The sequence below is a fragment of the Desertivirga brevis genome, from assembly GCF_017355835.1.
The window spans coordinates 461,373-519,043 of sequence record NZ_JAFEWF010000005.1; the positions used below are offsets into that span (position 1 = coordinate 461,373).

Annotated in this window: 49 protein-coding genes and 1 riboswitch (2 of these 50 cut by a window edge); of the genes, 22 read left to right on the forward strand and 27 right to left on the reverse strand. The window is 39.9% G+C overall.

The genetic code is table 11. The features are described 5' to 3' along the window. The 3 genes from J4N25_RS14920 to J4N25_RS14930 form a co-directional block, all read left to right on the forward strand. Window positions 1–321 carry the 3' end of an SDR family oxidoreductase gene (locus J4N25_RS14920; protein WP_207420467.1) on the forward strand. The gene continues 492 nt to the left of window position 1, outside the view, so only the last 321 of its 813 coding nucleotides appear in the window; the start codon falls outside the window, past its left edge; it ends in the stop codon at window positions 319–321. Window positions 322–445: 124 nt separating this feature from the next. Further along, window positions 446–808 (forward strand): dihydroneopterin aldolase, encoded by a 363-nt coding sequence (folB, locus tag J4N25_RS14925; protein WP_207420468.1) that lies wholly within the window; start codon window positions 446–448, stop codon window positions 806–808. A 164-nt stretch (window positions 809–972) separates the two neighbouring features. Then, on the forward strand, window positions 973–1,614 hold the full coding sequence (locus J4N25_RS14930) for an MgtC/SapB family protein (protein ID WP_207420469.1): 642 nt from the start codon (window positions 973–975) through the stop codon (window positions 1,612–1,614). Window positions 1,615–1,645: 31 nt separating this feature from the next. On the opposite strand, the gene J4N25_RS14935 is transcribed toward J4N25_RS14930, so the two are convergent. Both J4N25_RS14935 and J4N25_RS14940 read right to left on the reverse strand, forming a co-directional pair. Continuing rightward, a complete protein-coding gene (locus tag J4N25_RS14935) occupies window positions 1,646–3,139 on the reverse strand; it encodes a TlpA family protein disulfide reductase (RefSeq protein ID WP_207420470.1) in 1,494 nt (497 codons plus the stop codon). A gap of 396 nt (window positions 3,140–3,535) precedes the next feature. Then, on the reverse strand, window positions 3,536–3,766 hold the full coding sequence (locus tag J4N25_RS14940) for a hypothetical protein (RefSeq protein WP_207420471.1): 231 nt from the start codon (window positions 3,764–3,766) through the stop codon (window positions 3,536–3,538). Window positions 3,767–3,888: 122 nt separating this feature from the next. Here J4N25_RS14940 and J4N25_RS14945 point away from each other — a divergent pair, with 122 nt between their 5' ends. The 4 genes from J4N25_RS14945 to J4N25_RS14960 all read left to right on the forward strand — a co-directional run bounded on the left by J4N25_RS14945 (window position 3,889) and on the right by J4N25_RS14960 (window position 7,455). Next, a complete protein-coding gene (locus J4N25_RS14945) occupies window positions 3,889–4,362 on the forward strand; it encodes a hypothetical protein (protein WP_207420472.1) in 474 nt (157 codons plus the stop codon). Continuing rightward, the gene (locus J4N25_RS14950) at window positions 4,362–4,805 is read left to right on the forward strand and encodes a DUF421 domain-containing protein (RefSeq protein WP_207420473.1); all 444 of its coding nucleotides are present in this window, start codon (window positions 4,362–4,364) and stop codon (window positions 4,803–4,805) included. Before J4N25_RS14945 ends, J4N25_RS14950 begins: the two co-directional genes overlap by 1 nt. Window positions 4,806–5,245: 440 nt before the next feature. Then, complete coding sequence (locus tag J4N25_RS14955) at window positions 5,246–6,553, forward strand: ammonium transporter (protein ID WP_207420474.1); 1,308 nt, start codon at window positions 5,246–5,248, stop codon at window positions 6,551–6,553. Between the two features lie 344 nt (window positions 6,554–6,897). Continuing rightward, the gene (locus tag J4N25_RS14960; protein ID WP_242695756.1) at window positions 6,898–7,455 is read left to right on the forward strand and encodes a superoxide dismutase family protein; all 558 of its coding nucleotides are present in this window, start codon (window positions 6,898–6,900) and stop codon (window positions 7,453–7,455) included. 59 nt (window positions 7,456–7,514) lie between these two features. Here J4N25_RS14960 and J4N25_RS14965 read toward each other — a convergent pair whose 3' ends face one another. Continuing rightward, window positions 7,515–9,005: a tetratricopeptide repeat protein gene (locus J4N25_RS14965; protein ID WP_207420475.1), complete on the reverse strand. Its 1,491-nt coding sequence runs from the start codon at window positions 9,003–9,005 to the stop codon at window positions 7,515–7,517. A 118-nt stretch (window positions 9,006–9,123) separates the two neighbouring features. Here J4N25_RS14965 and J4N25_RS14970 point away from each other — a divergent pair, with 118 nt between their 5' ends. From J4N25_RS14970 to ligD, 5 genes are all read left to right on the forward strand, one after another. Further along, window positions 9,124–9,300: a hypothetical protein gene (locus J4N25_RS14970; RefSeq protein WP_207420476.1), complete on the forward strand. Its 177-nt coding sequence runs from the start codon at window positions 9,124–9,126 to the stop codon at window positions 9,298–9,300. Window positions 9,301–9,363: 63 nt separating this feature from the next. Further along, complete coding sequence (locus tag J4N25_RS14975) at window positions 9,364–10,734, forward strand: dipeptidase (protein ID WP_207420477.1); 1,371 nt, start codon at window positions 9,364–9,366, stop codon at window positions 10,732–10,734. 382 nt (window positions 10,735–11,116) lie between these two features. Further along, window positions 11,117–11,608 (forward strand): PA2169 family four-helix-bundle protein, encoded by a 492-nt coding sequence (locus tag J4N25_RS14980; protein ID WP_207420478.1) that lies wholly within the window; start codon window positions 11,117–11,119, stop codon window positions 11,606–11,608. After that, window positions 11,605–12,378, forward strand: coding sequence for a non-homologous end joining protein Ku (gene ku / locus J4N25_RS14985; protein WP_207420479.1), 774 nt, complete (start codon window positions 11,605–11,607; stop codon window positions 12,376–12,378). The genes J4N25_RS14980 and ku overlap by 4 nt, the downstream gene beginning before the upstream one ends. Beyond that, window positions 12,379–14,916 (forward strand): DNA ligase D, encoded by a 2,538-nt coding sequence (ligD, locus tag J4N25_RS14990; protein ID WP_207420480.1) that lies wholly within the window; start codon window positions 12,379–12,381, stop codon window positions 14,914–14,916. Between the two features lie 53 nt (window positions 14,917–14,969). Here the strand turns inward: ligD and J4N25_RS14995 are convergent, their stop codons facing one another. After that, entirely contained in the window at window positions 14,970–16,244 is a 1,275-nt protein-coding gene (locus tag J4N25_RS14995) for a M16 family metallopeptidase (RefSeq protein ID WP_207420481.1), read from the reverse strand. Continuing rightward, window positions 16,244–17,479, reverse strand: a complete 1,236-nt coding sequence (locus J4N25_RS15000) for a M16 family metallopeptidase (protein WP_207420482.1) — start codon at window positions 17,477–17,479, stop codon at window positions 16,244–16,246. The genes J4N25_RS14995 and J4N25_RS15000 overlap by 1 nt, the downstream gene beginning before the upstream one ends. 271 nt (window positions 17,480–17,750) lie before the next feature. Between J4N25_RS15000 and pyrG the strand changes: the two genes are divergently transcribed. The 3 genes from pyrG to J4N25_RS15015 all read left to right on the forward strand — a co-directional run bounded on the left by pyrG (window position 17,751) and on the right by J4N25_RS15015 (window position 21,561). Beyond that, window positions 17,751–19,361, forward strand: a complete 1,611-nt coding sequence (gene pyrG / locus J4N25_RS15005) for a CTP synthase (RefSeq protein ID WP_207420483.1) — start codon at window positions 17,751–17,753, stop codon at window positions 19,359–19,361. Window positions 19,362–19,400: 39 nt separating this feature from the next. Further along, a complete protein-coding gene (gene yidC / locus J4N25_RS15010) occupies window positions 19,401–21,209 on the forward strand; it encodes a membrane protein insertase YidC (RefSeq protein ID WP_207420484.1) in 1,809 nt (602 codons plus the stop codon). 121 nt (window positions 21,210–21,330) lie between these two features. Next, the gene (locus tag J4N25_RS15015; RefSeq protein WP_207420485.1) at window positions 21,331–21,561 is read left to right on the forward strand and encodes a hypothetical protein; all 231 of its coding nucleotides are present in this window, start codon (window positions 21,331–21,333) and stop codon (window positions 21,559–21,561) included. A gap of 34 nt (window positions 21,562–21,595) precedes the next feature. Here J4N25_RS15015 and J4N25_RS15020 read toward each other — a convergent pair whose 3' ends face one another. The 6 genes from J4N25_RS15020 to J4N25_RS15045 form a co-directional block, all read right to left on the reverse strand. Beyond that, complete coding sequence (locus tag J4N25_RS15020) at window positions 21,596–22,456, reverse strand: ROK family protein (RefSeq protein WP_207420486.1); 861 nt, start codon at window positions 22,454–22,456, stop codon at window positions 21,596–21,598. Between the two features lie 208 nt (window positions 22,457–22,664). After that, the gene (gene porN / locus J4N25_RS15025; RefSeq protein ID WP_207420487.1) at window positions 22,665–23,546 is read right to left on the reverse strand and encodes a type IX secretion system ring subunit PorN/GldN; all 882 of its coding nucleotides are present in this window, start codon (window positions 23,544–23,546) and stop codon (window positions 22,665–22,667) included. 29 nt (window positions 23,547–23,575) lie between these two features. Continuing rightward, on the reverse strand, window positions 23,576–25,066 hold the full coding sequence (porK, locus tag J4N25_RS15030) for a T9SS ring complex lipoprotein PorK/GldK (RefSeq protein ID WP_207420488.1): 1,491 nt from the start codon (window positions 25,064–25,066) through the stop codon (window positions 23,576–23,578). A gap of 350 nt (window positions 25,067–25,416) precedes the next feature. Further along, window positions 25,417–25,974 (reverse strand): acyl-CoA thioesterase, encoded by a 558-nt coding sequence (locus J4N25_RS15035; RefSeq protein ID WP_207420489.1) that lies wholly within the window; start codon window positions 25,972–25,974, stop codon window positions 25,417–25,419. Between the two features lie 18 nt (window positions 25,975–25,992). Next, a complete protein-coding gene (locus tag J4N25_RS15040) occupies window positions 25,993–26,940 on the reverse strand; it encodes a D-2-hydroxyacid dehydrogenase (RefSeq protein ID WP_207420490.1) in 948 nt (315 codons plus the stop codon). A 203-nt stretch (window positions 26,941–27,143) separates the two neighbouring features. Continuing rightward, window positions 27,144–27,584 carry a nuclear transport factor 2 family protein gene (locus tag J4N25_RS15045; protein WP_207420491.1) on the reverse strand — a complete coding sequence of 147 codons (441 nt, stop codon included), beginning with the start codon at window positions 27,582–27,584 and terminating at the stop codon, window positions 27,144–27,146. 212 nt (window positions 27,585–27,796) lie between these two features. Here J4N25_RS15045 and J4N25_RS15050 point away from each other — a divergent pair, with 212 nt between their 5' ends. After that, complete coding sequence (locus tag J4N25_RS15050) at window positions 27,797–28,606, forward strand: glycosyltransferase family 2 protein (RefSeq protein ID WP_207420492.1); 810 nt, start codon at window positions 27,797–27,799, stop codon at window positions 28,604–28,606. 10 nt (window positions 28,607–28,616) lie between these two features. Beyond that, on the forward strand, window positions 28,617–29,222 hold the full coding sequence (gene pncA, locus J4N25_RS15055) for a bifunctional nicotinamidase/pyrazinamidase (protein ID WP_207420493.1): 606 nt from the start codon (window positions 28,617–28,619) through the stop codon (window positions 29,220–29,222). Between the two features lie 9 nt (window positions 29,223–29,231). Here pncA and J4N25_RS27025 read toward each other — a convergent pair whose 3' ends face one another. Continuing rightward, complete coding sequence (locus J4N25_RS27025; protein ID WP_207420494.1) at window positions 29,232–29,885, reverse strand: M23 family metallopeptidase; 654 nt, start codon at window positions 29,883–29,885, stop codon at window positions 29,232–29,234. Window positions 29,886–30,326: 441 nt separating this feature from the next. On the opposite strand from J4N25_RS27025, the gene J4N25_RS15065 reads away from it, so the two are divergent. From J4N25_RS15065 to J4N25_RS15080, 4 genes are all read left to right on the forward strand, one after another. Beyond that, window positions 30,327–31,712, forward strand: a complete 1,386-nt coding sequence (locus J4N25_RS15065; RefSeq protein WP_207420495.1) for a DUF4142 domain-containing protein — start codon at window positions 30,327–30,329, stop codon at window positions 31,710–31,712. 189 nt (window positions 31,713–31,901) lie between these two features. Then, window positions 31,902–32,696, forward strand: coding sequence for an MlaE family ABC transporter permease (locus tag J4N25_RS15070; RefSeq protein WP_207420496.1), 795 nt, complete (start codon window positions 31,902–31,904; stop codon window positions 32,694–32,696). Then, complete coding sequence (locus J4N25_RS15075; RefSeq protein WP_207420497.1) at window positions 32,696–33,466, forward strand: ABC transporter ATP-binding protein; 771 nt, start codon at window positions 32,696–32,698, stop codon at window positions 33,464–33,466. Before J4N25_RS15070 ends, J4N25_RS15075 begins: the two co-directional genes overlap by 1 nt. Window positions 33,467–33,595: 129 nt before the next feature. Continuing rightward, on the forward strand, window positions 33,596–34,447 hold the full coding sequence (locus J4N25_RS15080; RefSeq protein WP_369410816.1) for an MlaD family protein: 852 nt from the start codon (window positions 33,596–33,598) through the stop codon (window positions 34,445–34,447). 252 nt (window positions 34,448–34,699) lie between these two features. Here the strand turns inward: J4N25_RS15080 and J4N25_RS15085 are convergent, their stop codons facing one another. From J4N25_RS15085 to J4N25_RS15100, 4 genes are all read right to left on the reverse strand, one after another. Continuing rightward, window positions 34,700–35,278 carry a helix-turn-helix domain-containing protein gene (locus J4N25_RS15085; protein ID WP_207420499.1) on the reverse strand — a complete coding sequence of 193 codons (579 nt, stop codon included), beginning with the start codon at window positions 35,276–35,278 and terminating at the stop codon, window positions 34,700–34,702. A gap of 93 nt (window positions 35,279–35,371) precedes the next feature. Next, complete coding sequence (locus J4N25_RS15090; protein ID WP_207420500.1) at window positions 35,372–35,845, reverse strand: hypothetical protein; 474 nt, start codon at window positions 35,843–35,845, stop codon at window positions 35,372–35,374. Window positions 35,846–35,978: 133 nt separating this feature from the next. Continuing rightward, complete coding sequence (locus tag J4N25_RS15095) at window positions 35,979–36,386, reverse strand: EVE domain-containing protein (protein WP_207420501.1); 408 nt, start codon at window positions 36,384–36,386, stop codon at window positions 35,979–35,981. A gap of 338 nt (window positions 36,387–36,724) precedes the next feature. Beyond that, a complete protein-coding gene (locus J4N25_RS15100) occupies window positions 36,725–37,609 on the reverse strand; it encodes a DMT family transporter (RefSeq protein WP_207420502.1) in 885 nt (294 codons plus the stop codon). A gap of 118 nt (window positions 37,610–37,727) precedes the next feature. Here J4N25_RS15100 and J4N25_RS15105 point away from each other — a divergent pair, with 118 nt between their 5' ends. After that, on the forward strand, window positions 37,728–38,804 hold the full coding sequence (locus J4N25_RS15105) for a PKD domain-containing protein (RefSeq protein ID WP_207420503.1): 1,077 nt from the start codon (window positions 37,728–37,730) through the stop codon (window positions 38,802–38,804). A gap of 11 nt (window positions 38,805–38,815) precedes the next feature. Here the strand turns inward: J4N25_RS15105 and J4N25_RS15110 are convergent, their stop codons facing one another. From J4N25_RS15110 to J4N25_RS15160, 11 genes are all read right to left on the reverse strand, one after another. Next, the gene (locus tag J4N25_RS15110; RefSeq protein WP_207420504.1) at window positions 38,816–39,931 is read right to left on the reverse strand and encodes a metallophosphoesterase family protein; all 1,116 of its coding nucleotides are present in this window, start codon (window positions 39,929–39,931) and stop codon (window positions 38,816–38,818) included. 46 nt (window positions 39,932–39,977) lie between these two features. Next, complete coding sequence (locus tag J4N25_RS15115) at window positions 39,978–41,918, reverse strand: sialate O-acetylesterase (protein WP_207420505.1); 1,941 nt, start codon at window positions 41,916–41,918, stop codon at window positions 39,978–39,980. 21 nt (window positions 41,919–41,939) lie between these two features. Next, a complete protein-coding gene (locus J4N25_RS15120) occupies window positions 41,940–44,804 on the reverse strand; it encodes a glycosyl hydrolase 115 family protein (protein ID WP_207420506.1) in 2,865 nt (954 codons plus the stop codon). Further along, window positions 44,804–45,904, reverse strand: coding sequence for an endo-1,4-beta-xylanase (locus tag J4N25_RS15125; RefSeq protein ID WP_207420507.1), 1,101 nt, complete (start codon window positions 45,902–45,904; stop codon window positions 44,804–44,806). The genes J4N25_RS15120 and J4N25_RS15125 overlap by 1 nt, the downstream gene beginning before the upstream one ends. A 273-nt stretch (window positions 45,905–46,177) precedes the next feature. Next, complete coding sequence (locus J4N25_RS15130; protein ID WP_207420508.1) at window positions 46,178–48,271, reverse strand: alpha-glucuronidase; 2,094 nt, start codon at window positions 48,269–48,271, stop codon at window positions 46,178–46,180. Next, complete coding sequence (locus J4N25_RS15135) at window positions 48,271–50,889, reverse strand: glycoside hydrolase family 3 C-terminal domain-containing protein (RefSeq protein WP_207420509.1); 2,619 nt, start codon at window positions 50,887–50,889, stop codon at window positions 48,271–48,273. Before J4N25_RS15135 ends, J4N25_RS15130 begins: the two co-directional genes overlap by 1 nt. A gap of 38 nt (window positions 50,890–50,927) precedes the next feature. Further along, on the reverse strand, window positions 50,928–52,046 hold the full coding sequence (locus tag J4N25_RS15140) for a glycoside hydrolase family 43 protein (RefSeq protein WP_207420510.1): 1,119 nt from the start codon (window positions 52,044–52,046) through the stop codon (window positions 50,928–50,930). A 634-nt stretch (window positions 52,047–52,680) separates the two neighbouring features. Beyond that, window positions 52,681–55,074, reverse strand: a complete 2,394-nt coding sequence (locus J4N25_RS15145; protein ID WP_207420511.1) for a ribonucleoside-diphosphate reductase subunit alpha — start codon at window positions 55,072–55,074, stop codon at window positions 52,681–52,683. Window positions 55,075–55,124: 50 nt separating this feature from the next. Continuing rightward, window positions 55,125–56,093 carry a ribonucleoside-diphosphate reductase small subunit gene (locus tag J4N25_RS15150; protein ID WP_207420512.1) on the reverse strand — a complete coding sequence of 323 codons (969 nt, stop codon included), beginning with the start codon at window positions 56,091–56,093 and terminating at the stop codon, window positions 55,125–55,127. A gap of 97 nt (window positions 56,094–56,190) precedes the next feature. After that, window positions 56,191–56,326, reverse strand: a riboswitch (cobalamin riboswitch). A gap of 126 nt (window positions 56,327–56,452) precedes the next feature. Continuing rightward, window positions 56,453–57,097: a hypothetical protein gene (locus tag J4N25_RS15155; RefSeq protein ID WP_207420513.1), complete on the reverse strand. Its 645-nt coding sequence runs from the start codon at window positions 57,095–57,097 to the stop codon at window positions 56,453–56,455. 110 nt (window positions 57,098–57,207) lie between these two features. Beyond that, window positions 57,208–57,671, reverse strand: partial view of an alpha/beta hydrolase gene (locus J4N25_RS15160; RefSeq protein ID WP_207420514.1) — the 3' portion only. 454 nt of this gene lie beyond the right edge of the window; 464 of the gene's 918 nt are visible here — the last part of the coding sequence; the start codon falls outside the window, past its right edge; its stop codon occupies window positions 57,208–57,210.

A 57,671-nucleotide genomic window follows, 5' to 3' on the forward strand; every position in this document is an offset into this window, starting at 1 on the left:
AGCCTTGCAAAGGCGGCTGTTGATGCATACACCCGCTGGTTCGCGGTTGAGCTTGCTAACCGATATCAGGACAAAGTCAGGATGAACGCTATTGCCCCTGGTTTCTTCCTTACCGATCAAAACCGCGCTTTATTGACTAAAGAGGATGGAGGTTATACTCAAAGAGGACAACTTGTTTTAAACCAAACACCATTTAAACGTTTCGGTCATCCTGACGAATTAATTGGAGCATTAATTTGGCTGTTAAGCGATGCTTCTAAATTTGTAACAGGTACAGTTGTCAACGTGGATGGAGGCTTTATAGTGAACAGCGGCGTATAGGTTGATCATTAAGTTTCTAACTTTAGGGCTCGTATAGATTTCAAAGCATACGAGCCTTGCTATTTATGCACAGGAGGCAAAAATAGTTTCAATACAGCCATTCCTTTTCTATTTTTGATGGCTTATGCCAATTACCCAGAGAGTAGCCCTTGAAGGCGTTCGTTTTTTTGCATTTCATGGTTTTTATCCCGAAGAGCAGTTGATAGGAAATGAGTTCATCTTAGATCTTATTACAGAGATGGAGGTCACTGATGATGGAGGGGATGATCTTAAGAATACAGTTAACTATGAGCGGTTATTTGAAATAGCCAAATCTGAAATGAAGCAAACCCGGAAGCTTCTTGAAACGGTAGCACATGGAATACTAAGGCAGGTTATCGTTGAGTTTCCCTTTGTTACTAAAGCGGAAGTCTCAATCCGGAAGATGTGTTTACCCATGGGCGCTGAAATCAAGAACTCTTTGATCCAACTATCATACAGCAAATAATCTTAATCTTCCTGTATAGGTGCAATCCTTTTATTCAGATCCTTCTTTCTTCAGGGGAAATGTAGGTTTATGAATAACTATGGATGACGTGAAGCCGTATACATAATCGGGGAAAAGGGGCGGATATTAGCTTATTCTGTTTATACCAATTATAATCTAACGAAATGGAATTTCAATTTGAATATCATGATCTACTAAGGATACTGATCTCTATAGCATGCGGAAGCATTATTGGCTTTGAGAGAGAGTATAAAAATAAAAATGCCGGGTTCAGAACTTTGATTTTAATATGTTTGGGCTCCACCATTTTCACCATAGTTTCCCAAAGGAGTTCCAATACGAGCGATGACCGGATTGCTGCTAATATTATTACAGGGATAGGTTTTATCGGCGCGGGCGTAATATTCAAGGATGGGCTATCGGTTAAAGGTTTGACAACTGCAGCGGTAATCTGGGTCGTTGCTGCCCTTGGAATGGTAATAGGAACTTTCCATTATTCCCTATCTATCATACTAACCCTAATTGTGCTGGTTATCCTTTCTCTTTTCAATAAGATTGAAATGCTAATAGATTTCCTCCATCACCAAAGGAAATTCAAAGTGATTTTTATCGATGAGAGCATGTCTCATCTTGAGTCGCTGGACAAGGAGGCCGTACAGAGAGGATTGCAGTTCAGGCAGATTCAACTTACCAAATGCAATAATAAGATCCATCTTGTTTTTGAAGTATCAGGACGGAAGAAACTGCTAGCCGACTTTAATCGTTACTTGATTGAATCGCATCACATTGCAGATGTAATGATTTAAATAGGAGAGTACGATATACTACATCAAAACCTCATTTTGAAGAACAAGTTGCACAAGATGAAAGGTTGTTCAATAGCAACTTATCAAGTATTTGCTGAAGCTTTGGATTAGAAGGACGAGGCGCGTTACTGTCTACAATTCTACCATCCGGATCAATCAAAACAAAACGAGGTATGGTGTTAATACCAAAGGCCTGAATAAAGTCTGATCTAAAGTCCCGGTCTGCTATTAGTTGCGTACCAGGGAGGTTCTGTTCCTTAACGAATTGCAACCAACGTTCGCGGTGCGCCTGCATGTCTACTGACACACTAACAAACCTTATGTTTTGATGCTGGTAGCGCTGCTCAATTTCTTTTAAATAAGGCAGTTCTTGCTTACAAGGGCTGCACCAAGTTGCCCATACATCGAGGAATACATAACTTCCCCTAAAGTTACTTAAGGATACAGTATGGTTGGTTTGATCTTTATAACTAAATAAAGGAGCTTCCGAACCGGGACTAACAAGTTTCAATTTATCGTATCTCAACTGGACCAGCTCCCTGTATCCAGGATCTTTTGCTACACTTAAATAATCCTTCAAATACTTATCGTCGTTAATACTTCCACAGATCAATTGTAAAGTATTTTGAAACAATAACTCTTCCTTAATCGGACCATCGGCAAAATCGCGTTGAACAATGTCCCTTTTTAACTCAAATGAACTTTTACTTTTGAAATAGGGCGATTTTACTAACTCTGCAGTGCGCAGGGCATCGAGCCGAACTGAAATGAGGGATTTATAATAGGGAGAGAATGAATACAATTCCCCATTATTCAAGTCAAAATCCTCCCAAACCATGGCCTGAAGTTCTGCAATTTTTTCTAGAGGGAGACGCCGCACATAAATGGCTTTAGCAGCTGGAAGTAAGATTTCTGGCAAATCGCTTCCCGGCTTCAAAGATTGAGCAAGCTTATAATACTCGTCTTCTCTGACTGGGTCGATTCCGTATCTTTTTAGATAATCGTGTATGAAGTATTTAATAGTATAGTCGACATGGTCTTGTTGGGATTTGAAAAATTTGCTGCCGAATCCTTGCTTTGACAACAGAGAAAAAGCCTGATCTTTAAATTGCTTGGTAAGCTGTATAAAATCTTCGGGTTCAATAAGATTGAATTCTTTTTGAAGATGTCCGTTGCTAACAGGGAAAATTTTTTGAATAAGATAATTGATGTTCGCCTGAGCATTATTTTCCAATTCTCCCGGCCCCTGCAGATGAAGTTCGTTCAATTTTCCCTCTAAAACAAGATTCATTCCCGGGCCCAAATACAGTTGAATGTCCTTATCTATCGTGTAATAAGCACTGTCCAACTCTCCGCTAAACACAAAGTTACCTTTAGCATCAAAATACAAAGGCGCTTTCAATTGCTTGCTGTTTTCAAGGAGTACAGTTTTTCCTGCAAATTCAGGAAGCCTACCCTTAAGAAAAACATTTTTCTGAGCATGCACAGCAAAGGGAATACACAGAAGTGAGAGAGTTTTTTTCATTGCGGTTTAAGTACTACATCATATTTTATAAAATTCAGCATTTGTTACTGTATATTTAATTTTAGGTTACATACTGAAGAGTGTGAATAAGGTGTTAAAAAGCGTGGATAAGTGCGCCCTGAATGTGGATAAGTGAACGAATTTAAGAACTAAAGTTTTAAATAACTGAAAATGAGCCTCTATTGATAATAATACAAAAGCAGCCAGACGGATAAATTGTGGAAAAGTGCAGAATATTAAATCAAAATAGTGGAAAAAAAGTTTCCTGGAAAAGAAGTTGGATAAAGAATTCATTACGGGGTTTGTGCCAAAGATTCTGCCATAGTGAGGTTATTGCAGTTTCCGGAAAAAACCAGGCATATACGAGCGCAAAGTCCTATATACCTGATTGATACTTTAAGAATTATCCTCTTTATCTCCTTGATCGGTGCGAGTCACAGGTGGTGAGCCTACCTCTCCGGCCGCTTTATCATCCCCGCCTTGAGGCTTTAACTGCTCTAGCTGGTCTTCATTCTTAGCACCACTCCTTATCGCATTCTTTTCGTCATCGGTAGGCAAATGAGGATCTGGTTTGCCTTTATCAGGTTGCCCTGGAATATTATACTGCTCTCCATCTTGCTTTTTCATACATATCACTTTTCTGCTTCAACAAGCCGCCCTGAGCTTTGTTGAGTTTTTTTTCAGAAGTGCCGTTCTGAAACAATCTTAAAAAAAAGAGGGTTTAGTCTTAACATCACCCATATTAGCAAATGCAGAAAGACACTTTAGCACTAGAGAAAGACCTTGCCATCGAAAAGAAAGAATGGCCAATACTAAGAGCGGGATGGATATTTATGGGATTGATAGTAGCAGGAGGCGCCATGGGTCTATTTGGAGGGGGCTTTTTAAGTCACACAAGAGTAAGCCACGCAGGTCTATCAATACAATACGACAAATTGTTACGGTATTCACTAAGTTCCAAAATAATTATTGAAGCCAACAAGCTCAGTAAAGACTCTTCGATCTTGGTAAATTCTGATTACACAAAAAAGATTAAAATAGAAGAGGTGACACCGGAGCCTGAATCAGTAAAACTAGAGGGTCAAAAGATCAGATACAAGTTTCACTCCCGAAGAAGCGACAATATAGTTTTTTACTTAAAACCCATAGGACGCGGAGAGCAACGATTGTTATTGGAGTTTAACGGCTTCAAACTTGACATTCACCAATTTATTTTTTTCTGATGGAATCCATAGTATTTAGATCTGCATTTATATATGTCGCTGTTTTCCTAATCCTGAGACTAGGCGGCAAAAGAACAGTGGGAGAAATGACCACTTTTGATCTTGTCTTGTTATTGATAATAAGTGAGGCTATTCAACAATCTCTGATAGATGATGATAATTCTATTACTGGTGGCCTCCTTGCCATAACCACACTTGTTTTTATTGATATTATGGTATCCTTGATTTCGAACCGCTTTTCTAAGGTCGATAAAATTTTGAACGGAGTTCCGCTGATTATATTAAAGGATGGCAAACCTTTATTAGAGCGAATAAAGAAATCAAGATTGCAAGTTGAGGACATCCTTGAGGCGGCAAGAAAAATGCAGGGTATAGATTCCCTCGATAAAATAAAATATGCTGTTCTTGAAAAAGACGGTACGATAAGTATTATTCCTATTTAGAAACAAAAAGAAACATGACTTCCACTTTTTTTACAGTATTAATAGACAATAAACCAACAAGATTTGAGAAACAAAGAGTAATAGCTATAGAGCCTTACGAATTTGGGACAAAAATCATATTTGAAGCCTCACATACCGAAGAAGAACCTATAATATACTTCACAAATGAACCATATGACGATGTTTACAAGTCATATCTTGGTTGAAACTTATAGAACATAGGAACATCTTCCTTTTCTCGCGCCGATTGAGACATGAATAACTAAAATCTATACACAAATTCACCTTTTAAAACACAAAAGGAAAACTTTTAAGTAAAAATTGACTTAAAAGAAGCATTTTTTTTAATGCTTTAATCAATTTTAACCCGTTTTTGTTTGTAATTATAAAATAAATTACCACTTTTATTTCTAATTACATTAAACATTAACAAAGTTAAGATGAAAAAAGTATTACCTTTTCTATTATTACTCGTTGTTGTAGCGCTTGGGTTAGCATTTCCTTCGGTCGAAGCCGCAAATGTTGCCGATAGCAAAATCGACACCGGAGACACGGCATGGTTACTGGTGTCAACAGCTCTGGTTTTATTAATGACTCCAGGCCTCGCGTACTTTTATGGTGGAATGGTTCGCAAAAAGAATGTTATTTCGACAATGCTCCAGAGCTTGGTATGTATGGGTCTGATAACAGTCCTATGGGTTGTTTTCGGATTTAGCTTAGCCTTTGGAGATGACATAGGCGGAATAATTGGTAATCCAGGTACGTTTTTCATGATGAAAGGTATGATAGGAAATGCAGTTTGGTCTCTGGCTCCAACTATCCCTTTGGTTTTGTTCGCAATGTTCCAATTAAAGTTTGCGGTTATTACGCCAGCATTAATTACAGGTGCATTTGCAGAGCGTATCAAATTCAATTCTTATCTTATTTTCATAACCTTGTTTATGATCCTTATTTATGCACCTTTAGCTCATGCAACCTGGCATCCTAACGGACTACTGTTCAACCTTGGAGTTCTTGACTTTGCTGGTGGTACAGTAGTGCATATGTCTGCAGGATGGGCTGCACTTGCTTCAGCATTATTCCTTAAGGGCCGGACAAAAGCAGAGCACACGCCTGCAAGGGTAAGTTATGTAATCCTGGGTACTGGCTTGTTATGGTTCGGTTGGTTCGGTTTCAATGCGGGCTCTGCTGTAGGCGCCGGTACTTTGGCTGCTACAGCTCTGGCAACCACAACCACAGCTTCTGCAGCTGCTGCTATGGCCTGGGTATTTTTTGATATGTTCAGGGGCAAAAAGCCATCTGCTATGGGTGCATGTATCGGGGCAGTTGTTGGTTTAGTAGCAATTACACCTGCTGCAGGATTCGTAACGGTATCACATTCTTTAGTAATTGGTATAGTTGCAGCGGTTATAAGTAACCTGGTAGTAATCTGGCGCTCTCGCACCAAAATAGACGACACTCTTGATGTATTTCCTTGTCACGGTGTTGGAGGTATGGTAGGTATGCTAATGACTGGTATTTTTGCCAATCAAACAGTTAACGCCGCAAACACCACAGGTAACGGCTTATTCTATGGTGAAACTAAACTATTTATGGTTCACTTAATGGCGCTTGTTGGAGTTTCAATTTTTGCATTTGTTGGTTCTTATCTTTTATTGTTGATTACCAATGCGATCAGCCCTCTCCGGGTAACATCAGAAGAAGAAGAAATCGGTCTTGACATCAGTCAGCACGACGAAGAATTATAATGGTAAATCGTTCTTTTTATTAAACCCGCCTCATGCGGGTTTTTTTTTGATTTCAGTTCTTTTAATCTTTTGGATGAATATTTATTTAAACCCTTATAAAATAAGGAGAAGACTGGAAATGATGATGGCTTTACTCCTTAGTAACATCAGGGCAGGACATATACAGGTTAAGCTACCCGGCCACCCATACGTAGTGCTCACTTAGAATCCCTTTATCACAAGATCCTTACTCAAATTACATCTTCAAGTCTACATTTACCATAAAACCCTTTTGTTGCTTTTAAATAATTTTCAAACCTTTGGACTTTTATTTACTTAATTGTTGTAATTCAAAAAAGATAGAAATGTCAGAAGCAGCGTTTACTAGAAAAATGACCGCAATGGCGATTATTGGGTCGTCATTATTAGCCTTTTCTTGTTCCAGTTTAAAAGGTGGAAGCACAAGAGAGGCAAGAGCTACAATAAATTCAACGAAGCAAGAGGTACCAGGAAGTGGATCAATAACCTTCGTTCAAAAACAGAATGAGGTTGAGATGAAGTTAGAAATTAATTTCCCTGCAAAAGCGAATAAAACAGTTGCGGTTCATATTCACGAACATGGCGACTGCGGAAATCAAGGGAACGATGCACACGGTCACTGGAACCCAACGAATAGCAAACATGGAAAGTGGGGAAGTGGTGAGTATCATTTGGGAGATATCGGGAATGTGCAGCTGGATGCAGCTGGAAAGGGATCGTTATCGATTAAGACCGATAAATGGTCTGTTGGTACCGGAAATTCTAATGATGTAGCCGGTAGGGGATTGATTGTCCATGATGGAACAGACGATTATGTAACCCAACCAACCGGAAACGCCGGATCAAGAATTGGCTGTGGCGTAATTGAAGTGGCCAAGAAATAACAAGAAAGGGTTCCCATTGGAACCCTTTCTTGTTATCAAATATCGTGTGGGACCTCCTATTAATGCTCTTCAGAATTATCAGCAGGAGGGGGGATTATATTTGCGCTGTTTTCTGGCAAAACAAAGGCCTTATACTGAGGATTATGCAACATATGATTAATATTCAAAAGCTTATTATCAATATCATCCACACAGCGCTTTACTTCAGCAATTAGTTCCTGATCATCTATCAAATCCTCATCGTCAAGCAGCAGGAGCCCTTTGATAGTAGAAACCGGGCTTCTGATCTCGTGCGAAAGGTGAGACGAATACTGTGAAAGCTTTAAGTTCTTGGCCTTTATGTCTTCAGTACGCTCCTCTATGATGCTTTCAAGGTTTTGATTTATCTTATCCAAATTTTCTTTCTGAACAGAAATCTCCTCGTTAAGCTCTCGCATCTTATGCAACGTTTTAGCCTTCTTACGGGATTGAATAACCAGAAGGGCTATAACCACAAAAGACAAAGCTAAAACTATAACAGCTGCAATATATTTGACCCTGTTTGTTTTTTGCTTTTCAAGAAGGATTTCCGTTTGCTTTTGCTTTTCAATAAAGTCAAACTGTTCTTGATGAAGAGAATATTTTTTACTGACTAAATCACGAATAGAAATGCTGTCTTCTTTGTAAACATTCTCCAAGTATTTCAATGCGTCTACAGAATTATTTTTTGATTTAGCTAAGTAATATAATTGCTTCGTGAAGTCTTGTTTAAGTTTAACCTCGCCAACTCTTTCGGATATCGCCAGTCCTTTTTTTATAAAATCTTCAGTCTTGTTATACTTCTTTTGAGCCATATAAATATCAGCCAAATACATGTAGACAGTCGATAGTCGGGGATAATATTGATTTTTGAGGCAAATTTCTTCGCATTCTTCTAAGACCTCTACCGCGGCATTGTATCTTTTTGTCTTCCCATAAAGGAATCCCTTACTAAGGAGAATAATTGAAATACTTAATGTATCTTTCTTCTCTTTAAAGTATTCAAAGCTCTTATTCAAGTAACTTAATGCTGCTTCGTACTTATTGGATTTAGTATAAATATTTGCAACGTTAATGGAACATCCGGCTACTAACTCGTCATTTTTTATCTTTTTAGCAATACTGATACATTTAAGGTAGTATGAAAGCGCCTTTCTTCTATCATAGTTTTTATACCGATTGCCGATGTTATTATACACCATTGCTTCGCCATAAAAATCTTTGTGCTTTTTAAATAGGTTCAAGGCTAGCAAAAACTTAGAAATAGCAGTATCGTCCTCCACAAGAATGGAATACCCAGTTCCCATAACACGATAAGCTTCAGCTTGACCTAATTCAAAATTTATTTTTTCTGCTAACCTGAGAGCTTGATTTGCAGTATAAATAGTTTTCTTTGGATCGATTTGTCTAACTTTTTCTGCATACTTATTTAATTCAACAACTTTCAAACTATCTGTCTTGAAATCTTGTTGGTTAGCAAAAGAAACTGAAAGATTAATAAAATAAAGAAAAAGGAGTAATTTTAATTTCATCTCTTAAACAGGGACAAATTACGAAAATTAATTTATACCACATTATTTATAAATCGTTACGTTAATAAGTTATTTTATCTATTTTTATACTTTATATTGTACATCAAATCTAAACAACATGAAAAAAATTTTATTAGCAGCCGTTATTATTAGCATTGGTTTTGCGGCATGTAAAAAAGACAACGAAGCTCAACCAGAAAAAGTAAAGATTGAGAAGAAAACTATGGATGGTGAAGAAGGTGGAGATGATAGCAAGAGCGGATCTGAAGGCAATGGCGGCGGATGGGGCGGATAATTAATTTTTACAATTAATTACTCCTAATCCGTTCCGGTTATATATTTGTAAAAAACCGGATTCATGCAAGACATTAAAACCTACGTAGAGCAGCACAAACAACGTTTTTTAGACGAATTGTTTGTGCTGCTTCGTTTTCCATCCATAAGTGCCGACCCTAAATACAAAGGGGATGTTCTCAAAACTGCTGACTTTGTAGCAGAGAAGCTAAGGGAAGCAGGTGCAGACAATGTGGAAGTGGCTGCCACTGCAGGCTACCCAATAGTTTACGGCGAAAAGATCATTGATCCTTCTAAACCAACTGTCCTTGTGTATGGACATTATGATGTTCAACCTCCTGATCCTCTTGAATTATGGGAAACACCTCCATTTGAACCCACTATTCGTGGCGAGAAGATCTTTGCTCGTGGAGCTTGCGACGATAAAGGTCAGTTTTACATGCATGTTAAGGCTTTTGAAATAATGCTTCGTACTGAATCTCTTCCTTGTAATATTAAATTTATGATAGAAGGAGAGGAGGAAGTTGGTTCAGACAACTTAGGAAGCTTTGTTGTAGCGAATAAGGAAAGACTTAAGGCAGATGTGGTATTAATATCAGATACTGCTATGATTAGTCTGGACACCCCATCACTGGAAACAGGATTAAGAGGCCTATCTTATCTGGAGGTGGAGGTAACCGGGCCAAACCGCGACCTGCATTCGGGTGTTTACGGAGGAGCCGTAGCTAATCCAGCAACGATTCTTTGTCAGATGATCGCATCCCTGCATGATCAAAATAATCACATACTTATTCCTGGCTTTTATGATGATGTACAAAGTTTAACGGAAGAGGAAAGATTATTATTGAACTCTGCACCATTTGATGAAGAGGAATACAAAAATGATCTTCAGGTTAATGAAGTTTGGGGAGAGCAAGGCTATACAACCATTGAAAGAACTGGAATCAGACCGACATTGGAACTTAATGGAATTTGGGGTGGATACATTGGAGAAGGAGCAAAAACGGTATTGCCATCTAAAGCTAGCGCTAAAATATCTATGCGTCTTGTTCCTAATCAGAAATCGGAGAAAATCACAGAGCTATTCAAGAACCATTTTGAGAGCATTGCACCAAAATCAGTAAAGGTTAAAGTAACACCACATCACGGGGGCGAACCTGTGGTTACTCCAACAGATAGTATTGCATTCCAGGCGGCCCAAAAAGCAATTGAAGAATCATTTGGTAAAAAACCCGTTATAACCAGAGGTGGTGGAAGCATTCCGATAGTTGCATTATTTGAGAAAGAATTGGAGATTAAAACAGTATTGCTAGGCTTTGGACTAGATAGTGACAATCTGCATTCGCCAAACGAGAAATACGATCTCGCTAATTATTACAAGGGAATTGAAACGATACCATTATTTTTCAAACACTTTGCTGATCTAAGCAAATAACTAAACAAAAAATAAAGATACAACAAGCATCTTAATCTTAGGATGCTTGTTGTGTTTAAGGCCTTAATCTCAATTGAGTTCCTAAATATTATTTCAAAACAATAAAACGATTCTTTCTTAAGCCCGAAATCTAAACGACTAGTCCTCGAATGAACCTAAAAAAGAAGAGCTATTTCTAATACCTAAATAGGTAACCATTCAAGGTACAATATAGCGGGAAATAGCTGAAGAACAATTGAAAGGAGGTATAAGAAAAAGTCTAATTAACATAATATCAATTATGACCCAAAATGGAATGAAAGTGCTTTGGTAGTTATGCTTAATTAAAAACCATTTTTATTCAGGGGCGTTTCAAAGTAATATCAAGCTTGAATTTAAACCTATGAAAACTACAACATATCCCGAGAACCATACTAAACAGCTGCAGCGTTTGTTAGGGTTAGTTTCAGACAGTCGTAAGCATTTTCAGGAAGCTATAGAAAAAGTTAAAAATACTGAATTCAAGAATTTCCTCAATCAGTTATTAGTTGAACGAGAAGCTTTACAAATTGAACTTAAAAATCGTATTATAAGATTGGGAGGAAATCCGGATGAAAATAGTTTAGGTTTCTTGTCGAGCCTGGAACGTTCCTGGCAAATTATTAAGGCTAAAGCATCCGGAAGCGGTGATCAGGAAATAATAGAAAGCTGCCGGAACGCAGAACAGACTGTATTGGACGGTTATGACGACGTTTTACAAGGAAGTATTCTTGAAGACGAAGAACTGAAGTATTTTATCACCTCGCAGCGCTTCACGATCAATCAATCTTTTCTCGAACTTGACCAGATGTACTTCAACATGTTTCGATCTGATAACACAATGGACGGCCTATGAGATCAATATGGAAAGGTTCTATCGGCTTTGGGTTAGTTAATATCCCAATTAAATTATATTCGGCTGTTCAAAGCAGCTCATTAGGCCTTGATATGCTAGATAGCCGGGATCATTCGAGAATCCGCTACCAGCGAATCAATGAGAAAACAAGAAAAGAAGTTCCTTACGATCAAATTGTTAAAGGATATCCTTACAACGAAGGATATGTGATTTTGGAAGATAAGGACTTTGATGAGGCTGCGCCAGAGAAAAGCAAAATGATCGAGATCGAAAATTTTGTTAATATGGACGAGGTCAATCCTATATACTACGAAACAGCCTACTATGCAGAGCCAGAAACTCAAGGGAGAAAGGCCTATGCATTGTTACACAAAGCATTACAAAAATCAAAAAAAGCTGGCCTTGGGCGTTTCGTTCTTCGCACCAGTGAAAACCTGTGTATCCTCCACCCTCTTGAAAAAGTTATTGTCATTTCCAAGATCCGCTTTGCAGAAGAAGTTCGTTCATCTGAAGAGATATTAACACCTGATAACGTAGAGGTTAGCAAAAAGGAATTAGATATGGGACTAGCTCTGATCAACCAATACAGTGCTAAGTTGGAAATCGAAAAGTTCAAGGACGAATATCACCATGAGCTGCTTCGAATTATAGAATTGAAAGCAAAAGGAAAACAACCTACAATTAAGAAACTAAAACCTAAAAAAGCATCTGATGATAATTTATATGAAATGCTGATGCAAAGCCTTGACACATCCCGGAAAGGAGCTTAAATGGGATTAAAAGAATATAAAAAGAAAAGGAATTTTAATGAAACAGCAGAGCCAGACAGTGGCGAAAAATCGTCGACAGACGCACTTAAATTTGTAGTCCAAAGACATCATGCCTCACGCCTTCATTACGACTTCAGGCTTGAATTAGAAGGCGTTCTTAAAAGCTGGGCTGTTCCAAAAGGCCCATCCCTTAACCCAAAAGACAAACGTCTTGCAATGATGGTTGAGGATCACCCCTACGATTACCGGACATTTGAAGGTGTAATTCCTGAAGGAAATTACGGTGCTGGAGTAGTAAGTATTTTTGACGAAGGAACATACGAAGGCTTGGATGGACCAGGGGAAGCCGAACTAAAAAAAGGCCTTTATAGTGGAAATTTAAAATTCAGGCTTCATGGGAAAATCCTCAAAGGCGAGTTCGCCCTGGTAAAGCTTAAAAGTAGTGAAGAAAATTCCTGGCTCTTGATTAAGCATAAAGATGAGTTTGCAGTGGCCGAAAAGTTCGATGCTGAAGATTTGATTTCAGAGCGGGAGAAAAAACGTGGTGAGGACCGGAAGAAGCTCGCCAAAGTTGCGAAAACAAAGACCCGACCTAAGGCAGAAACCGAAAAAGAAACATCTGAAGAAAAACTTGATATAGAAAGCTTCAAACCAATGTTAGCTAAACTTGAAGGAGATGTTTTTGATGACAAAAACTGGATATACGAAAAGAAACTGGATGGCTATAGGATCATTGCTTCAACAGGTAAAACAGTAAGATTACTTTCAAGAAACGGACTTGACTATACCACGAAATATAAGCTTATTTCAAAAGCCCTTGCGAATATTAAGGACGAAGCTATTATAGATGGGGAGCTTGTAGTTGAGGATAAAAGTGGAAAAGCATTATTTCAAAAGTTGCAGAATTACGATCCGAATGACAAAGGCACCCAACTGAAGTTTTACGCTTTTGACCTGCTTGCATTAAACGGACACGATATAAGGCAATTGGACCTTATCAAGCGAAAGGAACTACTTGCGGCTTTATTAAAAAAAGGACCAAAAAGCTCTGTGACCTTCAGTGAGCACGTTTCGGGTAAAGGCAAGAAACTATTTGCAGAAGCAGTGGAAAACAGCTGGGAAGGGATCATTGCCAAAGATGGCTCAAGTAATTATGAAAGCGATAAGCGATCGGGCAAATGGCTAAAGTTTAAGGTTCAGAACTCACAGGAAGCCCTAATAATCGGTTTCACCAAACCACAGGGTAGCAGAATGTATTTTGGATCACTTGTTTTGGGAATGATTGATAATGGAGAGTTAAGGTATATTGGAAACGTGGGTACTGGATTCAATGAAGAAAGTTTAAAGTCTTTACACAGCAAAATGCTACCGCTTAAAGTTGAAGATAAGCCGGTACGGGTGAAAGTTAAACAAGAGAAAAGCGTAACCTGGATTAAGCCGGATATGATTTGCGAAGTGACTTTCTCCGAATGGACTGACGATAATGTGCTAAGGCATCCTGTTTTTAAGGGATTAAGGGAGGATAAAAACCCTACGGAGGTTGTTCCCGAACCAGAGGGTAAAAGTGAATTAAGCACCCCTCCTTCTGCAGAGGAAAAAACTGCTAAAGTTATGGAAACAAAAACTGTAAATGAGAAGGAAGATACGTTTGGAAAGAAGGTGGTTAAACTAACTAACCTCAACAAAATTTACTGGCCTGAGGAAGGCATTACCAAAGGCGATTTGATAGAGTATTATAGAGATATCAATGACTATATACTTCCCTATTTAAAAGATCGCCCCTTATCATTAAACAGACATCCCAATGGCATTAATGGAAGCAGCTTTTTCCAGAAGGACCTGGATACAGATCAAATTCCTTCCTGGATAAAATCCCAACCCATTCATTCTGAAAGTAATGATAAGGATATTGACTACCTGATCTGTAATGATCTTCCTACCCTATTATGGATGGCAAACTTGGGCTGCATAGAAATTAATCCTTGGCTTAGCACTTTTAAAAAGCCTGAACATCCTGTATTTGCAGTTATGGACCTGGATCCTAATGATGTCGATGACTTTGCTGAAGTGGTACGCGTTGCCCTGACTACTAAAGAAATACTGGATCAGATGAAAGTACGATCCTTCATCAAAACTTCCGGATCGAGAGGTTTACACATATTTATTCATGTAGGAGCTAAATATGACTACGATATAATTAAGAACTTCGTTCAGTACCTGGGCAAGATGATATTGGAGCAACACCCTGATACAACGAGCCTTGAAAGGAGTCCGTCTAAGCGCAAAAAGAAAATTTACCTCGATTTTTTACAGAACAGACGCGGACAGACTATCGCTGCTCCGTATTCTGTAAGGCCAAAACCCGGAGCTACAGTTTCTACTCCATTGTCATGGGATGAAGTAAATGAGAACCTTAATATAAAATCATTTACTATCTTCAATACCCTGGATAGAATCAAGGAGAAAGGAGACCTATGGCAGGATATAACGAAAGAATCGACGGATCTTAAAGCAGCACTGGAAAGTCTGAATGAATAAAACAATAAAACAGGCAAAGAAGATGTTTCTTCAATGCCTGCCTTTTGCCAGGTTTATTTCTTACCAACTATCACTTTCTCGAAGGAATCGAAATTGAGATAGAAGTTTGCCAACTCAAGAAGCTTGTCTGAGTTGATTGATTTTACTGTTTGTATGTAATTGGAATAATAGTCATAGTCGAGGCCTGAGAAATAGATATTTTTGAACTTATCTGCATGTGAAAACGCATTTTCCAGACCTCCCAGAAAAGAACCTAACATATAGTTTTTAACTAATGCTAACTCTTCTTCAGGTATACGTTCAGTTCGAAGCAAGTCTACCTCCTTTTTAATTTCGTCCACTGCTGAAGTACATACGTTGGCTCCTACTTCTGAGGCAATGAAGAAGTACCCAGAATTTTTAAAGGATACGAGTGCCGATCCAATTCCATAGGTGTAGCCTTTATCCTCACGAATATTAGCCATTAAACGAGATCCGAAATATCCGCCAAGAACAGTATTTAAAACTTGCAGAGCAGCAAAATCAGGGTGGTTTCTGTTAACACACAGATTACCAATCCTTATTGCCGACTGCAAAGCACCTTCCCTCTCATAATAATGCTCTGATCCATTTCTGACCGGGAAACTAAAGGAATTCTGTGTTAAGCTTACACCCTTATCCCAACCTCTTCCAAAATGATTGTTAATTGAAGCTATGGTAGAGTCGTTTACTTGTCCAGATACAACTATAGTACAGTTATCCGGACGATAAGCAAGATTAAAATATTCGACAAGTTGATCCCGGGTCAATTTATCATAATCCTCAGATGAAGAACTAAAGCCATAAATAGTGTTGCCAAATAGAGCCCTATTAAAGATCCGGCGACTTAAAAAGTCATTCTTCTCAAGGTTTATACTAAGCTTTTGCTTTTGATTCCTTATAAATGTTGAAAGCTCCTCCTCTGGGAAAACTGAGTCAGTAATGACCTGCTTAACTACCGGAAGGGTAGATTCAAGGTGCTTGGTTAAAGTATAAAGGGTAACAACAGACTGGTCGTAATTATAATCAGTTTGAAGAAAAGCACCGTAATAATCTATTTCTTCTGCTATTTCGTGTGACCTGAGTGTGCTTGTTCCCTCAACAAGCATGGAATTTACTACATATGCCTGAAGGGGCTTAGATGGTTCCCAGTTTACGTTATTAAATATAAGTTCTATGCGTACGAGGTCCTGAGAACCAGCATTGATTGAGAATAAATTTATGCCATTATCAAGACTATATTCCTCTGCTTTTATAAGATCTATGTTTTCAACCTGTCTGAATGCAGGCGCCAGTGTTCTTTCTATCATTAATTAGCCAGATATAGAAGGGTTGAAGAATTTTGTTTGGTGAATACTTTTACCGCCTGATTTTGCAGATCCTGCTGACTAACCAAAAGGTATTTTTGAGTTTCGTTGTTTAGTTCTGCTGCATTTCCCATTAGTTCAAAGAATGCAAGGTTCATCGCTTTATCCAATAAACTCATTTCGGCAAAGACCATTGTAGACTCCACCTTATTCTTTACTTTAGTTAGTTCCCGTTCAGGGATCAGTTCTCTTTTCAAAATATCTAATTCGTTCCAGATCGCTGCTTCTGCTAATTGAGGGTCTATTCCCTCTGTCAACTTTCCTTCGATAATAAACAAACCGGGATCAGAGCTTGAGGTAATATAAGCACTAATCTCAGAAAAAAGCTTTTGCTCCTTAACCAGGCTCATGTATAACCTAGACGCATTTCCTCTGGATAGTATATCTGAGATCAGGTCGCATTCGTAATAGCCATTTTCCTGTCTGCCAGGCATATGAAAAGCCATGTAAATAGCATTTAATGGTACATCCGCCTTTACAATTTCCCTTCTGGCTTCTAGTTGTACTGGCTCTTTAGGTAAATCACGGAGAGGCTTCTCTCCTCTTGGAATTGAACCGAACCATTTTTCAGCCAATTCTTTTACCTCGGCAGTGTAAACAGATCCACCTACCACTAAAATAGCATTGGAAGGATTGTAATGTCTGGCAAAAAAACCTCTCACATCTTCTATGGTCGCGTCTTCTATATGAGATAATTCTTTTCCTATAGTAGCCCAGCGGTATGGGTGTTCTTTATAAGCTAGCGGTCTCAATTTCAACCAGACATCTCCGTATGGCTGATTCAGGTATCTTTGCTTAAATTCCTCACAGACAACGTTTTTCTGGACTTCCAAACTTTTCTCAGAAAAGGCCAAACTCAGCATCCTGTCACTCTCCAGCCAAAAGGCCGTTTCGAGGTTTGCAGCTGGAAGAGTAATATAATAATTAGTAATGTCGTTGCTCGTGAATGCATTATTCTCTCCCCCGACGCGCTGAAGAGGTTCATCATATGAAGGAATATTAATAGATCCTCCAAACATTAAATGCTCGAAAAGATGTGCGAAGCCTGTTTTATCCGGATCTTCATCTCTGGCACCCACATCGTATAATACATTAACAACAGCCATTGGATTAGTAAAGTCTTCGTGTACCAATACCTTTAGTCCGTTGCTTAAAACAAATCGATTGAAATCTACCATTTTTTCAAAGTATAAATTCAAAGTGAAAAACCAAAATAATGACGTGATCTTCCTTTACTCTGGAGCTAATTTCAGCTTTTATGAAGGTCAAATGTAAACGTTTTTTAATTGGCAGGGATAAATCCTCTAATCACAATTTCACTTAAACTCTTATCAACATAATTCTGTTTTCCACAAACTGGCAGGAGTCGATAATTTTCGTAACTTTGCATCCCGTACAAAAACAATTGATTTTACCCCAAAGAGGTAGTCAATTAAAAAATCTTTTTAAATGACCAAATATATTTTTGTTACGGGTGGCGTTACCTCCTCTTTAGGAAAAGGTATTATTTCCGCATCTTTAGCTAAGCTTCTTCAGGCCCGCGATTATCGCGTAACTATTCAAAAGTTTGACCCTTATATCAACATTGATCCAGGAACTTTAAATCCCTATGAGCATGGAGAGTGTTTCGTTACTGAAGATGGTGCTGAAACAGATCTTGACCTTGGTCATTACGAGCGTTTTCTAAATGTACCGACATCCCAATCAAATAACGTTACAACCGGACGCATTTACCAGAATGTTATTAATAAGGAGCGTGAGGGTGCATATCTAGGTAAAACTGTACAAGTTGTACCTCACATCACTGATGAAATAAAAAGAAATATCCGGATACTGGGAGAAAGTGGTGAATATGATATCGTAATTACAGAATTAGGGGGAACAGTAGGTGATATCGAGTCCCTCCCATTTATTGAGGCGGTGCGTCAATTCCGGTGGGAAGTTGGATACAGTAATTCTCTTGTGATCCACTTAACGCTAATTCCTTTCCTGGCAGCTGCAAAAGAACTTAAAACAAAACCAACTCAGCACTCTGTTAAGATGCTTTTAGAGTATGGAATTCAACCTGATGTACTAGTTTGCCGCACTGAACACCATATTACTCAAGACATTCGTCGTAAGATTGCTCAATTCTGTAACGTGAACATCAATGCAGTAATTGAGTCAATAGATGCCTCAACAATTTACGACGTTCCATTATTAATGCTTAAGGAGCAGTTAGACAAAACCGTTTTAACTAAATTAAAGCTTCCCCTAAAACACGAACCTAACCTTGAAAGTTGGAAGGACTTTTTGGGAAGATTAAAAAACCCAACAGCTGAAGTTAATATCGGATTAATTGGGAAGTATGTAGAATTACAGGATGCCTATAAATCCATCATCGAGTCATTTATTCACGCCGGTGCAAGAAACGAATGTAAAGTGCAGATACACTCCATTCATTCTGAAAGTGTTACAGAGGAAAACGTAGCAGAAAAACTTGCCGGCCTTGATGGTGTACTAGTTGCTCCAGGATTTGGAAGCCGGGGTATTGAAGGTAAGATCTCCGCAATAAAATACGTTCGCGAGAAACATATTCCGTTCTTTGGTATCTGTTTAGGAATGCAGTGTGCAGTGATTGAGTTTGGACGGAATGTATTGGGCCTTCAGGATGCTCATAGTACAGAAATGAATGAAGATACGCACAATGCAGTTATCTCCATGATGGAAGAGCAGAAGAAGATTAAGAACAAGGGTGGAACTATGCGTCTTGGATCGTATGTGTGCGACTTGAGAAAAGGAAGCAAAGCTGCTGCAATTTATGGAAAAACACGCATTACAGAGCGACACAGGCACCGTTATGAGTTCAATAACGAGTACCTTGCTCAATATGAAGAAGCAGGTATGCTTGCCTCAGGAATGAATCCGGATAACAATCTTGTTGAAATAGTAGAATTGAAAAACCATCCATTCTTTGTCGGTGGCCAATTTCACCCTGAATTAAAGTCAACTGTTGCTAATCCACACCCTCTTTTTGTTAGCTTTGTCGCAGCTGCATTAGCAGGTAAAAGGAAGAAATAAGAACAACAATAAAGAAAAAAGATAAGGAAATACCACATAATGGATAGAAATACATTCACGGGATTTTTTCTGATTTTAGTTATCCTCTTCGGGGCTACATACTTTATGAAGCCGTCAGAAGAAGAACTAAAAAGAGAAAGAATCGTTCAGGACTCAATAAAACAAGCGCAGTCGGGAAAACTTACTAAATCAAAGCCTGCCCCAGCCGCAGCAACTGCCCCCACCGCAGTTGATTCTAACTTATTAAAAGGTCCTTTCGGAAGGGCGAGAGTTGGAAATGCACAAGTTGTAGTTCTTGAAAACGAAGATTTAAAAGTAAATATTAATACTAAAGGCGGTCGAGTAGAAAGTGTAGAATTAAAAAAATTCAAGACTTACGATCAAAAACCTTTGATTCTGTTTACGGCAGAAGAAAGCAGTTTCAATCTTGCTCTTAAAGCAAATGGTTCTAATATAAACACTAAAGATCTGTTCTTTAGTCCCTCAGCTCCAGGGTTAAAGGTATCTCAAAAAGACTCTGCAGCAGTTACATTCACCGCCAATTACGGTCCTAACCAATCCTTACAATATGTTTATACCTTAAAAGGCGAAGGATTCAAGCTAGGTTTCAACATTGTAACAAAAGGTTTGGAAAATATTATGACCGCTGCTCCTACAATTCATTGGGATGCATTGTTGAGACAGAAGGAAAAAGATATCAAGAGTGAACATAGATACTCGGGAGCATACTACCAGCAAGGAGACGAGCCGGTTGAACATATTGGCACTACCGAGGATGAGAAAAAAGATATTGGAGAAGATGGCAAAATCCAATGGGTATCATTCAAACAGCACTTTTTCTCCAATGTCCTTATTTCTAAAGAAGGTTTCGATAAAGCAAACCTTGCTGTAAGTACTTCAGCGGAGCCTGGTGTTGTTAAAGGCTTCTCAGCGAGCCTCACGCTGCCCGCTAAAATGAATTCATATGCCATGGAGTTTTACTTCGGGCCGAACAGGTACAATACATTAAAAGCACAAGGAAATAATCTTGAAGGAATCATTGACCTGGGTTGGGGACCTCTGAAATGGGTGAACCGTTTTGCTGTACTGCCTATCTTTAACGCTTTAGAAAAGTTTAACTGGGGTTATGGCTTAATAATTTTAGTTCTTACCCTCATCCTTAAACTAGTTCTTTCTCCGCTTACTTATAAATCTTACCTGTCAATGGCTAAGATGCGTGTATTGAAACCAGAGATGGACGAAATTAAAGCTAAAGTTGGAGAAGATAATCCTACTTTACTTCAACAAGAATATCTGAAGTTGTATAAAAAGGCCGGCGTAAATCCATTAGGCGGTTGTATTCCAATGCTACTTCAAATGCCGATCGTAATGGCTTTCTTCTTCTTCTTTCCGAACCTTTTCGAGTTAAGGGGGGAGAAGTTTTTATGGATGACAGATCTGTCGACCTATGACTCTTTCGTAAACTTCGGATTCGAGATTCCTTTTATGGGAGATCACTTGAGCTTGATGTGTATTTTAATGACCATTTCAACGTTAATATACACTTACTTCAATAACCAAACATCGGGAGCTACAGGACAGATGAAGTATATAGGTTACATTACTCCTATTATCTTCCTTGGTGTATTGAACAGTTACCCAGCCGGATTAAATTATTATTACTTCCTTGCAAACATGTTGACGTTCGGCCAGCAATTTTTGATCAGGCAGTTTGTTAACGACGAAAAGATCCACGCGCAGATTCAGGAGAATAAGAAGAAACCTGAAGGCGAGAAGAAACAGTCTAGTTTCCAGCGTCGTATGGAAGAATACATGCGCCAGCAACAGTCGAAACAAAACAAAAAATAAGCATTAGAATGATGTTAATTAAAACGGCCTTAACGGGCCGTTTTTTTTTTCGGTTGTAGTACCCCCACTCCTTGTTCAAACAAAAGCCTGGTTTATTTGATATATCTACAAATATTAACTTATGCAGGCTTCGGAAATAAAACTATTTATAAACAATATAGAGCAAACTTTGCAGGTGCAGAAGGATAAAGCACCAGGCAATTTTGTAATTACTCAGGAACTCAAATTTATCGCGAGGATTTATAAAGATGCTGATGGAAGATGGAAATCTGTTGAGATTTCTGATCTTTCTCCATCTGTTATCGAATCAATTGGAAAAGAAATTGAAGAAGCAGATATCGGGAATGCATAAAAAAAGCGCCTTTAAAAGCGCTTTTCTTTTTTATCTAACTCCAAAGGTCCGCCGCACCTATCAATGTTCCTGCAGTACCTAAAGTTGCTGAGACAATAGGAATTTTTATATCCTTGTCTCCCAAACGGTCCCTTACATGGTCTATAAATAATTCCCAGGCATTATTATGCCCGCCAATTAATAAAGCATCAGGATTGAACGAACTAATATATTGGAGCAAAAATTTCACGAAGTTCTCTCCATACTCATTAAAAACCAGCTGCCCAATTCCATCATCATTAGAAGCCATATTAGTAAGATCTGCGATGTCGGCAGGGCGTACTCCTGTAAAATCCTCGTAACGCTGCATCAGCCATCCAATCCCTATATAATCCTCTGCTATTCCATCTTTAAAAGGCTTATTCCACATATTTGCATCTTCAGACACCCCATCTACTACTCTTGCTGACCCCAATCCATAATTTAAGGTAAATCCCAAGATATTGTTATATCCTTTCACTGCCCCGGCCATCTGTTCCGCCTTAACTACCCGCGGAGCCGGATTATCCATTCTGATGTTTATAGGAGAAATACCCAGTCTGTCGGCAAGTAAGGTCTTTACATTTTGTTGATACAGAGATTCAAACTTCTTCTGGTTATGCATCAAAGAAACTCCGTTCTCGTAATCGAAAGGGCCAGGAATAGTTATTGCAAATTTAGAAATGGGTGTTTCCCTTAAAGCGTGAACCCGAGTGATGACAGTTGTCCACTTTTCTAAGAAGTTTTCTAGAGTTTCATCGGCACTTATTTCTTCAAAAAATTCAGTTTCAGGTAATACTGTCTTGGTGTCGTTGTCCACAATTGCCGCTCTAATGCCCGGGATATTAATATCAACGGATACGATCTGATTGCTCATAATGTCTGGTTGGTAACCTAGGTTTTAATTGTTTGTTGGCCAAATTAAAGCTTAAATTCTTAAAATGACAATTATTTTCTAAGTAATAATTATATTACTACTGTGTGTGAAGAACTTAGAAAATAAGGTCATGAACGTTAATTTTATATGGAAACAAAAAAGGGCAATCTTTTAAGATTGCCCTCTATAATATTATCAGGAGTAATAGTTATTCTTTAGCCTTGGCAGTTGTTTTGGCTGCTTCGGGAGGAGTAACAGACCAAATTTTCTTTTTGTAGTCCTGAATACCTTGTTCTATTCTTTGAGCCTCTTTCTGCTGCGCTTCGGCATCTTTTGCGTAGTCAGCAATCCGAAGGCCTGCAGGGTTAGAATCTCTGATAATAACACTTGCGAACTTTCTTTGAACGAAATAGTCATCCAAACTCATTTCCTGGATTCCATTATCCGGATCAGAGATATCCTTCGAGGCAATCAGGTAGCGGCAATGTGGAAAATAAAGCCAAAATGCAGGGACAGTTTGATTAGAATCCAAACCAGCTACATCAAGACGCATTAGGGGAGCTATTCCAACTATCCTTGTTTCAACCTTTGAGCGTTGCTTATCGTAGAACACATCCTCTTTAATTCTAAACTTAATGATCTTTTCAGGATTAAAATCATTAACCATTTTAGACCATTCAATAGCATTTCCCTGATCATCGAATTTAGTTGGGACCGTTACGCTATCTCCCTTAAGTCTTCTTTCTGCCTCTTCGGTAGTTAACCTTTTTTTGAAAGCATCATCAGACGGATCATATACACCAATTTTACGAGCCTTAATGCCCGTAAGCAGCATATTGATCAACTCGGAGCCGGGTGTTGCAAGTACCTTATTTTCTGGCAATCTCAAGTCGATATCTCTCCATATCCTTTTGTAGAACTTAACATTAGCAGGATCCACTTTTGCATAATCAAAAGGAACTGCTTTCTCTAGTATACTAATACCCTGAAAGCCATCTACTACCGGAGGTAAAGAATCCAGTGGCTCTTGCGCTTTCACAGAAGCCGCTCCTAGAACAATAAAAAGCAGTGGTAAAAATTTCTTTATCATAGTAATTTCTTTATCTGTGTTAGGCCTTATTAGGCAGATTTTTTATCTGAAGTTCCTTTTTTAGACTTTTTTGGTTCAGAAGATTTCGATCCTTTAGAACCTTTCTTACTCTTCTCTACCAGTTCTTTGGTTTTACGAGTTCTTACCTGATCGGTAATTACCTCAACTGCTGGCATAACACATCTGAAGCCAATGTATGAGTGAGAGCGATCTTGTAACTCATAATTCCTAGACTCAACGTCCAAAGTTTGTCCGCTGTCTTTCCATGAACCACCTCTTACAACCTTTCTTTTCATTGCTGCGGGAGCTTTGTCATCGGCATCATATTGAAGAACCGGGTTTAAGTCGTGAACAAATTCAATAGCTGAAGGACTGAAAGCATCCAATGTCCATTCCGCCACATTTCCGTTCATATTATATAAACCAAAATTGTTAGGAGCATATGACTTAACAGGCAATGTGAACGTTGAACCGTCATCCGTGTAGTTACCTTCGCCTTGTTTATAGTTCACAAGCAATTTTTCTTTTTTAGATTTCTTGTCTTTGTAAGTTAAGAGGCTATTTTTTCTAATTGCTTCCTTATCTGTTGGATCAACACCACCTGATGCTGCATATTGCCATTGAGCTTCTGTTGGCAAGCTGAAATTCAAAGCTGAATTACGTAAAGAATTGTTTGTCTTAGCTACTAGCAGCGCTGATGTTTTTGTTCTCCAGTTTGAATACGCTCTTGCTTGCATCCAGCTAACTCCTACTACAGGATAATGGTCAAAAGCTTTGGTCTGATAGTAATTCTCAGTCATAAGCTCAACCTGTGAGTTAGGAAAATCATTAATCCAAACATCAGTTTCCGGTACAACACTGATACTTTCTTTTACATATTTATCAGCGTTAGGCCCAGCTGCATGGCGGAAATAATAACCATATTTCACCATGTCTTTATTTAAACTGTTTTTTCCGTTTATTTCAATTACAAGCTTAGCTTCCTGTAACTTCGATTGAACTTCTGAATCACGACTTTGCCAAAGTGGACTCTTTTTTCCATGGGGTCTAACTTTGTCCCAATTAATTGCTTTGGATACTGGTGCAGAAGAAGCAGATGTAGAGGCTCCTTTGCCTTTCTTTGAAGGTTTAGATTTTTTGGCGTTGATAAAATACTTATCATCCTTAAGGATGTCAACAACTGCAATTGAATCTGCTACCCAATTTACAAAATCCCGATACTGGTAATTGGTCACTTCGGTTTCGTCCATAAAAAACGGACTTAAACTTACTCTTCTATCCCCCTCAGCGGAACTCTTGTAGATAACTGTACCAGCAGGCACATACACCATTCCCGGAGGAGGAAATACTGTTTTCCCTCTTGAACTGTAAACCGGTTTAGCCTCATAAAAATCAACAGACTTACAGGAAGTAATCGTCTCTGCGATTAATAATGCCGCTAAAACTGAAATCTTTGAAATTAATTTCGTTCTCGACACCCCGTTCCTCTTCGACTTCAACGATAGATTGAACTCATTCATACTTTAAAATATACCAAACTTTACTGAAAATTTCCCAAACCCTTTTCTTGCAGAGAATCTGCTCCGTAAAAGTATTTAATTTATTACAAACTAAAAATATATCTGTAATTATTAATGAAATGGCAATAATAAGATCAATAAATATTAATTTGAAAAAAAACGAAGAGTAATCTAGCGTTTTTTCAAATTGACATACCTAGAAAAACAATCTTACTATTGCCCTACCCCCTTAATTGTGATATTTAAAAAACATAAGGTTAAAACTTACGCAAAACTATAAAAATGTGCTTGTCTCCTACTATATCTTCTATAATTATTAGAAACTTTTTTCCAGCATTATTTCGTCGGCGCTAAAATGTGATCTTACACCGTTCATTTGTCAGAAGGATTTTATCTGTTTCGCATTGAACAGAAGTCAACTCCTGCTTTACAATCTCCTTGTGTTGGATCTTTAACTCCTTGCGCCGTTTTCCTTCAACAAACCGCCTTAATTGTTCTTCATTCTCGAGTATTAATCCAGGTACCTTTAATGGTTTATGATCTTCATCGATAGCAACCATAGTAAAGTAGCTTGTATTAGTATGCTTAACTGTATGATTTTTAACGTTCTCAGAAATAACTCTTATCCCTACTACCATAGAGCTGGAACCAACATAATTTACTGAAGCCAACAACGTAACCAATTCTCCAACTTCAACAGGTTGTCTGAAATCTACAGTATCAATCGATGCAGTGACACAATAAGCGGAGGCGTGTTTAGTTGCGCATACATAGGCAACCTTGTCCATCAGCGACAAGATCAGGCCGCCATGAATTTTTCCGCCGAAGTTGGCATATGATGGAATCATTAGTTCAGCCAAAACAGTTTCTGAATATTTAACAGGAAGAAAATCTGTGAGAGGAGTCATCAATTTAAAATTAGGAAATTAACTTACAACGTTAATAGGAGAATTTTTGATAAAGGAGTTTATGTTTTTATAAGTTGTTTCCATTATCCGCTCCCGGGCCTCTTTACTCATCCAGGCGTTATGAGGGGTAATAAAACAATTCTTTGCACTTAAAAGAGGGTTGTGTGGCGGAGGCGGCTCAACCGAAAGTACGTCTATCCCTGCACCGGCAATTATGCCAGAATTAAGAGCATCTGCCAGGTCCTGCTCGTTTACCAAGGGCCCTCTGGCTGTGTTTATAAAAAACGCTGTTTTCTTCATTCTGGAAATAAGGTTCATATTAACAAACTCCTTGTTATCGGGCTTTAAAGGTAAGTGAAGAGAAACAAAATCGCTTTCGGAAAAGAGCTCTTCTATAGATACATATCGAGCAGTAGTAATATTTTTAGGACTCGGGGTATGGTAAAGCACATTCATACCAAAGGCTTGCGCAACTTCTGCAACCTTACGGGCTATGTTCCCAAATCCGACCAGTCCCAAAGTTTTACCACTTATCTCAAATAGTGGCGACAAGGAATAACTAAAGTCGGCACACCTACTCCAGTCGCCATTATGAACCGAGGTTGAATGCAAACCCACCTGAGTCGCAAATTCAAGGATAAAGGCAAATGTGTGTTGTGCCACAGCAGATGAGCTATAGTCAGGAACATTGCAAACAATTATTCCTTTCTCGGCAGCAGCTATTGTATCGATGATGTTATATCCGGTAGCCAGAACACAAATAAGCCGGAGCTTTGGTAAATGGTCTATTGTTTCGCGAGAGAAGGCAACTTTATTAGTAAGCACTATCTCGGCAGAAGAACAACGGGGAACTATCTCATCAGGAGAGGTCCTGTCATAGATCGTAACTTCTCCAAGTTTATTTATCTCATCCCAGTTTAAGTCACCAGGATTAAGAGCAAAGCCATCGGTTGCAACAATGTTCATAATGTATAGGAATTGCAGCAAAGCTATTAATCTTTCTTCAACTTCAAATTATGATGGTTGTAAAGCTAAAATTTCGAGGGCTGGTGAAGTCGTTTCTGCTGAAATAGGAATAAAACTCAACTACAAAAGCAGTCAAAGGGAAGAAAGCCAACGAAATCTCAACGGAATACCAATTGGATACTCGCTTGGCCTCTTCTAGCTATTTAAGATGTTGCGGGAGGTCTGACAGCTTGCCTCGCTAACAATTTCCACTTGCCATGCTCTTTGGAGAAAACAAGCAGGATAAAAAGATTTACATTACCAGGCTTTCCCCCGTCATTAGTCTGCGCAGCAAGCTTATGACGCACAATAGCTGTCTTACCCGAAACTTTAATAGTTTGGTCTGTAAGGTTAATGGTCACGAAATCAGATTTTCCACTAGCAATTGCTTCTACAAATGCTGTTTTATCTTCGATCTTACCTCCTGAATGTCCATAACTAAGGTCTTCTGAGGCTATCGCTTCCAAATCCTCCTTCTTTCCATCAATCATTGCCTTTTTCAGCTGCTCAACAGCAGAAGCCACCTGCTTTTCTGCTTTTGTTTGTGCATCTGCTTTAAACACAAGAAAGCTTAACACTAAGACGGAATAAAAAAATTTTTTCATTTCTTTTAAACTTATTGGTTTCTTTTCGTAAACAGGATAATTCTTTCGGCTAAGGTATTAATTGCGAATCAAAATAGAAATGCTTCAAAAACCATAATTCTCTTTATAGAATTATAATGGAAGATAAAGTTTAAACTATATTAGCAGACCTTATTCGATAAGAGTTTAGAAAATAATTGCGACCACCATTTAATCGAGAACAATAAATTTTAATGAGGCCTGTTTCCATCCCCCCTTACGTTCAGAAGTTCTGGAACGCAGATAAAAATTCCCCAGCTTTCTTTGAAGAAACTAGAAATGCTTATATCAGGTTAACTAAAGGTATTCAGCCTGAGGTTTCCATCGTAATGCCTGCGTATAATGAACAGGAGAATATTGTGCAGACACTTGCATCATTATGTAATAATGAAACTTCCAGGGCAGTAGAAATTATTGTAGTAAATAATAATTCCAAGGACGATACCGAGGCATTGGTTAAGAGCTGCGGTGTAAATTGCGTACTTCAAACAATTCAGGGAATCACGCCTGCAAGAAACATGGGCCTTTCGGTAGCGAAAGGAAAATATATATTAAATGCAGATGCCGACACTATATATCCAAAAGACTGGATAGAGGAAATGGTTAAGCCTCTCGATAATAATGATGTAGCTGCAGTGTACGGGCGCTTCTCGTTTATTCCAGTTGGGAGCACTGGTCGTGGAACCTACTTCTTCTATGAGTACTTTGCTGACTTTACTAGAAAATTGAATAAGTATATTAAAGATGAGGCTGTAAATGTTTATGGTTTTAATTCGGGATTCAGAAGGCTTCAAGGCTTGGAAGTAGACAGCTTCAACCATCCTCCGGGAACAAATGAAGATGGGTGGATGGCCTTAAAGCTGCGAAATAAAGGCTTTGGAAAACTTTATTACGTAAATAACATTAAGGCATTAGTATGGACCACAGACAGGCGCATTCAAATTGATGGAGGACTTTGGAAAGGTACTTTGAAGCGCCTTAAGCGGGTAATACTAAGAAGATAATTTTAAATGCATGAAAGCTCTCTTGATTATCGACGTACAAAATGATTTTCTTCCAGGAGGCTCACTTGCTGTTCCTTCAGGAAATGAGATCATCCCTGTTATAAACAAGATACAGGAAAAGTTTGATCTGGTGTTGGCAACTCAAGACTGGCATCCATCAAGTCACAAAAGTTTCGCCTCAAATCATGATGGAAGAGTCGCCTTTGAAACTGTTGAACTTAAGGGCCTGAACCAGGTGTTATGGCCAGACCACTGTGTGCAAGGAAGCTATGGAGCTGAACTCTCATCTGAAATAGATTGGAAAAGATCAGAGGTAGTCATTCGAAAAGGAACTGATCCTGAAATTGACAGCTATAGCGGTTTTTATGATAATGGCCATTTGAAATCTACCGGTCTGGCCGGCTTACTGAAAGACCGAAAGATTAAATCTATTTATGTAGCTGGCTTAGCTGCGGATTATTGCGTTTACTTTACCGCTCTGGATGCTATCTCTGCTGGATTTGATACATTTTTTATTGAGGACGCAACAAGAGCAATTGACGCAAAGGGGGTTCAAGAAGCCAGGAAGGACCTTGTTGTTCGGGGTGCAAAAATTATTACGAGCGATGAACTTTAAACAATATCATTAAAGCTTTCTACTTATTACGCTCAACAATGAATTTTGCTTCTGTTCCCAGTTGAAACTGATTGATTTATTCTTTTCAGTATCGATGGTTGGTTGAATAATTTCAAAATGTAAATGAGGGCCATTTGAGAACCCTGTATTTCCCGAATACCCTATCACCTGCCCTTTTTTAACCATTTGCCCTTCCTTCACAAGCGAGCCATTTTTATTTAAATGAATATAGTTAGCAATAGTTCCATCGGAGTGATAGATAGAAATAAAATTTGCATCGTCTATAAATGCCCGGGATGGACCGCCAGTTCCTGAATCTGATTTAACCGAGGCAACAATACCATCTCTGGCAGCTGTAATGGGCGTACCAATAGGCATAACGAAATCATAGGCAAACATGTCGTGATGACTAAAATCTCCACCGGGGCCTTGGGATACCTTGAATGAACTTCCCTTGGCATAGGGTAAAGCGTATCCAAAATTAAAGTCGGGTATTTTAGTTACATCACCTAATACCACTTTCCACTTATAAAAACATTGATAATCTTTAGTAGGATCCAGGCGTTTGAGTACACTTAAATTAAAACCAATTGCTTTTGCTGGCACTACCGCTGATATTTCTCGTTTTACCGGAGCCTGAAGATTCTCTAGTTCAACTGACAATTTAATTGTAACCGGGACATTAAAATCGTTGTCAAATTTCAATAACAAAGAATCACTTCCAGTCTCCTTAATATAAATTTTGGTGCGTTCCTTTATTTTATATGGAGATGCTTGAATAACGGTTATATAAAATAACGGGAATAAAAGACAAATAAATGCTTTCACCCCTCCCCTAAATTTTCTAAATGACTTCCCCTCATTGGAATGTTCATCTTTTCTCACTCTAAAACTCACTTGGTAATTAAACGTAAAGAAGAAGCGAAAGATACGTTTTTTTACATTTTCTCAAACTCGAAATTGTGCGATAATCCCTTCACCTACAGTGGAAGATCGCTTTGTTTACAGGGATTCAATTAGATCGAAAGTACTGGAACATTATTTGCTAACTTACATGTAATGAAGACATAAAACTTGAAAACTTAACATCTAACATTGAAACCTATGAAAACTTTGAAAAATTTAACGTTGGCTATCTTAGCCGCTGGAGCAATGGCGGCTTGTTCGACAACAAGGACCGGGACTGGCTCAGGAAGTTCGACGGGAACTTCTGGTACCGGAACAGATACTGCATCAACTGGTACATCAGGTACTACTGGTACAACAGGTACTACGAGGGACTCATTAACTAGTAACACAGGTACAACAGGCGTGGGCGGCAACGTTTCTGGCTCCATGAATACAGGCAGCTCAACGGGAAACTATGCAGGCTCTACCGAAGTAACGGGTAGTACCACAAACTCAACAGTCAACGCAACCGGTTCAGTCACTACAACAGGTAGCGCAAATGGAACTATGGATGGTGCAACCGGGATTTCCGGTTCTCAAGGGGCTGGAGCGGGCAATACAAGCACCCTTGCAGCTGGCGGCAGTAATTCTATCAGTGGTACTGGAACTTCTACAGACAAGTCATTAAATAACCGTAACAATGCTTCTATTCCGACTAATGGTAGCACAATGGGTGATAGAAATCTTTCCACTAATGGAACAAACAAACCTTCAAGCTCTACCAGCCCAGGTCCATGGAACTCCACAGCAGCAGGCTCAACTTCAGCTGCTAGCTTTATTTCAACCGCTGCCCAATCAGGTATGAAAGAAATGGAGCTAAGCCGCCTTGCCCAGACCAAAGCAAGTAACCCTGAGGTAAGATCATTTGCAAGTATGATGGTTAAGGATCATTCTATGCAACACCAAAAATTAGCGACATTGGCCAGAAGCAAAGGTGTAACAGTCCCAGAAGGTACGACAGCAGTCGGAGCTGGCTCAGGCACAATGGGAAGTATGTCAGGAACCGGAACAATTGGTAATCAAAATTCTGGAAGCAGTACACCTAGTATAAACACAAATAGTGGCACAAATGGCAGTATTTCAGGGAACATTGGCAATCAGGGTTCGGGAATTAACACAAACACCACTTCTGGAACCAACCTAAGTAGCAATCAAAATTTGGGAAATGTAAGCTCAAATACCAGTAACTCCGGAACAGCTACTTCTGCCGGTGCTACAGATCAATCTATAGGAACTCAGGGTAATACCTCGCTGCAACAAAACATGGGAACTACAGGTGCACACGATATGAGTTCTATGAGCCCAACCAGCAGCAGTGCTATTTCAAATGATGTAAGCAGTCTTCAAAACTTATCAGGAAGTGAGTTTGACAGAAAATACATGCAGATGATGGTTCAGGATCATGAGCAGGCGGTAAGCCTATTCACCACAGCTTCTCAGTCAAGTGACGCGGAAGTGAGAGCATTTGCTATGAAAAATCTTCCAAAGCTTAGAGCTCATTTATATGATGCGAAGCAAATAAGTAACAGATTGACCAGATAATCACTTGTTTTCTGTTTTAGACTCAGCCGGAATTATAATTCCGGCTGTTTTTTTATCATTTTTGCGGGACTTAAAGGATTTAAATGGGTTTCAAAATCCTAATCAACATTTACAGGCATATCTGGTTTAATGTGGAGTATTTCAACTGAGCCCGGGAAATACACACCAGGTTCCGTCAAAAAGCTTTTAATGGAGAATAATATTTCGAAAAAGAATAGTGGTCCGGGAAAGATAAGCAGGATGTTCCTAACACTACAAGATGTAGGAGCCTTTGTTGCCCGGTTCTTTAAAGAGGCCTTCCTCCCACCATATGAATTTAAAGAGCTTATCAATCAGTGTTATAATATTGGTTATCAATCTCTGATTTTGATTTCCACCACTGGTTTCATAACTGGTATCGTTTTCACAAAGCAATCGCGGCCCTCCCTTGCAGAATTTGGAGCTACATCCTGGCTCCCATCCTTGGTAGCCATTGCCTTGTTGCGAACTCTGGCTCCCCTACTTACTGCACTGATTGCCGCGGGTAAGGTAGGTTCAAGCATTGGAGCAGAACTTGGTTCTATGCGCGTAACCGAACAAATAGATGCAATGGAAGTGTCTGCCACTAACCCCTTCAAGTTTTTAGTAGCTACCCGGGTAATGGCAACAACGATAACTATTCCAATACTCTCTTTCTATACTGCTTTAGTAGGTATGCTTGGAGCATTACTTAATGTTTCCCTGAGCGAAGGTACTAGTGCACGAGCCTTTTTTCAAACAGCTCTTGAGTCTATTACCTTTTTAGACATCACAGCTTCAACCATTCGTTCAGTTCTTTATGGCTTTACCATTGGGATCGTAGGTTGTTATCAAGGTTATAATTCTTCGAAAGGAACCGAAGGCGTAGGTCAAGCCGCTAATTCAGCGGTAGTTATCGGTATGTTCCTTGTATTCCTTGAAGAAGTCATCACCGTTCAATTCTTCTCAATTTTTAGGGCTGGATAATGGAACTTTCACAAAACATTGTATCAAAAGAAAAGGTCATCCAAATCAAGGGATTAAATAAGTTCTTTGGAAATCTGGAGGTGCTTAAAAACGCAGACCTTACCCTCCACAAAGGAGAGAACCTTGTAGTTTTGGGAAAGTCAGGTTCAGGAAAATCTGTACTAATCAAAATAATTGTCGGACTATTGAAACCAGATTCAGGCTCTGTGCAGGTACTCGGAAAAGAAGTAGATAAAATAACTTATAAAGAATTATTAGACCTTCGGTTGAAGGTTGGCTTCTCTTTCCAAAACAGCGCCCTCTACGACAGTATGACCGTACGTCAGAACCTTGAATTCCCACTTGTAAGAAATCAGAGGAACTTGTCTAAAGTAGAAATAAATAGGGCGGTTGAAGAAGTACTAGACGCAGTGGGACTGATGCAAACGATAGATCAAATGCCCTCAGAACTTTCAGGAGGCCAACGGAAACGGATTGGTATTGCCCGAACACTTATTCTTCAACCTGAAATCATGCTTTATGACGAGCCCACCGCCGGGTTAGATCCAATCACCTCAGAGGACATTAATAATTTAATTAACGAAGTACAGGAGAAATATCGCACCAGTTCAATTGTGATCACTCATGACCTAACGTGCGCAAAAACGGTAAGTAACAGGGTAACTATTTTGCTCGACGGACGGTTCGAAAGACAGGGAACATTTGATGAAGTTTTTAACACAACAGATAATCGGGTAAGACCTTTTTACGATTATAATTTTATTCATTAGGCAATGGAAGCAACAGAGACGCGACGAAAAATAACGGTCGGCATATTTATATTTATAGGGTTACTTATTTTTATTCTTGGGGTTTTTACGTTGGGCAGTCAAAAAAAGGCCTTTGTAAAAAGCTTTTTAGTGAAGGTAGTTTTTGACGATATTCAGGGATTAAAGGCTGGCGATAATGTTTGGTTTTCCGGGGTAAAAATAGGAACGATCAAAAAGATCCAGTTCTACGGTACTTCCCAGGTGGAAGTAACAATGAACATTGAAGAGAACGCACACCAATATATACGGAAAGATGCTGCTGCAAGTATTGGATCCGACGGACTTATCGGAAATAAGATTATCGTAATAGATGGAGGAAACCCAAGAGTTCCAGCTATAGAGGATGGTGATAGGATACGTGTCAATAAAACGCTTTCTACTGACGAGATGATGAAAACTTTACAGGTGAACAACCGCAACTTGGTAGATATCACCTCCGACTTCAAAACCATCTCTTCAAACCTGGCTTCAGGTAAAGGAACAGCTGGAGCGCTGCTATCTGATGAAGAAATGGCAAAGAATTTAAAAAGCATAGTAGCTAATCTTCAAAGAACAACTATTGCGACTAACAAAATGGCTGCAGAACTTAGAACTTTTAGCCATTCTCTTAATAATAAGCAGGGATTAGTGAACAACCTTGTAAGTGATACAGTAATATTTAATCGCTTAAGAAATTCATCTTACGAGTTCCAGCAGGCAGCTCAATCTGCCAATGCAATTACATCTAATTTAAATACGGCGTCGGCAAAATTAAATGACCCAAATGCCCCTGCAGGATTATTGTTGAACGATCAGCAAACTACAGAGCAACTGAGAAGAATAATTCAAAACCTTGAGAGCAGTAGCTATAATTTAAACGAAGATCTGAAAGCTCTGCAGAGCAATTTCTTGTTCCGGGGATATTTCAAACGGAAAGCCAGGGAAGCTGAAGAAAAGAAATAATAATGGTACATACTGCCGAAATTTTCCACATAGAAAAGAGGGTATGTGTCTTAGTTATAATGAACCGTATACAGGAATTATATCAATTTCTACAAAAACACAATTATGGCATTAGTTTTCTAGGTAGGTATCCAGGTAAGATGAGTATAGAAACTTGGAAACAAGAAAGAATCTATGTTTAAAGTGTATTTGTAATTTAGATTTGATGTACGCCCTGTTCAATCTCATATTGGCCAGGGCTTTTTTACTAATTTAATCTCCTACCGAGTCAAGGGGTTTTCGTTGCAAGTTGGCGGTTACTGAAGACTTAAATTGAGAGGGAGTTTGACCTGTCACTTGTTTGAACTGAGTTGAAAGATATTGTACACTACTATACCCAAGCTTAAATGCTATTTCACTTAAATTGAGCTCCTTGTATAAAATCAACTCTTTTGCTTTTTCGATACGCTGACGGATAATAAACTGCTCGATAGTAATCCCTTCCACAGAGGAAAACAGGGCACTTAGATAGTTATAGTCGTGATGTAAATCGGAGGAGATTATCTGAGACCAATTAACTTTAAGGTCTAACGTTTCTGAATGATGAACTTTCGAGATAATTATATTCTTAATTCTTTCAATTAATCGTGATTTACCAGGCTCCAACAACTCAAATCCAAGCCCCTCCAGCTTCTTTGACAGCTGTTCCTGCTTGTCCATAGTTAGTTCCTGCTCTTTTAGCTTAACTATCCCCAACTCCGTTGACAAGGAATGCAGGTCGAGTTCTGACAATACTTGGTCAACTGTCAGAACGCATCGCCTGCAAACCATATTCTTTATATAAAGCTCCATCTGTTTCTGCTGATAAAGCAAAAATACATGTGAGCCATTTCATCCCTGTCATCTTGTTGTAATGACGGTCAGGAAATCCTTTCAATTACATTTCTACTTCTGAATTTCCGCCTCAAAGGAGCCCTCCGTAATCTTTTTTAATGAACCTGTCAAACTCGAGCTATCGAATTCAAATGTTCCCTTTACACCGTTACTTTGAAATGTAGTAATTCTAATAGTTCCGGAGTTAGCGAGATGCCGGTTTGCAGCAGGAACAGGCCCGTTAACGTAAGTAGCTTCCGCGCTTTTCGTAATTGGAAATTCACCTTTCCCTCTTATTCCAGGTATCACAAAAGTAATTAGCTCATTGGTTGCAGTAAGTTTGGCGGTAATGGTTATCGTGTTTCCATCACCTTTAGTGGCATAAACATTTTCAGAGCCGGTTGCAGATTTTGCAGTACCGTTTACAATAAAACTCATCCCAGGATTAAGCACTTCCAGCTGCTCATCTTTCTTACAAGATGCCAGGGCCAAAAGGATGAATAACATTAATAATAAAGCTGAAGATTGTGTTGTGTGTGTTTTCATAAATACTGGTTTATATAAATATAAAAGCTGTTTTTATACTTATTGTTCGTAGAAAACACAATTTTATCCCTTTCTAAATAAGCGGAAAACGGAATAGTATAACAAGTAGTGAGGGTTTTCCCCTCATCTTATTCTATCTACTGGAAAGTTCCAGAATACGGTCGAACTCTTCTTTCTTCATAGTCATTACAGAAAGCCTACCTTGCTTTACGAGACCGATATTAGCAAGCATTTCATCTGCCTTTATCTCTTCAAGTGTAACAGGCCTTTTCAGTGTTTCTACAGGCGAAAGGTCTACAACTACCCAGTTTGGATCCTCTGTAGTTGGATCCTGATAAAATTCCTTTACTACTTTCGCCACACCCACTACGGCCTTTCCTTCGTTAGAATGATAAAAAAGCACCAGATCGCCTTCTTTCATTGCCTTTAAATTGTTTCTCGCCTGGTAGTTTCTCACTCCATCCCAGAAGGTACGACCATCTTCATTAAATTTTTCCCAGCTGTATTTGAATGGCTCTGACTTAACCAAAAAGTAGTTCATGTGTGTTTTTTATAATTAGAAGATTAAAACATCTCCTCTTTAAAATTTAATCATTGAGGGACAAAACTAATAAATTAGAAAGAATTCGATGATAAGGGGATTGGAGATAGCGCTAAGAATATAACAAAAAGTAATGCGGGATAAATATTTACGATTTGACCTTTGTTCGTTTAAAGTTCATATTTGAGATATTAAACAAAGCGATATGAGGATTTTAAATAAAATATTTGGATTTACACTTCCATTTAAGAAAACAGGCGTTAAAAACAATACTTTTGAGTCAAACCCTATACATATGAGGTTTAATCTCCATAACGTTTCAGACGATTACTATATGTTTATTTAGCCGGCCCCTTTTTCCTACTGCTTCTCTGACCGAGGTAAAGGCTTAAAATAACGAGCACTGTACCTGCGATAGTGTAGGCAGTTATGGGCTCATCCATTAGCCACCATGCGTAAAAGAAGCCAAAGACAGGGCAAAGGAACAGCCATAAAGAAGCTTCCACCGTATCAATACGAAGTAGATGAAACCAGCATATCAACCCTACAATGGATACGGCAATACTCAGCCAGAGAACGGATAGCCAGAAATTAGAATCAAGGCGAACAGTCGTGAAATCGCTCATAACAATTGTAAAAGGGAGAAGCAAAATTCCGGCAATAAAAACCTGCCACCCGTTTATCAATAAGTTAGGGAGTTTCCACTTCACACTAGCATAATATACACTGGCAATGGAAACTGTAATCATACTTGCAATAAGCAAAATTAAGCCACCTAAAGTAGTGTGGCTATCTTGAAGTAAAGGATAACAAGCTACTCCTATTCCAGCCATTCCTAAAAATACACAGAGAATTTCTGTCGCAGAAGGTTTCCGCCTCAGCCATAAAGCAGAAAAAACCACTATTAATAATGGATTTGTAGAGACAGCTAGACTTCCAATACCCGCTGCTGTGTATTTCATTGCAAAAACATACAAACCCAGGTACATAGTCGTATTTAGAAAACCAAACAGAGTGAGCTGCTTAAACTCTTGGCGATTAGGTATACGGTATTCCTTATCTCTGCTAAACGCATAGGTTAAGCCAAGTAGAATGGATCCAGCTATAAAAAAACGCGAGTTAGCTAAGATCAAAGGGGGCGCTGACAACACACCAACCTTAGTAGCAACAGAAGCTGATGCCCAAAGAATAGAAAATATTAAGCCTATCAATATCTTTTTCACACTGGCAAAACTAAAAATACTACTGGTAAGATTGGTTAAAATTGAACATTAACCCGACACTACAGGACAGAGATTTTCATCCATATTTCTAAATTGGCGGAAACCAATTACAACACTAATGCGATTAGAAATTTTTCTGGGCGCCTGCCTCATAAGTTTCATCAGTTTCAACACCTTTGCTCAGGAAGACCGGGGTTATAAAATTTACCAGTTCCCAGCCAACATGATCCCTAAAATTGACGGTAAGACCGATGATTGGGATTCCTTCCCTAAAGAGTATATCGTAGGGACTGACCAGTTGTGGGATGACTCGGGACGCTATCCAAAAGTTGACCCTAAAAATTTGGATGTAAAGGTGAAAGTAGCTTGGGTAAAAGGACTCAACAGGCTTTATTTTCTGTATGAGGCATACGATAATTATTGGGATTTTAGTCTTGCAGGATTGCATAATGACACCTTTGAGATCGTTGTCGATGGCGACCTTTCGGGTGGGCCTCTGATTCAGGAACAGCATCCAAATCAAACCCTCGATAAAATGGAAACCTACTTTTCGTATCACGGCGTCCATGCTCAAAACTATCATATTTTCACCCCAGCTGTGGGGAAAGACTGGGCCCTTGCGTGGGGTTCACAACCATGGATAAAGAACCTTCCCTATTCCAACATCGCCTATAACTATAATTTCAAACCAGGAGAACGGGGAAGGTTAATTGCAGAGTTTTGGATAACACCCTTTGACTATGCTGGAGCTGAAGGTCCTGTAAGGGCGGTGGAATCAATATTGTATGATAACAAGAAGATTGGACTTACTTGGGCGATAATTGACTATGACGACGTGAATGATGAAAAAGTAAAAGGATTTTGGAACTTATCCAAAAACCATAAGATGTACGGTAATTCCAGCCTTGGAACCGTCTTCACCTTACTGCCGCTTGAAGAAAAATATCTGAAACCTCTGGACGCCCGTTGGTCTTTCATTGTTACTGATATGGCAAAGAGAGAAGTGACATTTAAAGATCAAAGCCGGGGCAAGATCGAGAAATGGCATTGGGATTTCGGAGATGGAACAAGCTCGGCAGAACCAAATCCGGTCCATCGTTACAAAGAAGCAGGGAAATACCTTGTGGTACTGGAAATCGAAGGACCAGATGGAAAAGCCCGTTGGGCAAATCAGTGGGATGTGGCCGTTAAGTAGTCCCTAACTTCCTATTTTGCCTGGAGTTTGAAGGAATCAGCTACCCCAGTTTGAAAGCCATCATCTTCAACTTTTGGCAAAATAGCATGGTATTCCCCTTTTATTTCTATACCAACTTGTGTCCGCTCAAGTTTAATCTTTAAGAAGCCGTGTTGCGAGTCGCAGTAACTTACCAGGCGAACGCCTTCGAATAAAGGATGTTCCGGAGTAAAATTTACATCGTCCTTGTTTGCAATGGCGTGCAACTGGTCATACCCCCCGCCCCCAGCAACAATAAATGTGGTTTTCTCTCCGTCAGGATAATTCTTCTCAAACCTCTGATAGTTATGCACATGACCGCTAAACACTACGTCTGGCCTTACTTGCGCCTCCTGAAATGAACGCTCAAGAACTTCGATCATTGTTAAACTTGAACCGTGATTAATATCTGCAGAATATGGAGCGTGGTGAATACACACGATGATGGCTTTTTGAGGTCTCTGAGTAGCAGCGGATCTTAGTTCGTCAACAAACCATAACCTTTGTTCCTCTGTAACTATGCCAAATTTGGGAACATTGCTTTGTAATCCTATAATATTGGCTAGCGGTGTTTCCAATGTCCAATAAACGTTGGGCTGGGGCATACTCATCCAATTTGTGTCTCCACTAAAACTGACTATCCTACGCTCGGTGTCGCAGAAAACGGCCATAAAAGGCTCAAGGCTATTGTAGGCAACGGAACTTTGTGGATTTACATCACAATCATGGTTACCGGCAATAGCGAAAATAGGACGAGGATATTTACTATAAGGTGAAAAGAATTGCTCGTAGTAGCGGGAAGCCTCTCCATGATTGTAAACTACATCGCCTAGATGGAAAAGGAAATCCGGCTGATCTTCCTCATTTCCAAACTGATGAAGCATGGCCCCCACTACCTTTTCCTGAAATTCTAGTCCCCTGATACTTCCTGTATCGCCCACCATATGGAATATCATTTGGTCCTTGCTTACATTTCTTATCGTCTCTATAGGCAGATGAAAAGGATAAGTACCAGACGGCGTGGGTAATGGCTGGTATTTATAACTATCATCAGGCTGGTTTAATTTTATTGCAGGACTGGTATATTTTTCAGGGTTTTCGATGATCATTAACAAAAATAGCAATTCGATATTAACAAATCATCAATTGATACTTTTATTCAGTTGTCCTGAAAGGCGAAGCGGGTAATTTTTCAATATTATACAAATTAGGAAAAACCGGATTATCTGCCCAGGCATACCTTACGAATTTAGGTTCTGGGACTTCTTCAGACCATACATGCACAGTAGTTCCTACAATCTTTGCCTTAGCCCAAACGAATTTTTTATCTTCCCCAGCAATTGCAAATTGTGATAACTCCTCCCCGTCAATACTGATTAGTCCGCTCCCTACATTGCGAAAACTAATAATCATCTTGTTTCCTTCAACCCTTGAGGACTCGTAAAGAGGCCCGCTATGCACCAGATTCTTCTCTCCGTAATTCAGTCGCCTTGCAATCAAAGCAAGCCTTTCGCCAACATCTTTCTTATTGTCGGGATGAATATCGTTCCACTCTCCCAGGTCGATAGTAACTGCCATTCCCGTATTGGGAATACTTAGGGTTTTTAAAGAAGCTTCTCTTACGATGGCCCAGCTACTCTCAGTTGGTAGATAACTGGCGTCGCTAAAATTGGGAAGTTGAACATAGTAAAATGGCAATTTAGGACTGGAGAACTTCTGTCTCCAGTCACTTATCAGAGCAGGGAGTAGCTTTTCGTACTCCTCCGGCTTCCCTGTATTGCTTTCGCCCTGGTACCAGAGCACACCTTTTAGAGCATAATTAGTAAAAGGGGCAATCATAGCATTGTACAGAGCTGTAGGCTGGTTCTGTTCAGCAATAGGTCCCGGACCAACTCCTCCCCTCTGTGGCCGAAATACTTTACCAACCTTATACAGCCAATCACCTTTCAAATCAATTTGCCAATTTCCTACCATTAAAGAATAAGGCTTATCGGGAACAAAGCCTCCTTTACCCGCATTATTTTGAACCCTGATAACCAGTATATTTCTACCCGGCTTAAGAACTCCAGCAGGTACTAAGTACCTACGTTGCGGGTACATGTAGGATGTTGAACCTACTTGTTTCCCGTTAATATAGGCAATATCAGCATCTACAATCCTCCCCATAAACAATTTGGCCTCCTTCCCTGCCATGGATGCGGGAACTTCTATCTCTTTCCGATACCAAACTACCCCGTTCAGATCTCTTACACCCTGATCTTCCCAATATCCTGGAATATTGATATTTTGCCAGTTCTTTGGCACATAAGAGCTTTCAAACCATTTAACAGCTTCGGCCATCCCTTTATCCGGTTCTGGATCAGGTTTCTGGCTTGCTGAAACTGCTGCCCTCTGCCTGTCTTGAATATAAGAAGTGTCTTTATTACGCGCTATAGTCGCTGCCAGAGCACCAAATTGTTTTAAACCCTCTTCGCTTGTCCAGGCCTCGATAGGCGTTCCTCCATAACTTGAATTAATTATTCCAATAGGAACACGATGCTTGTTATAAATATTGCGGGCAAAGAAATAGGCAACAGCCGAGAAATCATTTACACTTTGTGAATTTGCCCACTTCCATGAGCCTTTTTGGAAATCATCCTTCGTTCCCGAAAGACTTGCCATGGTAGGAACCAAAAACTGCCGGATTTCAGGAAAATTGGCCTTTTCGATATCTTCAGCATACCTCACATTATGTATTCCCATTTGATGAACCATGTTTGACTGGCCCGCACACAGCCAGACATCACCTAACAATATTCCCTTCAGTATTATTGTGTTCTTTCCCTGCAATCGCATTTCATATGGACCTCCTGCCTTCATCGCAGGTAGCTTTACCAACCATTTCCCTTCCGCCCCGGCCACTGTGGAAATGCTTCTTTTGTTAAAGTTAACACTAACCTTCTCTCCAGGGGAAGCCCAACCCCAAATTTTAAGAGGCATGTCACGCTGCAGAACCATACTATCTGCAACTAGTCGCGGTAACCGTATCTGGGCATTCGACTGAACGATCGACAAGCAGGAAAAAAAAAGAAAGAATTGAGCGAGAACTTTGTACATATCCGAAATTTGAAAGGCCCTTTATCTATTAGTATTACTCAATAACTCACTTACTTTTGAACTTGCAGGAGGACCAAGGTAACTTTCTTTTAACCCTCCACTATCCAGGATGATCCTTTGTAAAACCACCCCAGGATCAATCCTCCAAAATTTAATTATATGCTTGCCTGGAGAGGTGAATTTATGTTTGAAGGTTTGCGGCCGAATATTATCAGCAACTGATCTTTCCCAACTGCCCATTCCCTCATTGGCGTGAATATTAATTATTTCAGGTTTACTATTATCTACCGAAATAGCATAGGTTAAACCTCCTTTATTAATAAAATCAAGCGAGGGGGACACGAGTATCTTCATCTTAACCGTTCCGGTGTCCTGCAAATTAATTTCGTACTGCAGATGGGCTGAACTTGAAGATAAGCTGACTGATGGTTGGGTAACCGGGACAGACATGATACCTGATTTTGTTCTTCCATATCCTGGTAGCACCTGCCAGGAAGCAGAGGGAATAGCCCTTGAAAACTGGTCTGCTTCCAGAGCTAAATACGAGGCTTTAGCAAGAAAATTAGGCTTGCCTTCTTCAGCTGCAGAAGCCTTATTTACCAGTGCATAGACTGTTACGTCTCGACCAGCTCCATTTATGGTCACACCCACTTTTTTTGATCCTGTAGGTACCTTGTTCCAATCAGCCTCCAGCCATATCCTTCGTTCGTCTCCGAGCTTTCCTGATAAGACATCGGCTTTAAGCCACTCTTCACTTGTTTTTACTGTAAAGTCAAAGCCTGCTGTACCTTTATTAAATACCTCGATATAACGACGCCTGTTGTTCACATCAAAACTTAACGTTACCTCCTCGCTGCCAGCGAGCTTTAACGAACCTTCAACGGCTACCCCCATCTCTGCTCTTCCATCTGGTACAAGCGTTTTAACCTCAGGCAAAACATCCACCTCTGGATCCCTCCATGAAACGTAACTAATATGTGTCTGATCCATCATATGGTTCCACTTTCCCCCAGCAAGCTCTTTGTTATAGCGATGAGATATTACCTTATCCCTTTCAAACAGCTGCTTTGCTTTTTCTGCGAGGCTATTTGTTGCAGAACGGCCTTGATTCGCGTACAGACGATTTTTCCCTACCGTATAGTACAGCTCATTCAAGTTTGCGCAGGCTAGAACCGGGTGTAAGACCAGTTGAAAAAAAGCGTCCCGGTAGTCTTCAGGGAGGTCCTTCTCTATCTTTTCTGCCCGTCTGGCCAAAGTATTATAATCTTGTACTACGCGTTCAAATTCCTGATAGTTTACAAGACTATAAGTATTAGGTGAAAGCAACTCGGGCTTTCTTCTTCCATTGTATTTCGTATACTCTGAAATAATATCAGCTATCTCTACAGCATGCTTAGCGCCGAACTGAGCAGCAGCCCATTTCTCCGTATATAATTGTAAACTCTTAGCCGGCCACTTTTCTGGCTCCCTTGCATAATCCAGAAAGAACTCGATTGGGAACTCCATCGGCTTGAGATCGCCTACATTTACAATCCATATCCGATCTGCCCCGTACTGGTGCGCCAGATGCATCTGCTCCCAAACTTTTGAGATAGGATTAGTATTTAGCCACTTGTAGTTTCTCGGTCCACCCACATAATCAAAGTGGTAATAGATCCCGTATCCACCGCTCCTCGGCTTATCCTTTAGTGAAGGCAGCTTTCTAATGTTTCCCCAATTATCGTCGCATAATAGTAATGTTACATCATCAGGTACACGCATGCCTTTATCGTAGTAGTCTTGCACCTCTTTATAAAGCGCCCATAGTTGCGGAACGTCCGAGGGGTTTTTGCCGGTAACGTCAGCGATGATCTGACGCTGGTCCTTTACTATTTTTTCTAGAAGTGCTATATTACTACCCTCGGTCATTGGTTCGTCGCCGTCCCCCCTCATTGCAATTGTAACAATGCTTTCCTTTGAACCCATATTTTTAATACCATCACCCCAGAACTCTTTTAGTACCGGAGCATTAGTTTGATAATTCCAATCACCTTTGCCGAAGCGTTTCCATTCCTGTTGTGATCGCACCATGGGCTCGTGGTGAGAGGTTCCCATAACTACTCCATACTCATCGGCAAGTACAGGATTTAATTTATCATCATCGTTGAAAGCATTTCCCCACATTGCTGGCCAGAGATAATTACCCTTTAACCTGAGAATAAGTTCAAAAACATGCTCGTAGAACTTATGATTTAAACCACCAAACTTCTCCCTGGCCCATCCTGTTAGAGCTGGCGCCTCGTCGTTCAAAAATATTCCCCGGTATTTGACTGCCGGTTCTTTAAGTATATGCCGGGCACCCGTCAAATAGATGTCTTTCCGTTTTGCAACCGGTACATCAGCCCACCAGTACCATGGGGAAACGCCGATTTGAGCCGAGACTGTATAAATACCATAGATAGTCCCCCTTTTATCGCTACCAGCTATTACCAGTGCCCGCTCTACTCCAGGAAAGGGATTATTTATGATCTGTGTTGTTGACGACTCCCATTTACCAACAACGCCGGCAACGTTTAGTCTTTTACTTTTAACTAGCTGATCAATAAGCGCATTATGGCCTATGGTGCCAGCAATTATAATAGTTTTAGAGCTCTTTTCGGGAGCGTTTGCCCAAGATGGCTCTGTTCCCGTAACCTTTTGAAGATCCTGGGCAAAACTTTTAAACGCTCTCATAACCCCCGGCCACTCATTTGTACTGCAAACAAGCGCTGGTACCTTTCCATCCGAGCTTAGAGGAAATCCCCCTGCAACTTTGCTAAAAGAGATGTAGACATCTGTTTCTACAGCTTTTACACTTCCTGCTATCATCAGCAGCCCAACAAGGATTGTCTTTCTTAACCTCAACATTACTTCTTCTTAAAATTCACCACTTCCCAATAAGCCTTTTTGGGTTTCAAATTCGTATCAAACAACAGTGGATAATTTTTCCTCCCCTGTACAGGATAAGTATCCAGCCAGGTATACCTGTCGGAAAGATTCCAAAATGTTACACTGGTGATCTTTTCCTTATTCTCCCTGAAAATATTGAAGACCTTTGAATATTGCTCAACCTGTTTATCTTCCAGCTCAGGAGTAAGAACATCTGACTCACCCGGTTTTCTTTCTCTTCGTTCTTTTTCCCATGGATAAACAGACATGTCTAATTCAGTTATTTGCACCTCTAATCCCAGTGAAGAAAACTTCTCAATGGTGTTTCTCAACTCGGTCTCTGATGGTTCATAAATAGACCAATGGGCTTGTAGTCCCACACCATGCACCGGCACTTTTGCGTCTACCAGTTTTTTCATCAGCCGGTACACCCGCTCCATTTTTTCCGGCCGCTCCGTATTGTAGTCATTATAGAATAACCTCGCTTTCGGATCGGCTTCATGGGCATATTCAAACGCTTTTGCTATAAAGTCTTCACCGCATATCTGATACCACTGAGAATTTCTCAGGAACTTGGTGCTATCATCATCTATAGCCTCATTTACAACATCCCACACATAAATCTTTCCTTCATAGCGTTTTACCACGCTGAAGATATGCTCCTTTAGTCGCTTTAGTAGCAATTCCCTGCTGGCAGTCTTCCCATCCGCATCTTTAAACATCCATGCTGCGGTCTGTTCATGCCAGCATAAATTGTGTCCCCTCACTTTTAGTCCATTATTATGAGCGAAATTGACAATAGAATCTGCGTCCCTCCAGGCGTACCTGTTTTCTGCAGGATGAATTACGCCCATCTTCATTGCATTCTCTGCCGTAAGGCTGTTAAAATGCTTTTTGATAAAGTCTGCTGTTTCCCCCGAGAGGTCTTTCGGACCGACAGCTACTCCAATTGGGAAATATGACCTATAATAATCCTTTAAGCCCTTATGGGAACTTGTAGAACTGCTCTTTTTGCTTGCACAGCTTGTAGCAATCAATGCAGCAATAGAAAACACTAATGAAATTTTGTTTCTGTACATCTGTACGGTGTGTGTTAATTTTCAATGGCTAGTCAAACCTACCGGTTGTCTATAATGCTTAGTTTTTGGCTTGAATCAGCTGTAAAAGTAGTTCTGGAAGTGTTCTGGCAGGTATTCTGATTGTTCTAAATCATAGCACAAATGTTTAAAATACATTTATAGGAGAAAATTGAACAAAAAGCGTTTGCTGAGCTAAAGGAAACATAAAAAAAAGACCTGGAGGTTTATACCGCCAAGTCTATCTTAAACACTTAAATTATTAAATATAAAAACTTATTTCATCCATTCTTCACTGGAAGGCTTACCTGTAAGTTGCATTGGATTAACCGTTTGTAGGAACTTCAATTCGTAAACAGGGCGTTCGAGCTCGTAGGGAACCGGGCGTTTACTAAACTGCTGGAAATATAACAAACAGCCATCCTTCCAGACCTCTGCATCACGAGCCTGAACCTTTAACCGGCTTTGAACGTGATGAAATCTTTCAGGATCAACGAATGCCTCCACTTTGTCCCAGGTTTTTTGAAAATCACGAACCTGTTGCACTCCGCGGTCATAATGATAGCATAATTCATCCCATAGCGTCCTGCCGTTCTTCATCTTGTAGTCCCAAGACACATGGTGAAACCAAAGCAGATATATTTCTGGACAAGTCTTTATGTCATTTAATTGAGATGCTAAAGGTTCAGCATATTGGGATACAGCATCACTTCCACTTTTGGTCCTGTTAAACCCAATGCCGCTACTACTTGCCTGGTGGTAGTAAGGGGGAGTCCAGTCTACCCTGACGTTTGCAGGAGCCCACCAGGGACCAGGTCCATAATGGTGATTTGCAGAAAAAATGTGATGTAATCCAAGGGGCATAGAATAATTTACGGCTGCTTCCCTGCTTTCGAGCATCATCTTCTTTATTGGATCCACAAACTTATCTTCCCAGTTATTGTCTCTGATAAGAGGTTGAAATGTAAGACGCAGCCATTCATTGGCAACCTTTTCGCTTTCCAAGCTATTATCCCAGGCCAAACGACCAAAGGCATACCAATTAGCCTGGGCAAAATGATGGCCAGTCCAATTTGAATCCAGCCCGACATTTGATACACCAGCTATAGCTGTATGCTTCTGGTTAAAGATACTACCGTCTGTACAACGTGCTACCGTACTTCCTTTACCTTTTTGGTAAGTATCACTTTTCAAACATTCCTCCCACATAGTGGATAGGAAAACCAGATGGTTAGAATGACCGAGATATTCTTGGGTAACCTGAAACTCTGGCATTACAGAAGTTTTCTCCATTGCACCAAATAAGGCGCTAAATGGTTCTCTCGGTTGAAAATCTATAGGACCATTTTTTACTTGTATAATAACATTGTCCCTGAATTGACCATCCAAAGGTTTAAATTCATTGTACGCTTGTCGCGCCCGATCCTTATCTGTTGAGCTATAAACAAAAGCCCGCCACATTACTATACCTTGATGAGGCTGAAGCACATCGGCTAACATGTTTGCTCCCTCGGCATGGGTACGACCAAAATCTTGCGGTCCGGGTTGGCCCTCGCTATTTGCCTTTACAAGAAACCCACCGAAGTCGGGTACGAGCTTGTAGATTTCACCGGCTTTGTTTTTCCACCACTTTACCACTTCAGGATTTAATGGGTCGGAAGTTTTTAGCCCACCCAAAATAGCAGGAGACGAAAAATTAACGGAAAGATAGGTTCGAACGCCGAATGGCCGCAAGGCGTCGGCAATGGCTTTTACGCGTTTTAAATTCTCCGAAGCAAGCATCCGCGGGGATGAGTTAACATTATTAAGAACGCTTCCGTTTATGCCAATAGACGCATTAGCACGAGCGTACTGACTCCACAATTCCAGGTCCTTCGGCGTTACAACGAGGTCTTTCTCTCCTCTCCAGAAGATTGATCTCCCTGCATATCCTCGCTCAATAGAACCGTTAAGGTTATCCCAATGGTTCAAAACCCTCCTGTCATAAGACGGATTAGAAACGATATTACCGACAGGCTGATGAAGTGTCTGACGGCGAAGAAGTTCAAAAACTCCATAAAGAATACCTCGTTCAGTGTTGGCATAAATACCGTCCTTGCCAAGTTTAAAACCATCTCCTTTTATAGATTTATCTTCAGAAATTGTAAGAGTGATTTTCGCTCCTTTCTTTCCCTGCCATCCACGTTGCAACTCTTCGATTGCATTGGAAAGAATTGGTGATTTTTTCTTACAAATTACCTCAACGGAGTTGCTTTGGACCTTTCGAAGCCATAGCTCTTGGCCGTTATCAGCAAAGGCAATATTACCCGAAGTAAGGAAAATGGAAAAACAGATTGCAGCTTTAGCTAGCAGGGGTTTTATTTTTAACATTATTGAATAAGCAAATTACCAAATATATTATTACTAGTTCTTGTATTAGCTTCATCAGGTTGACAGCCTCCAATGCTTAGGGACACTTTTCCTTTAAATTGAACGCTGGCTCCATCTTTAGAACCATCGATGTAAGACAGATCTTGCGGCGTTAAAGTGAAACGAACTAATTTGCTCTCTCCCGGTCGTAAATGGACACGTTGGAAGCCCTTTAAAGATTTCAAAGATGTTTTTACTTTGGGATCCTGATTTACTAAATATAACTGAGCAACCTCATCACCTGCTATTTTACCTGTATTTGTAACTCGCACTGAAAGAACAACGTTTTTTCCTTTTGCAACAGATTTCGGCATTACCAAGTGGTCATAACGGAAGGTGGTATAACTAAGGCCATAGCCAAAACCGTATAATGGTTTCCCGGTAAAATACCGGTAGGTACGGTTAGTCATGTCATAGTCAGTAAAAGAAGCCAGATCTGCATCACTTCGGTAAAAAGTGACAGGAAGCCTGCCTGCTGGATTATAATCACCAAAAATCACGTCGGCAATTGCCGTACCTGCTGCCTGCCCTCCATACCATGCATTAAGAATGGCCGGTACGTTATCAGATTCCCATGGAGTAGCAATTGCACTACCGGTCATCATAACAAAAACAACGGGTTTTCCTGTCGATTTTAGTGCTTTCATTAAATCAGTCTGAACTGCCGGAAGCATAATAGAGGTTCTGTCCCCACCATCAAAACCCGGATAATTAACCTTCATTTCCTCTCCTTCAAGCTGCGGTGAAATTCCACCTGCAAATACAAAAGCATCTGCATCTTTAAACTTGTTCACGAGTGCAGCAAAATCGGTCCTTTGGTAATTACCGGTGCTAAGTTTTACGTTTCCTTTTCCATCTCCCTGCCAGTATTCAAGTACAAGACGGTACACCGAATCTTTCTTTGTATCCAGCTTGTAGGTCCTTGCTCCCCAGCGATTGCGTGTCCATGCATTAATTACTTCTTTCCCATTAACCAGAAAACGATATCCATCATCTGCTTCAACTTCAAACATAAGCGATCCTGTAGCGGAGGCCTTGAAATTGCTGGTATAACGGGCCGAGAAATTATTGGCACGAAGGCCGTTGGAGATCATTTCGCCCTCTTGCCAGAAGTGATTCACCTGAGCCTCTTTTTTCACAAACAAAGGGTTGCCACTAAGCTCCTTGTTGTTAAAATATTCCGCTTTAAATCCCTGAGATCCTTCATTAGAATATTGCGAACTCAGGTCTTCATATACGAGCAAGGTATCATTTGTGAAGTTAACAGCTTTTTCATAAACCACTTCCGTTTTTTGCCCTACTTTCTCTTTAATTCCCTGAAGTACAGTAGACAATTGAGATGGAATACCATTGTAATTACCTAAAATAGATATTGAATTGTCGGCGTTAGGGCCCAGAACCACTATCTTCTTAAGGTCCTTCTTAAGTGGAAGCGTTTGATCTTGGTTACGAAGTAGAACAATAGATTGACGTGCCATATTCAAAGCATGTTCTTTGTGCTCGGCACGCTCCAAAACAGATGCTGGTGTTTGGGCATATTTTACAATGGATACCGGATCAAACATTCCTAGTCTGAAACGAATCATGTATAAACGCTTTACAGAAATATCGATCTGTTTTTCGGTGATCTTACCTTGTTTTACTGCTTGAACTAACGCTTTATAAGCATCTGTTCCACAGTCGATATCAGTTCCATGAAAAACAGCATCAGCAGAAGCGGATGCGGCATCGGGATGGGTTTTATGATTTTTAAAGAAATCGTCTATTGCCCAGCAATCTGAAGTAACATAACCGTCGAACTTCCATTGTTTCCTTAAAATATCAGTCATTAACAGATCACTAGCACAGCAGGGTTGGGTTCTGAAAGCGTTGTAGGCACACATTACTCCCGCTACTTTCGAATCCACTACCAGCTTGCGAAACGCAGGCAAGTAAGTATCCCAAAGGTCATAGGCACTAACATCAACATTGAACACGTGCCTAAGCGGTTCCGGGCCACTATGAACGGCGTAATGCTTTGCACAGGCTGCGGCCAAAAGGTATTTAGAGTCGTTACCTTGAAGGCCCCGAACAAAGGCATCGCCCAGAGAAGCAGTTAAAAAAGGATCCTCACCATACGTCTCCTGTCCCCGGCCCCATCTTGGATCCCTGAAAATATTGATGTTTGGAGTCCAGTAGGTCAATCCCAGGTAGCGTTCATTTGTACGACCTGTCTCAACTGCCTTGTTGTAAATTGCCCTTCCTTCCAACGCACTGTACCCGGCCATCTTGAAAAGCGAATTCGAATTAAAAGTGGCAGCCATTCCAATAGCCTGAGGGTAAACAGTCACCTTAAACGGTGTTCTGGCCACTCCATGCAATGTTTCATTCCACCAATCATACGCTGGTATCCCCAATCGAGGAATTGCCGGAGATGAATTAAGCATCTGAGACACCTTTTCCTCCAGTGTTAGCCGTGAAACCAGGTCATCCACGCGTTTTTCGAAAGATAAGTTATAATCGTTAAACGGATATTTCTTTTGCGCCAAGGCGGAAGTGAAAATGAATATCGGAACAAATAGCAGACGAAATATCCTCATAAATAAATAGATCAAATTCAGAAGTTTAAAGCTATAAATTATTTAGCTGCAGTAGTGTAAGGCTCGATAGTTTCTATTTTTCCATCCGGTGTGTACTTCAATTCAGTAACTTTCACATTTCTAAGATGGGTTTTACCTTTTGATAATTCTGTGTCATGATAAAATAGGTACCATTTGCCTTTAAATTCAAGAATAGAATGATGAGTGGTCCAACCAATAACTGGTTTCATAATTACACCCTGATAGGTGAAAGGACCGTACGGATTATCTCCCGTTGCATAGCAAAGTAAATGTGTATCTCCCGTAGAATATGAGAAATAGTATTTGCCATTATATTTATGCATCCACGATGCTTCAAAGAAACGGCGGTTGTGATCTCCTCCTAAAATTGGCTTTCCGTTTTCATCAATGATTACAACATCCCTTGGGTTTTCTGAAAATTCGAGCATATCCCCGTTAAGTTTTGCAACTTTAGCCGTTAGGGCAGGTTTATCGTCCTGATTCAGATCTGTAGCTGAACCATTCGGATCAAATTTGCCTGTCGCCCATTTTTGAAGTTGTCCACCCCAGATACCACCAAAATACATATAGCTTTGGCCATCGTTATCAGTGAAAACAGCAGGATCAATGCTAAAAGCATTTTTCATAGGCGCTGGTTGTGCCTTGAAAGGGCCTTGAGGTTTATCGCTTACCCCTACTCCTATCCTGAATACACCTTCTTTATCCCTTACAGGGAAGTACAGATAATACTTTCCATTTTTGTATGCGGCGTCGGGAGCCCAAAGCTGCTTACTAGCCCAAGGGATGTCACTCACTTTAAGGGCAACTCCGTGGTCTGTAACCTTACCTCCAACACTATCCATTGAGTAGATGTAGAAATCCTTCATGGCAAAATGATCCCCATTATCATTTTCAGGAATACCAGCATCGTAATCATGAGAAGGATATACATAGATCTTCCCCTCAAAAACATGCGCAGAGGGATCAGCGCTATAGCGTTGGTTAACCAGTGGTTTGGATATTGAGTTGCTGAAAGAATTGGTTTCGGCTGCCCCTTCCTGGCTTACAGTATCGTTGCTTTGCACGCCTTTCTTTTGTTGGGCACATGAGGAAGCAAATAAAATAACAGCGGATAACACAAGGGTTTCTAATTTCATATAGTCCTTCTTCTAATTAAGTTTTATAGTGGCAAAATGTTCAACTCATCCTATGTAAAACAGGAAGATTATAGATCCAGTTAATCTTTTGTCTTATATCCAAATGAATGGATAATTAAAGCAGGCACTGCTGCTTTTCGAGAGATCCGATCACCTGAGTCCAGAGGTCAGTTTTAACGGTTAATCTGGAAGTAAAATTAAGATGGGGAGAGCGGATGATATGGTACAATTGTTAAAACTTCTTATTCGAATGTTTAAATTAATCCATAAGACCTTCAATTTACTCATTATTCATACCAATCCTATAAATTGATAGGAAACTAATAGGTATTAAATTGCCTGGAAACTGCTTTTTGGGAAGGAAAAATTTAATAATTGCTAATAACAAGCAGACGCCAGTTTAAACATAATTGACATTTATTGGCACAATTCTGCCATTGCAAATACTTTAGGAAAGGGATATTTGAAATATCAAAAAAAGATCAACAGAGATGTTGATTCCTTATCAAGTCCCTCCTCAAATTTTATTGGTTATAAAAAATGGTTTATTTTAACTGCCCCTCAGTAGGGGCAGTTCTTTTTTAAGATTTAGGCCAGATCTTTTATTTTATTATTAATGTCTTTTAAATCGCAATCACGAGCCGCACGAAATACAACCTTCTTCCATGCTGCAACTAGCGCCTGCTTCAGTTATCTCCTCAATACCACTAACCTCACTTTTCTGTACTTCAGTAATCGGCGGAATAACCGGGTCCATATTTTTTCCTCCCTGCTTTTCTACCGTAAATTGCACGGCCTGACTAGCAGCTTGCGTTCTGAGGTAATACATTCCTGTTTTTAAACCTTTTTTCCAGGCGTAAAAGTGCATTGAGGTTAATTTTGCTGCAGATGGTTGATCTACAAAAAGATTTAAAGATTGAGATTGGCAGATGAAGGCACCTCTGTCTGCAGCCATGTCAATAAGACTGCGCTGTTTTATTTCCCATACCGTCTTATATAACTCCTTAATTTCTGAAGGAATCTCCTGGATATGCTGGATTGATCCATTTGCTGCTATAATAGTGTTCTTCATTGTATTGTTCCAAAGACCCAGTCGCACAAGGTCTTTTAGTAAATGCTTGTTAACAATGATAAACTCCCCACTCAACACCCGGCGAGTGTAAATATTAGAGGTATAGGGTTCAAAGCACTCGTTATTACCTAGTACCTGAGATGTGGAAGCAGTAGGCATTGGAGCAACCAGCAGGGAATTTCTTACACCATGTTTTTTTACTTCTTGGCGTAATGCCTCCCAATCATAACGATCTGAAGCTTCTACTCCCCATAGATCGAACTGGAACATACCTTTGGAAAGCGGAGAACCGCTGAATGTTTCGTAAGGCCCATTATCTTTTGCCAGGTCTTTACTTGCAGTCATTGCAGCAAAGTAAATAGTTTCAAAAATATCCCTATTTAATGCTCGTGCTAATTCGCTCTCAAAAGGAAGACGTAAAAGTATAAAGGTATCTGCTAAACCCTGCACCCCAAGTCCTATTGGCCTATGTCGCATATTAGAAGTTCGGGCCTCCTCAACCGGGTAATAATTGTGGTCGATAATACGGTTAAGATTTTTAGTTGCATGATAAGTTATCTCATATAACTTGTCGAAATCGAACTTACCGTTAACCACAAAACGAGGCAGGGCAATAGAAGCCAGGTTACAAACAGCAACTTCCTCTGGGCTAGTATACTCCATGATCTCGGTACAAAGGTTACTGCTTTTTATTGTCCCAAGGTTCTGTTGATTACTTTTACTGTTAGCAGCATCTTTATAAAGCAGATAAGGGGTACCTGTTTCAATTTGAGCTTGCAGTATGGCAAACCATAGCTCTTGTGCTTTAATCGTTTTTCTCGCGCGGCCCTCATTTTCATACTGTTGATATAGATCTTCAAATTTCTGCCCAAAGCATTCGTGCAAGCCGGGAGCCTCGTGTGGACAAAACAGACTCCAGTCTTCATTTGCCTCTACCCTTTTCATAAATAAGTCTGGTATCCATAAGGCATAGAAAAGATCACGCGCCCTTAGTTCCTCCTTACCGTGGTTCTTACGCAAGTCGAGAAACTCAAATACATCAGCATGCCAAGGTTCCAGGTAAATGGCAAAAGCACCTTTACGTTTACCTCCCCCCTGGTCAACATAACGGGCAGTGTCATTAAAAACTCTTAGCATTGGAATTATACCGTTACTAGTACCGTTTGTTCCGCCAATATAGGTTCCTGTTGCACGTACGTTATGAATTGCTAAGCCAATCCCACCAGCGCTTTGAGAAATTTTGGCTGTTTGTTTAAGAGTATCATATATCCCATCAATACTGTCATCCTTCATAGAAAGAAGAAAACAAGAAGACATCTGAGGCTTTGGCGTACCTGCATTAAATAAGGTAGGCGTTGCATGAGTAAACCAACGCTCGCTCATCAGGTGATAGGTTTTTAATGCACTTTCAATATCCTCTTTATGGATCCCTATCGCTACCCGCATATACATGTGCTGCGGTCGTTCGGCCACCACTCCGTCTATTCGCAGCAGATAAGACTTCTCCAGGGTTTTGAACCCAAAGTAATCGAATCCAAAATCGCGGTCATATATAATGGAGCTGTCCAGAAGTTCTGCATTTCGTTTAATGATCTCTATAACATCGTCTGCAATCAAAGGCATTCTTCTACCGGATAAAGCATCAGTATAATTATATAGCTTAACCATGGTATCAGTAAAGGACTTAGCAGTATTCTTATGAAGATTGCTTACTGCTATTCTGCTAGCCAAAAGTGCATAATCAGGGTGTTTAGTAGTAAGTGAGGCAGCTGTTTCAGCAGCGAGGTTGTCCAGTTCTGTAGTAGTGACACCGTCAAAGATCCCTTCTATTACTTTCTTAGCAACATCAATAGGATCTACCAGGGGACTTAAACTGTAGGATAATTTTTGAATACGGGCTGTTATTTTATCAAACTTTACGCTTTCTTTCCTGCCGTTTCGTTTTATTACTAACATTATTTTTTGTTTTAAGGTGAATGAATGAATGAATGAGAAGTTGCTGAATATTAGAAATCCTCGTCTAGTGAAAAGCTTTGGGTATCATTACCCGATAAAACTCCCGCTTTTTGATAATCACCAACTCGCTTCTCAAAAAAGTTCGTTTTCCCCTGCAGGGAGATCATCTCCATAAAATCAAAGGGATTCTGAGAGTTAAAGATCTTTTCATAGCCTAGTTCATTCAGCCAACGATCTGCAACAAACTCGATGTATTGCTTCATTAGTTTGGCATTCATTCCAATAAGGTCAACCGGAAGAGCTTCAGTGATAAATTCCTTCTCAATCAAAACTGCCTCATTAATAATTGCATGAACTTGTTCCTGAGAAAGTTTTTTATTCAGCATACCGTAAAGCAAACAAGCAAACTCGCAATGCAAACCCTCATCACGACTGATCAACTCATTACTAAAGGTAAGCCCTGGCATCAGTCCCCTTTTCTTTAACCAGAATATAGAACAGAAACTTCCACTGAAAAAAATACCTTCCACTGCAGCAAAAGCTACCAACCTCTCGGCAAAACTGCCGTTCTCAATCCATCGTAATGCCCATTCGGCTTTCTTTTTTACAGCTGGAACCGTATCCACAGCATGGAATAAATGGTCCTTTTCGCGAGGGTCCTTGATATAAGTATCAATTAAAAGAGCATAGGTTTCGGAATGTATGTTTTCCATCATTATTTGAAAACCATAAAAGCAGCGGGCTTCCGGAACCTGTACTTCACTCATGAAATTCACCGCAAGGTTTTCATTAACAATCCCATCACTTGCTGCAAAAAAGGCAAGTACGTGAGAAATAAAATGTCTTTCTCCCGGATTCAGGAGTTCCCAATCCTTTAAGTCCCCGCTAAGATCTATTTCTTCCGCGGTCCAAAAGCTTGCTTCGTGTTTCTTGTACATCTCCCAGATTCGGGGATAATTGATCGGGAGGATTACAAATCGATCTTTGTTTTCTTTTAATAATACTTCTTCCTGTTGCATAATTTTTTTGTTCTTGATACAAACAGGAATTGACAAAAGGCAGCTAACCCATGGCACTGGGTAGGGAGACTTTCGTCAAAACCTTATTCGTGAAAGTTTTGACAAGAACTACCCGGCAGGTATCTGGCTTACCGCTAATGCGGATCACAGTTGCACGTCAGCCCGTGAATAGAACACGGTTCCCTTTTAATCATCTGTCAACTACAGATGAACCTAAATAGTTATTGAATTAATTGGCCGTAAAGATATGCTTAAGCTAGCCCTAAAAGAAACTTAATTCTTAACAGATTGCCTTTTCTCAACAATCGCTCAATTTGAATTAATCCTAATAGCAGTTAAAAAAAATAAATGGGAGAATTTTAATCTGGGTTTTCGATTCCGAGCAACCAACTCTGAAGGTACCGGTTTTGCAAGTCCCTCTTTTCTGTAACAGCTCTTCCATAGGTTTTAAGGGGAAGATGAGTGCCATAGACAGTTTGCAAATGGACGTTCTCAATTGCCCCCTGATTTTGCAATATCATTATGGTTGCAAAGTCTTTATCTATATTTCCTTTCCCAGTTTGCAGTTGCACACTTTTTTCGGCACGCTCGATATTAAGTAGAATTTTTTCCCTGAATTCAGGAATAGCCAGTGTTCCCTGGTGAGTTTTTAGAAGCTTTTCAATTTCTTCGTTCTCTGCTTTGAGACCAGAAATTACCTCCCGAGCCACTGCTTGCATCCGGGCACTCCGGCCTGATTGTAATTCTTTATTTGCAATTGTGATCGAGATCTCATTAGACAATTGCATAATAGTAGCAAAATCACTATCGGGATCGGCAGTTAATACGGCAGCTCGAATTTTTTCCATCATCAACGCCTGAAGATTTAGCAGTTCACTCTCGGGAATTACCTGTTCTTTATTATTACAAGCCTGGTTTGCCACAAGCATAACCAACAAGAGAAATGCTTTTCCCACGTATTTCATATATTCCATCAAAGAGGTTTCTTCCGGTGTTGAATTCACTTTTACGGTGTTTTCCGCAAAGGGTTGTTGAAAATAGTTAAATATAAGAAGTTGACAAAGGAGAATTTACATTTCTAAGACTTTACCTAAGTGCTTATCCCTTCAGTTAGTTATTTAGGTATCAAAAACTTATTAAGCTCCAGCCAGTTCAATAAACGTTCAAACCATTGCTCTTTCTCAGCTTTATTATACATCCCGAAACCATGGCCTCCCTGTTGATACAGGTACATCTCAGCCTTAACTTTATTTTTGAGAGTATGCTCGTAGAACGATAAACTATTCTGAACAGGAACAGCTGCATCATCTTGAGCATGTATTAGAAAGACAGGAGGTGTTGTATTCCGTACTTGCTTCTCATTTGAAAACCGTTCCACCTGTTTAACGTCGGCGTCCTTCCCTATCAAATTTGTCTTTGAACCCATATGTGTATACTCCCCCATATTAATAACGGGATATATAAGGATCATAAAATCAGGCCTCAAGTTTACCTGCTTCTTGTTGTCGATATAGGAATGATCATAGTGAGTACCTAAAGTAGAGGCAAGATGTCCTCCTGCTGAAAAACCGATCACTC

Bases quoted from the DNA above. Each gene is read 5' to 3' on its own strand.
- folB (WP_207420468.1), top strand. From the start codon at position 446: ATGCCAATTACCCAGAGAGTAGCCCTTGAAGGCGTTCGTTTTTTTGCA.
- J4N25_RS14930 (WP_207420469.1), top strand. From the start codon at position 973: ATGGAATTTCAATTTGAATATCATGATCTACTAAGGATACTGATCTCT.
- J4N25_RS14935 (WP_207420470.1), bottom strand. From the start codon at position 3,139: ATGAAAAAAACTCTCTCACTTCTGTGTATTCCCTTTGCTGTGCATGCT.
- J4N25_RS14940 (WP_207420471.1), bottom strand. From the start codon at position 3,766: ATGAAAAAGCAAGATGGAGAGCAGTATAATATTCCAGGGCAACCTGAT.
- J4N25_RS14945 (WP_207420472.1), top strand. From the start codon at position 3,889: ATGCAGAAAGACACTTTAGCACTAGAGAAAGACCTTGCCATCGAAAAG.
- J4N25_RS14950 (WP_207420473.1), top strand. From the start codon at position 4,362: ATGGAATCCATAGTATTTAGATCTGCATTTATATATGTCGCTGTTTTC.
- J4N25_RS14955 (WP_207420474.1), top strand. From the start codon at position 5,246: ATGAAAAAAGTATTACCTTTTCTATTATTACTCGTTGTTGTAGCGCTT.
- J4N25_RS14960 (WP_242695756.1), top strand. From the start codon at position 6,898: ATGTCAGAAGCAGCGTTTACTAGAAAAATGACCGCAATGGCGATTATT.
- J4N25_RS14965 (WP_207420475.1), bottom strand. From the start codon at position 9,005: ATGAAATTAAAATTACTCCTTTTTCTTTATTTTATTAATCTTTCAGTT.
- J4N25_RS14970 (WP_207420476.1), top strand. From the start codon at position 9,124: ATGAAAAAAATTTTATTAGCAGCCGTTATTATTAGCATTGGTTTTGCG.
- J4N25_RS14975 (WP_207420477.1), top strand. From the start codon at position 9,364: ATGCAAGACATTAAAACCTACGTAGAGCAGCACAAACAACGTTTTTTA.
- J4N25_RS14980 (WP_207420478.1), top strand. From the start codon at position 11,117: ATGAAAACTACAACATATCCCGAGAACCATACTAAACAGCTGCAGCGT.
- ku (WP_207420479.1), top strand. From the start codon at position 11,605: ATGAGATCAATATGGAAAGGTTCTATCGGCTTTGGGTTAGTTAATATC.
- ligD (WP_207420480.1), top strand. From the start codon at position 12,379: ATGGGATTAAAAGAATATAAAAAGAAAAGGAATTTTAATGAAACAGCA.
- J4N25_RS14995 (WP_207420481.1), bottom strand. From the start codon at position 16,244: ATGATAGAAAGAACACTGGCGCCTGCATTCAGACAGGTTGAAAACATA.
- J4N25_RS15000 (WP_207420482.1), bottom strand. From the start codon at position 17,479: ATGGTAGATTTCAATCGATTTGTTTTAAGCAACGGACTAAAGGTATTG.
- pyrG (WP_207420483.1), top strand. From the start codon at position 17,751: ATGACCAAATATATTTTTGTTACGGGTGGCGTTACCTCCTCTTTAGGA.
- yidC (WP_207420484.1), top strand. From the start codon at position 19,401: ATGGATAGAAATACATTCACGGGATTTTTTCTGATTTTAGTTATCCTC.
- J4N25_RS15015 (WP_207420485.1), top strand. From the start codon at position 21,331: ATGCAGGCTTCGGAAATAAAACTATTTATAAACAATATAGAGCAAACT.
- J4N25_RS15020 (WP_207420486.1), bottom strand. From the start codon at position 22,456: ATGAGCAATCAGATCGTATCCGTTGATATTAATATCCCGGGCATTAGA.
- porN (WP_207420487.1), bottom strand. From the start codon at position 23,546: ATGATAAAGAAATTTTTACCACTGCTTTTTATTGTTCTAGGAGCGGCT.
- porK (WP_207420488.1), bottom strand. From the start codon at position 25,066: ATGAATGAGTTCAATCTATCGTTGAAGTCGAAGAGGAACGGGGTGTCG.
- J4N25_RS15035 (WP_207420489.1), bottom strand. From the start codon at position 25,974: ATGACTCCTCTCACAGATTTTCTTCCTGTTAAATATTCAGAAACTGTT.
- J4N25_RS15040 (WP_207420490.1), bottom strand. From the start codon at position 26,940: ATGAACATTGTTGCAACCGATGGCTTTGCTCTTAATCCTGGTGACTTA.
- J4N25_RS15045 (WP_207420491.1), bottom strand. From the start codon at position 27,584: ATGAAAAAATTTTTTTATTCCGTCTTAGTGTTAAGCTTTCTTGTGTTT.
- J4N25_RS15050 (WP_207420492.1), top strand. From the start codon at position 27,797: ATGAGGCCTGTTTCCATCCCCCCTTACGTTCAGAAGTTCTGGAACGCA.
- pncA (WP_207420493.1), top strand. From the start codon at position 28,617: ATGAAAGCTCTCTTGATTATCGACGTACAAAATGATTTTCTTCCAGGA.
- J4N25_RS15065 (WP_207420495.1), top strand. From the start codon at position 30,327: ATGAAAACTTTGAAAAATTTAACGTTGGCTATCTTAGCCGCTGGAGCA.
- J4N25_RS15070 (WP_207420496.1), top strand. From the start codon at position 31,902: ATGGAGAATAATATTTCGAAAAAGAATAGTGGTCCGGGAAAGATAAGC.
- J4N25_RS15075 (WP_207420497.1), top strand. From the start codon at position 32,696: ATGGAACTTTCACAAAACATTGTATCAAAAGAAAAGGTCATCCAAATC.
- J4N25_RS15085 (WP_207420499.1), bottom strand. From the start codon at position 35,278: ATGGAGCTTTATATAAAGAATATGGTTTGCAGGCGATGCGTTCTGACA.
- J4N25_RS15090 (WP_207420500.1), bottom strand. From the start codon at position 35,845: ATGAAAACACACACAACACAATCTTCAGCTTTATTATTAATGTTATTC.
- J4N25_RS15095 (WP_207420501.1), bottom strand. From the start codon at position 36,386: ATGAACTACTTTTTGGTTAAGTCAGAGCCATTCAAATACAGCTGGGAA.
- J4N25_RS15105 (WP_207420503.1), top strand. From the start codon at position 37,728: ATGCGATTAGAAATTTTTCTGGGCGCCTGCCTCATAAGTTTCATCAGT.
- J4N25_RS15110 (WP_207420504.1), bottom strand. From the start codon at position 39,931: ATGATCATCGAAAACCCTGAAAAATATACCAGTCCTGCAATAAAATTA.
- J4N25_RS15115 (WP_207420505.1), bottom strand. From the start codon at position 41,918: ATGTACAAAGTTCTCGCTCAATTCTTTCTTTTTTTTTCCTGCTTGTCG.
- J4N25_RS15120 (WP_207420506.1), bottom strand. From the start codon at position 44,804: ATGTTGAGGTTAAGAAAGACAATCCTTGTTGGGCTGCTGATGATAGCA.
- J4N25_RS15125 (WP_207420507.1), bottom strand. From the start codon at position 45,904: ATGTACAGAAACAAAATTTCATTAGTGTTTTCTATTGCTGCATTGATT.
- J4N25_RS15130 (WP_207420508.1), bottom strand. From the start codon at position 48,271: ATGTTAAAAATAAAACCCCTGCTAGCTAAAGCTGCAATCTGTTTTTCC.
- J4N25_RS15135 (WP_207420509.1), bottom strand. From the start codon at position 50,889: ATGAGGATATTTCGTCTGCTATTTGTTCCGATATTCATTTTCACTTCC.
- J4N25_RS15140 (WP_207420510.1), bottom strand. From the start codon at position 52,046: ATGAAATTAGAAACCCTTGTGTTATCCGCTGTTATTTTATTTGCTTCC.
- J4N25_RS15145 (WP_207420511.1), bottom strand. From the start codon at position 55,074: ATGTTAGTAATAAAACGAAACGGCAGGAAAGAAAGCGTAAAGTTTGAT.
- J4N25_RS15150 (WP_207420512.1), bottom strand. From the start codon at position 56,093: ATGCAACAGGAAGAAGTATTATTAAAAGAAAACAAAGATCGATTTGTA.